The organism is Promicromonospora sp. NPDC050249 (assembly GCF_040656015.1).
In the GTDB taxonomy this organism is placed as follows: domain Bacteria; phylum Actinomycetota; class Actinomycetes; order Actinomycetales; family Cellulomonadaceae; genus Promicromonospora.
In genome coordinates, this window is the sequence record NZ_JBFAKY010000022.1 from 57,672 (window position 1) to 103,328 (window position 45,657).

Here is a 45,657-nt window from a genome sequence, read left to right on the forward strand (position 1 = left end):
GTCCGGCCAACGTGTCGGTGCTGAAGAACGGCCGCGCGAAGGCGGTCCGGTTCTCGACGCTGAACGCGATCTGCGAGGTGCTCGACTGCCAGCCCGGAGACGTGCTGCGGTGGGTCTCCGACGACGACGACGGCGTCAGATCCGGGGCGGTCGGTCTTCCGCGCAGCGCCGACTGATCGGTGTTTTGATACGGGTTCACTCGCCCGGGGCATCCTGGGTGGAATCGTGGAAGGTGGGCTGATGGCGAACGTTCTGGTGACGGGGGCGTCCCGAGGGATCGGGCGTGCGATCGCGGTGGCTCTTGCCGGCCGTGGCGATCGGGTCGCTGTCCACTACGGCTCCGATCGCGCGTCCGCCGAGCAGACGCTCGGGCTGCTGGCCGGCACGGGTCACACGGTCGTGGGTGGAGACCTGAGCCGGCCCGAGGGTGCCGAGACCGTCGTCAGGGCGGCGGCACAGGCGCTCGGAGGGATCGACGTCCTCGTCAACAACGCGGCGCTCGCGCCCAGCGCGCGTCACCATCATCCGATCGCGACAGTGAGCTACGAGGACTGGCAGCGAAGCTGGCGGGAGATGATCGACGTCGACCTCATCGCGGCGGCGAACGTGACCTACCTCGTGGCGCGCCGGCTCATCGCCAGGGGCTCCGCGGGGGTCATCGTGAACATCGGCTCCCGTGGCGCCTTCCGTGGCGAGCCGGAGTTCCCCGCGTACGGGGCGGCGAAGGCCGCGCTGCACGCTTTCGGGCAGTCGATGGCGGTCGCCCTCGCGCCGCACGACATCGCGGTGGCGTCGGTCGCCCCGGGATTCGTCAGCTCCGAACGCCAGGCCGAGAAGCTGGCGGGCCCCACGGGTGACTCCGTGCGCTCGGAGAGCCCGTTCGGGCGGGTGGGGACGCCGGAGGAGGTCGCGCACGCGGTGCTGTACCTGACCTCGCCGGGGGCCGCCTGGGCTTCGGGGGCGATCCTCGACCTCAACGGCGCCTCCCACCTGCGCACCTGAGGATCCGCCGCGCACCCCGCCGCGCACCGGGCTCGTGCTGTTGCGGATGGTCAGCGAGGTGGCCAGCTCGACGTGGCGTGACGTCGGCGGCTTGCCGGTCGACATCGCGATGATGGCTTGGGCTGCCATACGCCCCATGCCATCGAGGTCCTGGTGGACGGTGGTCAACGGCGGTGTCGTCCAGGACGCTCCAGCGCCGACAGGAGGTCGTGCGCGTGCCTGGTGCCTGTGGCGACGTCGAACTCATCAGTGCGGACCAGCTCGGGGACGACCTCGATGCCTGCGGCGTCCAGCGCCGCGGTGAAGCCGTAGAAGCGGTCGCGTGCGGCCGCGGAGAGCTCGGGTCCGCCGATCCGGCCGATGCGTCGGTGGCCGAGCCGCCCGAAATAGTTTCGTGCTCCCATCCGGGCGATACCTGACTTCTCACAGCAAAATCCGACCCTTGCGGGGCCCGTCGGCCTCCTATAGTCTCAACGCGCTACGCATAGTTGCGAAACTATTTCGGCAGTGCAGCCGAGTGGTGTAGCCGTAACGTTTCGCCCGACTCAAGGAGGAGTTCGATGAAGTCACGGTTGAAGGGCATGAGGAGCCGGGGACGCGTCGGCGTCTCGGTCGTGGTCGCGGGGGCGCTCACCCTCGGTCTCGCTGCATGTTCACGAGACGGTGGTGGAACCTCGGGCCTCGACGGCGACACCCTCGAGATGTACACGTGGATCGGCGGCGAGGCCGACAAGCAGCAGTGGAGCGACTACATCGCCGGAGGGGTGCACGCCGACCCGGAGATGAAGGTGAGCTTCTCCGGGCCGCCGATCGGCGACTACTACACCAAGCTGCCCACCGTGATGAGGAGCAACAACGCGCCCTGCCTGGTCACGTTCCAGAACGGCCGGGTGAACCAGTACGTCGAGGGGCTGGAGCCGCTGGACGACCTGGCGAAGGAGAACAACCTCGACCTGTCGGCGTACAGCCCGGCGATGCTCGAGCAGCTCAGCGTGGACGGCAAGCTCTACTCCCTCCCGTTCAACGCCGGGCCCACCGTGATCCTCTACAACAAGAAGATGTTCAAGGACGCCGGTGTGGCCGAACCGACCAACGACTGGACGATCGACGACTTCATCGCGGCAGCGAAGGCGACCACGAAGGACGGCGTGTACGGCTTCGCGATCCCCCAGGCGTCGAACCCCATCGCCACCCTCATGGCGGCCGACGGCCGCCCCTGGGCGGACGAGAACGGTCCGCTGCTCGACGACCCGAACTTTCGCGACGCGCTGCAGCTGCTCGTCGACCTGTCCAACAAGTACAAGGTCGCGAAGCCGCTCGAGGCGGCAGCGGGCGGGACCTTCCCCGACATCGACGCATTCAACACAGGCCAGGCGGCCATGGAGATGCAGGGGCTGTGGGACCTGCAGCACGCGCAGGAGTCTCTCGGCAAGGACAACGTCGGCATCGCCGTCATTCCGAGCAAGAGCGGCGCCTCCAAGGGGTTCATCGGCGGGTCGGGCTTCGCCATCACGAAGACCTGCGGCGACAAGCAGAAGGCCTTCGAGGCCATCGAGGCGATGACGAGCAAGAGCGGACTCGAGTTCGTCACCACGTCACAGGCCTCCGTGCCGGCGCGGCTCGACGCGCTGGACGCCTGGTCCACCAATGCCGGATCGCCGGAGTTCGCCTCGGTCATCGAGCAGATGACCGGTGACGCGACGCCCTCGCCCGTGCCGTCCAACCAGGCCGAGCTCGACACGCTCCTGACGCAGTACGAGGTGGACGCCTTCTCCGGCAAGAGCACGGTCGACGAAGTGCTGCAGCAGGTGAAGGCCGGCCTCGCGCAATGACGTTGGCGCGTATGGACCGTGCGGAGGGAGAGGCCGCCGACGGGTCCGTCGGCCGGCTCCGCCGCCGGTCCCTCCAGGGTCCCCGATGGGTGGGGTGGGCCTTCGTCCTGCCCGGCCTCATCGGGCTCGCAGTGTTCATCGTCCTGCCGCAGGTCGCCTCGCTGGTCCTCGGATTCGCCGACTCGACCCTGCTGGGAGGCACCCAGTTCACGGGCACGCAGAACTACGCCCGGCTGCTGCGCGACCCGCAGTTCCTCAACAGCGTCATGGTGACGGCGGTCTTCGTGCTCGTGTACGTCCCGGCGAACATCGCGATCTCGATGGCGATGGCGATGTGGCTGAAGACCCGCATCGCAGGCCGCAACTGGCTCCGTGTGATCTTCCTGATCCCGGCGTTGTCACCCTTGGTGGCAAACGCCGCGGTCTTCCGGTTGCTCTTCCAGCAGGATGGCGTCGTCAACCAGGCCTTGGCGGCGATCGGGCTGGCGCCGATCCCCTGGCTCAGCGACGGCAGCTGGGCGCTGGCCGTCGTGATAGGCGTGTCGGTCTGGCAGTCGTTCGGCTACAACATGATCGTGCTCGGCGCGGGCCTCGACTCGATCAGTCCCGACGTCATCGCGGCATCACGGATCGACGGCGCCGGCCGGTTCCGTCGCCTGGTCTCGATCACGCTGCCCCTGGTCAGCCCTGCCCTGTTCTTCACCACGGTGCTGACCGTGATCGGCGCCTGGCAGACCTTCGCCCAGGCCTACGTCATCACGGGCGGGGGCCCGGGCAACAGCACCATGACGATCATGCTGTACCTCTATCAGACCGCCTTCACGAACAACCAGCTCGGCTATGCGTCGGCCATCGCCACCGTGCTGTTCGTGATCATCGCAATCTTCACGCTGTTCCAGCTGTGGGGACAGAGGAGGTGGGTCCACTATGACTGAGCCGATGACTGAGCCGATGACCGAGCCGATGACTGAGCCGATGACTGAGCAAGGTCTGCGGAAGTCGGGACCGAACTGGCGCCGCCGGGCGCGCACCGTCGGGTTCGTCGCCAACACGACGGTCGCGTGGCTGTTCGCGCTCGTGTTCTCGTTCCCGCTGATCTGGACCTTCTTCACGGCGCTGAAGCCGGGGAACGAGGTGTTCGGCGCCCGGATCAGCTTCATCGGTTCGAAGGTCCTCTGGTCCAACTTCTCGGATGCGTGGACCGAGGTCGACTTCGGACGCCTGCTCCTGAACAGCCTGGTCGTCGCCGCGATCTCGACCGTGCTCACCCTGGTCGTCGCGACCCTGACCGCGTTCGCGTTCGCGAGGCTGCGATTCCCCGGCCGGAGCGCGATCTTCTTGCTGTTCGTCATCACGTTGACGCTGCCGAGCGAGGTCGCCGTCGTGCCGCTGTTCCTCGGTTTCGATCAGGCCAGGCTCGTGGACACCTGGTTCGCGCTCATCATCCCTGGCCTCTTCGGGGCTTTCGGGGCGTTTCTGCTCCGGCAGTTCATGCTCCAGATCCCGGGGGAGCTGGAGGAGGCCGCCCGGCTCGACGGAGCCTCTACGTGGCGCATCCTGATCAGCGTCGTTGTTCCACTGGTGCGACCGGCCCTGTCGGTGCTGGCGATCTTCGCCTTCCTGGGGAGCTGGAACAGCTTCCTGTGGCCGCTGATCATCCTCAACAGCTCCGACAAATGGACGATCCCCATCGGGATCGCCGGGTTCACGACCCAGACCGGAACGCAATGGGAGCTGCTGATGGCGGCATGCGTGATGACGATCGCTCCCGTGGTGATCGTGGTCGCCCTCGCCCAGAGGCAGCTGGTGGCCGCGATCGGCGCGGGCGCCTTCGGCGGCCGTTGAGCCGCGACGGACGGAGACCTGTGAACCTCGAACCGCTTGATACGACGGCCCTGCCGGCGCCGGTGGACGTGTCGGACAACCGCGCCGCGCTCGCGCTGGTCGATGCTGTCATCGAAGCCGGGCCGTACGACGCGACCTGGGAGTCGCTGTCCCGCTATCGCGCTCCGCAGTGGTACCGCGACGCCAAGTTCGGCATCTTCCTGCACTGGGGAGCCTTCTCGGTGCCGGCGTTCGGCAACGAGTGGTACCCCCGGACGATGTACCGGCGCGGCACGCCCGCGTTCGAGCACCACGTGGCGACGAACGGACCGCACGACCAGTTCGGCTACAAGGACTTCCTTCCGCACTTCCGCATGGAGCGCTTCGACCCGCAGGAATGGGTCGCGCTGTTCAAGCGCGCGGGCGCGCAGTTCGTGGTGCCGGTCGCGGAGCATCACGACGGCTACGCGATGTACGACACCGCGCGCTCGCGCTGGAAGGTGACCCAGGTGGGCCCGGAGCGGGACGTGACGGGAGACCTCCTGGCGGCGGTCGACCAGGCCTGGCTGATCGCCGGCGCGTCGACCCACCGGGCGGAGCACTGGTTCTTCATGAACGGGGGAGCGGAGTTCGACTCCGACGTCCGCGATCCCGCCTACGCCGACCTGTACGGCCCCGCGCTGCGCAAGGAGATGAACCCCACGGAGCGGTTCCTGGAGGACTGGTTGCTGCGCACGGTCGAGATCATCGACTCCTACCGGCCGCAGATCCTCTACTTCGACACCGGGATCGAGGAGCCGTCGTTCGAGCCCTACATCCGCAGACTCGCCGCGTACTACTACAACCGGGCGGCGCAGTGGGGGCGCGAAGTCGTCATCAACTACAAGTGGGACTCGTTCCGACCCGGTTCCGCGGTGCTGGACATCGAGCGCGGCACGATGGGCGGCATCCGGCCCGACGTCTGGCAGAACGACACGTCGGTGTCGCGGACGTCGTGGAGCTGGGTGCAGGGGCACGACTACAAGGACGCCTCCGAGCTCGTCCAGGAGCTCGTCGATGTGGTCGCGAAGAACGGGAACCTGCTGCTGAACGTCGGTCCACGCCCCGACGGGACCATCCCAGAGGAGGAGGCAGCGTTGCTGGAGGCGGTCGGCGACTGGTTGGCCGTGCACGGTGAAGCGATCTACGGTTCCAGCCCGTGGGTCGTGTTCGGCGAGGGGCCAACGGCTCCCGCCGCCGGATCGTTCACCGACGGCGCGGCGGCCGCGTACACCGCGGAGGACATCCGCTTCACGAGGATGACCGAGGTCGGCCACGACTATGTCTACGGGATCGGGCTCGTCCGTCCGGAGGACGGCCGCATGCGGATCCGCAGCTTCGGCTCGGACAGCAGGATCGTCGACCGTCCGATCATCGATGTGCGGGTCCTGGGCTCCCGGGAGCAGCCGGACTGGACCCGCACGGGCGAGCACCTGGAGGTCGTGCTGCCCGACTCCGAGACGTCAGGTCCCGGCGGCGCCGTCGTGCGGATCGAGCTGGCGCAGGAGGCTGCCGAGGCGCGTATCGACTTCTTCCACGGCCTGAACATCTAGCGGCGATCCGAGCCTTCGGGATGGACGGACCAGTTCCACGGGCCTGCGCAGGACGCTCGGCTGGGAAACCCCAGCCGAGCGACCTGCTCGGCACCCCGATCGCCGCGGAGTCAGGCGGTCAGCGCCCCAGCCAGCCACCGTCGACAGCGAGCACCTGCCCGTGCACGTACCCGGCGGCGGCCGAGGCGAGGAACACCACGACGTTCCCGATGTCCGCCGGTGTGCCCCACCGTCCGGCGGGGATCCGGGCCGAGAGCTGCTCGAGCCGCACCGGGTCCGCGAGCAGGGCCGTGTTCATCTCGGTGGTCATGTAGCCCGGTGCCACCGCGTTGACGCGCACCCCTTGTCCGGCCCACTCGTTGGCCAGGGCCTTGGTCAGCTGCGCCACCGCACCCTTCGACGCGGCGTAGGCGGGGACGTTCAGGCCACCCTGGAAGCTGAGCAGCGAGGCGAGGTTGATGATCGCGCCGTCCCCGCGCTCCAGCATCGGGCGCCCGAACCGCTGCGCGAGCTGGAACACCGCGCGCACGTTGACGTCGAGCACCCGGTCGAACGCGTCGAGCGGGAACTCGGCTGCGGGAAACCGGTCCTGCACACCGGCGTTGTTGACCAGCACGTCGACCCGGTGGCGGGCCAGCACGTCATCGGCCGCCTCGTCGACGGCCTCGCGGTCGGCCAGGTCGACGGGCACCAGCTCGATCGTGCGTCCCAGGGCGTCGGCCGTCTCCGTCAGATCCTGCGGCAGGTCGCGGCGGGCCAGCACGACGACATCCGCTCCTGCCTCCAGCAGCGCGGCGGTGATGCCGGCACCGAGGCCGCGTCCGCCGCCTGTCACGACGGCGGTCCTGCCGGCCAGCGAGAACGGCGCCGCGCCGCTCACCGGGCACCGCCCGAACGCACCAGCACCTTGAGGTTGTCCTGTCCTGCCGCCGCGGACTCGAACGCCGCGGCCACGTCCTCCAGCGCGAACTCCGCGACGGGGAGCCGCTCGAGGCCGAGCTCTCCGGACGCGACCAGGCGCACCGCCTGTGCGACGTCCTCGTGGGTGTACACGCGCACCCCCACGAGTGTCTGCTCCTTGAAGCAGATCGCCTGGAGGTCGACGGGGGCGGGCTGCTTGTGCACGCCCACGATCACGATGCTGCCCAGCACGCGGGACACTCCGGGCAGCTGAGCGGCCACCGCAGGGTGCCCCGCGGTGTCGAACGTGACGTCGGCGCCCTCGCCGGCAGTCAGGGAGGCGAGGTGGGCGGCGGCGTCCACGCCGTCCGGCACCACGTCAAGGCCGAGCCCGGCGATCACCTCCCGCCGCCAGGTGCGCGGCTCGCCGACGACCACGCGGCCGGCGCCGGCGTGCGCCGCGACGAGCGCGGTCAGCACCCCGATCGGGCCGCCGCCGAGCACCGCCACGGTGTCGCCCGCCCGCAGGCCCGAGCGGGCGACGGCGTGCACCGCCACGGCCAGCGGCTCGACCAGCGCGGCCAGCCGCGCCGGCACACCCGCAGGGACGACGTGCAGCGCCGAGGCCGGCAGCGCCACGTACCCGGCCAGGGAGCCGGGCGCGTCGATGCCGTACAGCTCGAGGTTGCGGCACACGTGCATGCTGCCCGAGCGGCACGCCAAGCAGTGCCCGCAGGAGATGAGGGGCTCGGCCACCACGCGGTCACCCACGGCGAGCCCCGTGGTCCCGCCGTCGGCGACCACGCCGACGATCTCGTGCCCCGGCACGATCCCTGCCTGCGCGCGCGGGTGGGTGCCGTGCAGGATCGACAGGTCGGTGCCGCAGATGCCCGTGTACTCGACCTCGACCAGCACCCACCCTGCGGGCACCTCCGGTACGGGGACCTGCTCGACCGTGATCGTGTCCGGTCCCTGCCACACCGCTGCCTGCATCGACGTCGTCATCGGGCCTCCTCCGTCACCACGTTCCGGGGCACCCGCCCGGCGATCGCCTCCACCGCGTTCTCGACGGTGCGGCGCTTGAGCTCGGTGTAGGACTCCTCCGTGTACCAGGCCAGGTGGGGCGTGAGCGTCACGTTCTCGAGGCGGGTCAGCGGATGCCCCACCGGTACGGGCTCCTCCTCGTGGACGTCGATCCCGGCCGCCCGCAGGCGGCCATCGCCCAGCGCGGCGACGAGGGCGTCGGTGTCGACGACGCCGCCGCGGCTGGTGTTGACCAGGACCGCCGTGGGCTTCATCAGAGCCAGCTCCCGGCGCCCGACCAGGTGGTGGGTCGCCGCCGTCAACGGCGTGTGCAGGGACACGACGTCGGCCCGGCGCAGCACCTCGTCGAGGGGGGCCACGGGCACACCGTGCAGCTCGCCGTCGGCGTCGGGCGCGAGCACGTCGAACCCGAGCACCTCATATCCCAGCCCGCGTGCCTTGAGTGCCGTCGCGTGCCCGATGCGGCCCACGCCGACGACGCCGAACACCGATCCGCGGACCTGGCCCACCGGCCGCACCGCCTGAAGGTCGAACCGCCCCGCCCGGACCCCGCGGTCCAGCCGGGCGACTCCCCGGGATGCCGTCAGTGCCAGCGTGATCGCGTGGTCGGAGACGGCCTCCGTGCCGTAGTCGGGCACGTTGCACACCGTGACGCCCCGCGCGGCGGCCGCGGCGACATCGACCGAGTCGACTCCCACCCCGTACCGGGAGACCACCTGGAGCCCCGGCAGGGCGTCCAGCACCGCGGCGCTGATCTCGGCGTACTGCACCACCAGGCCGGCGGCACCGGCGGCCGCGGCGACGAGCTCCTCCGTCGTGCGCGCCTGCGCCAGCCGCAGCTCCACCCCGGCCTGCCGTGCGACGGCGATCTCCGCGTCGAAGGTGTCGTGGTCGCACTCGGTGATCAGCACCACCGGCGCGCCCGGCGCCCCCGGCACGAGCACCTCCACGCCTGCCGGCCTCTGCGGCGGTGCGCTCGTGCGCGACACGGAACCGGCTCGAGGCATGGGGTGGTCCGCGTTCTCGACGCGGGGATGTTCAGTTCTGGGCACTGGTGCCTCCTGGGCGGTCGGGTGGCGCAGCGGTGCGCTACATCCGAAGGGTAACGGGACTTGGAGGAAACGTCACATGTATGATCTACTTCAACGAGGCGCCGCCAGTGCGGTGCTGAGTGTTTCTCCGAGGAAGAAGGAACAGAGCCATGACTACACCGCACACTCGCGCGCGGTCGACAAGGATCCCCACGAGGTCGGTCGCGCTGGCCGCGGTGCTCGGCGCATCGATGCTCGCCCTGGCTGCCTGCACACCGGGTGCTTCGACTGCCGAAGAGCCGGACTCGAAGTACGGGTTCCCGATCGTCGAGCAGAAGGCCGATGCCCCCATCACCGTCTGGGTCGACGCCTCACGGCAGCCGGCAGCGGACGCCTTCAAGAAGGCCTATCCCGAGATCCCGATCACGGTGGAGACGTACGACGGCGGGGCTGACGGCTCGGGCTCGTTCCAGACCAAGGTCCAGGCCTTCAACCAGGCCGGGAGCGGTTGGCCCGACGTCGTGTTCTCGACGCAGAACAACGACGCGGCCTGGGCCAGCCAGGGGGACGATCCCTTTGCCGCACCGCTCAACAAGGGCTACTTCGAGCAGTCGTTCCTGGACGGGTTCACCGAGGGAGCCCTCGCGCCGCTCACCGTGGACGACACCGTCTACGGCCTGCGCAACGACCTCGCACCGACCGTGACGTGGTACGACCAGAGCCTCATGGACGAGTTCGGCTACACGGTGCCCACGACCTGGGAGGAGTACCAGGAGCTGGGTGAGAAGGTCGCGGCCGAGCACCCCGGGTACATCATCGGTGGTGTGGGTGACGCGTTCGCCGAGGAGATCTACTTCTGGGGTGCCAAGGCTCCGGTGAACACCGTGGTGGACGCCAACACCCTCAGCTCCGACACGTCCGACCCGTACGCGCAGGACATGGCGGCCATCATCGACGACCTGCTCGATGCGGGCGTCCTGGCGCAGGAGAACGTCTTCAGCCCGGAGTTCGTGCAGAAGTACACCGGCAAGGTCCTGATGCTTCCCGGACCCGTCTGGTACTCGGGCGCGCTCTTCAGCAACCCGGACTCCCTCAACGCCAAGCCCGGCACGATCGCCGCGGGGCTGCCTCTCGCGTGGGAGGGTGAGGACGCGGTCGCCGGCAACGTCGGCGGTGGGACGTGGTTCATCTCGCAGCACTCCGCGAACCTGGAGGCCGCCAAGAAGTTCCTCGAGTTCGTCACGAGTGACGAGCGCTACCAGGTGGACCTGGCGTCCGGGCTGCCGGCGTACCAGGCTGCGGGCGACAAGTGGCTCGCCAAGCAGGCCGAGGCCGGCTTCTTCGCCGGCGACTTCGCGGAGAACGTCTCGACCGCGTCGACCCAGGTCTGGGACGGCTGGGGTTACCCGCGGTTCAGCCAGGAGGCGGTCTGGGCCAAGACGGTCACGCCGAAGCTGGCGGCCGGTGAGAGCCTCGTCGACCTCCTGCCGGAGTGGGAGAAAGCCATCGAGAACGAGGCCCAGGTGAACGGGTACACGGTCAAGTGACCACGTCATCAGCCCAGCGCTCGCTGACCGACGCTGCCGCCGGCTCCCCTCGCGGGGGCCGGCGACGGCGCCCGACGAGCAAGCGGAGGACCGTGACCGGACGGTGGTCGCGGGTCAGCTACGTCTTCGTCTTCGGCTACACCCTGCTCGCGCTCGCGTTCGGAGTGCTGCCCACGCTGTACGCCGTGTTCATCGCGTTCCTGGACGGTGACGGGCGGTTCGCCGGGATCGCGAACTTCACGCGGGTGGTGGGCGACTTCAGGTTCTGGCCCGCAGTCCTTCACGTGGGCGCTTTCCTGCTGGTCTGGCTGGTCGCCCTGCTGGTGCTCGTCACGCTCCTGGCGCTGCTGGTCCACGGCATCGGGCGGCGCTGGCTGAGCTCGAGCATCCGGTTCGTCTACTACATCCCGGGGGCGCTGGCCGGAGCGTCGTCGGTGGTGCTGTGGTTGTTCGTGCTCAACCCCTCCGTGAGCCCGGTGGCGGCCGTGCTGCGTGCCTTCGGGTTCGAGACGTTCGTCCAGACGGTCTCGCCGGCCAACCTGCCGGTCATTTTCGCAGTCATCGCGTTCTGGACAGGGGCCGGTGGCTGGATCGTCGTCATGTACGGCGCGCTCAACAGCATCCCGAACGAGGTGCTGGAGGCCGCACGCATGGACGGGGCGGGTGTGGTGCGCACCGCACTGCACATCCAGCTCCCGATGCTGCGCAAGTGGATCTCCTACATGGCCGTCATGTCCCTGGCGGGTGGTGCGCAGCTGTTCGTGGAGCCACGGGTGCTCTCCCAGGCCAGCCACGCGGTGGTGCCTTCGGACTGGTCGCTGAACCAGCTCGCCTACCTGTACGCGTTCAAGCAGCAAGATCTCAACGGCTCGTCAGCCATCGCCGTCATCCTGCTGGTGGTGTCGCTCGGCCTGAGCACGTTCTTCGTCATCCGAGGAGGCCTCTTTGAGCGCGATTAGCACGAGCACGCGACCCCGCCACGATCTCAGTCCGAGGGACTGGCTCGGACGCGCGTTCGCCGTCGTCGTCACGGTCTTCTTCCTCCTCTTCTTCGTCGTGCCCATGGTGTGGCTGCTCATCGCGTCCGGGAAGTCGCCGCACGACCTGATCACGACAGGGCCGTTCGTGCCGGGAACCCTCGGGGACCTCGCCGCCAACTGGAACGCGTTGGTCCACTTCCAGGACGGCATCATCCTGCGCTGGCTCGGGAACTCCGCGTACTACTCGCTGGCCGCCCTCGCGATCACCCTGGTGACCACGATCCCGGCCGGCTACGCCCTCGCCCTCGGCGACTTCCGTGGACGGAAGGTGCTCCTGACGACGACCCTGGTCGTGATGCTGATCCCGAACACCGCACTGGTGCTCCCGGTCTTCCTCGAGCTCTCCGCCGTCAACCTGATCGGGACTCCGCTCGCGGCGATCCTGCCGTTCTCGTTCTATCCGTTCGGGGTGTACCTGACGTACATCTACTTCTCCACGAGCGTCCCGCGCGACCTGCTCGACGCCGCGCGGATCGACGGCTGCGGGGAGGTTGCCGTGTTCCGCAGGATCGCGATGCCGCTCGCGCTTCCGGTGATCGCGCTGGTGGGGTTCTTCAGCTTCGTGGCCAACTGGAACAACTTCTTCCTGCCGTTCCTGACCGTGCCCGGACCGGCGGCACCCATCCAGGTAGGCCTCACCGAGATGCTCAGCAACGTGCCGGCCTTCAACCCGACGTCGGTCGGGGTGACCACGATCGAGCTGCCGACGCTAGCGGTGGCGACCCTGGTCTCGGTCACCCCGGTGCTGCTGATCTTCCTGTTCTCCCAGCGGTTCCTCGTCGCGGGCCTGACGGCCGGCGGGACAAAGGAGTAGGCGTTGGCACCTCGCACGAGACAGACCCTGGACGCCCACCTGCACGTGTGGGAGCGCGCGAAGCATCCGCAGCCCTGGATCGACCCCGAGACGATGGCGGGCATCGACAAGGACTTCCCCCCGGCGTCGGCGGTGGACGAGCTGGGCCGCAACGGTGTCGGTGGCTGCATAGTGGTCCAGGCAGTCAACGAGATCGAGGAGACGGCCGACCTGCTGGCCGACACCCGTGAGCTGGACGCCGTGGCCGGCGTGGTCGGCTGGGTCGACCTCACCGGTGACGTGCCCGCGCAGGTCGCCACGCTGCGGGCGGGGCCAGGGGGCGACAAGCTCGTCGGGATCCGGCACGTCACGTTCGAGGAGGACGACGAGCGTTGGCTCTCACGCGACGACGTCGGGCGCGGGCTGGAGGCGCTGGCTCCGCTCGGGCTCACGTTCGACATCCTCGTGGGACACCGTCAGCTGGCGCAGGCCGCCGACGTCGTGCGCGACCATCCGCGGACGACGTTCGTCCTGGACCACCTGGGGAAGGTGCCGCTGCGGAGCACGGAGCTCGTCGACTGGGCCCGGGACCTCGCCCTGCTCGCGGAGCGTCCGAACGTCGTCGCCAAGGTGTCGGGGCTGGTGACGGAGGACGAGCCCGGCCGATGGACCGCCGCACGACTGCGCCCGGTCATCGACCACGCGCTGCGCACGTTCGGTCCCGGCCGCCTGCTGTTCGGCTCGGACTGGCCGCTCGCGGAGCTCGAAGGGGGCTACGGGGCGTGGCTGCAGGCCTACCTGGACCTCACCGACCACCTCTCGGCGACCGACCAGGCGGCCATCGACGGGCAGAACACCGCCCGGATCTACGGGCTCTCGCGATGACGCCCCTGCCATCGCGCCCCGTCGGGGCCACGGGGCTGCGGCTGACCGAGCTCGGGTTCGGTGCCGCGACGCTCGGCAACCTCGGCCGCGCCATGACGGACGAGGACGCGACGGCGACGGTCGACCGCGCGTGGGAGCGCGGCATCCGGTACTTCGACACGGCGCCGCACTATGGTCTCGGGCTGTCGGAACGCCGGCTGGGAGCCGCGCTGAAGGGCCGTCCCCGTGCGGAGTTCGTCGTCTCGACGAAGGTGGGGCGGCGACTCGAGCCGAACCCCAGCCCGACCCCCCTGGACGACGACGGCTTCCTCGTCCCCGGCGACGTGCACCGTGTGTGGGACTTCAGCCGCGACGGCGTGCGGCGGTCGATCGACGCCTCGCTGGAACGTCTCGGGCTGGACCACATCGACATCGCCTACGCCCACGACCCGGACCAGCACGCGCCGGAGTCGGGCCGCCAGGCCCTCGAGGCCCTCGCCGATCTGCGTGCGGAGGGAGTCGTGCGCGCCGTCGGCGTGGGGACCAACGCTCCGCACAAGGTGCCGGGGCTGTTCACACCCGGCCTCGCCGACGTCGTGATGGTGGCGGGGCGGTACACGCTCCTCGAGCAGAGCGGGCTGCGGTCGGCGCTCGAGCCTGCTCTGGCCGGGGGCGTCGCCGTGGTCGTCGCCGCCGTGTTCAACTCGGGTCTGCTCAGCAGGCCCTGGCCCCCCGACGAGGCCAGGTACGAGTACGGGCCGGCGCCGGCGGACATGCTCGCACGCGCGCGCCGGCTCGCCGAGGTGTGCGAACGGCACGGGACGACGTTGCCCGCCGCCGCCGTCGAGCTGCCGCTGCTGCACCCCGCGGTCGCGGCGGTCGCGCTCGGTGCGCGCGACGCCGCACAGCTCGACGCGAACCTCGACAGGCACGACGAGGGTGTGCCGGCCGAGCTCTGGTCGGAGCTGGTGGAGTCGGGCCTGCTGGACCCCGGAGCCGTAGTACGTCGCTGATGAGGCGCTGACGAAGACGCTGGCGGGGATGACGAAGGCCCCCGGAGGCCGGGTGGTGCGAGACGCACCATCCGGCCTCCGGGGGCTCGCCTGTCGGGCTCACCTGCCGTGCTTACTTGCCGGGTTCAGCGGCCCTCGGACGACAGGCGGCCCGAGGCTTCCTCCGCGACGAGCCGCAGACCGGCGCGGGCCGGGCGGACGTGCGGCCCGGCCGCCCGGGACCATCCCGCACGGCCGTGCGCCTTGGTGATGGCATGCTCGTCGACCGAGAGGCCGTTGCCCGGCTCGTCGCCGAGGACGACGCCGCCGTCGGCCACCTCGTGGTCGGTGTGCAGGCCCACGGGGTCGGTCAGGCTCTGCACCTCGAGCGCCAGATGGTTGGGGACGGCAGCGGCCGCGTGCCACACCGGGCTGGCGAGCGAGCCGACCGGGCTGACGGGCAGGTCGTGCGCGTGGGCCACGACCGCGACGCGGAGGAAGTGCGTCACGCCCCACATGCTGCCCACCTGCACGATGTCGACCGCGCCGGCGTCCAGCAGGGGCCGCAGCTGCTCGAGGCCCGTCAGGTTCTCCCCGGTCGCGACGGCCGCGCGGACCGAGCGCGTCAGCATCGCCATCCCTTCGGCGTCCCAGCGGCGCAGCGGCTCCTCGACCCACGTGAGGTCGAACTCGCGCTCCAGCTCGCTGATGTGACGGACGGCCTGCTTGCGGCTCCACGACTCGTTCGCGTCGAGCATGAGCGCCGGTCGCGGCGTGTTCTGCCGGAAGAGGTCCCGGACCAGACGGAGCCGCGCGGCGTCCCGGTCGAGGTCGAGGCCGCCCTTGATCTTGACGCTGGTGAAGCCCCGGTCGACCCAGCCCTGGAGCAGCCCTCCGAGGTCCTCGTCCGGCACGGCGACCTCGAGGGCTGAGGCGTAGGCGGGGACGAAGCGGTCGGCGGCACCGAGCGTGCGCCAGAGCGGCTCCTCGGCCATCTTGGCCTTCAGGTCCCACAGCGCCATGTCGAACGCCCCGACGCCGCCGAAGGTGGCGCCCGCGTGCCCGCTCTTGAAGACGTGCGCCAGCATGCGGTCGTGGAGGGTGGAGGTCGCCCGCGGGTCCTGGCCCTCGAGTGCGGGGAAGAGGCGGTCCAGGTCCGCGTGCGAGCCCACGCCGACACCCTCCAGCCCGCCGTCGGTCTCGATCACGACCAGGGGAACCTCGGTGATCCCGTCATCGATGAAACCGTTGACGTCCCCCACCGGGCGCCCCCAGTCCTGCACAGTCGTGAGCGTGCGGAAGCCAGTGATCTTCATAGTTGCTGTCCTTCGGCGCGGGCCCGTCATCGGGTAGCGGCGCCCCCATGGCGCCCTAAACAGCATACATCACACGTCTGCTGGCTCGGGTCTCTTCGCTATAGTTCACGCATGACGGAACGCGATGGCGCTGACGACCAGATGACCGGAGCGCTCTCGCTGCCCCTGCGCGCGCCGGCCAAGCGGCTGGGAGTCGTGGTGGTCGAGGCGCTCGTGGACCTGATCGTGTCCGGCGAGCTGGAGCCCGGGGACACCCTCCCGCCTGAGCAGCCGCTCGGCCAGCAGTTCGGCGTCAGCCGGACCGTCCTGCGCGAGTCGGTCAAGAAGCTCGAGGAAAAAGGCCTCGTGACCGTCAGTCAGGGCCGCGGCACGGTCGTCCAGCCGACCAGGTCCTGGAACATGCTTGACCGTGTGGTGCTCGAGGCGCTGATCGCCCACGATCGCTCGCTGGGCGTCCTCGACGAGATCACGGTGGTCAGGGCGCAGCTGGAGTCGGCGATGGCGCGGGAGACAGCGGCCACGCGCTCGCACGCCGAGCTGGAGGCGCTGCGCGCCACCCTGGAGGAGATGCGGACGTCCCTCGATGACGTCCCGCGCTTCCTTGCGGCCGATGTCGCCTTCCACGAGACCGTGATGGCGATGTCGCACAACCGCCTGGCGGAGAGCATCGCGCGGTCGCTGTTCGAGCGCGCACGGGAGAGCAGCCGGTACTCCGTCGACGTGCCCGCCACCTTCCACGAGCAGACCCTCCAGGAGCACGAACAGGTTTTCGCCGCCATCGCGGCCGGGTCGGCCGACGAGGCGGCTTCGACCATGCTCGGGCACATCGTGGACGCCTGGACGCGCAGGCGGCCGGCTGACCATCGAGGGACGAAGAGCGCCAAGTAGGCCCCCAAGCGTTGGAGAGCATGCCGGTGAAGTAGACGGTGCCATGGACACGGACGGCGCGCAGGGTGTCGGGCAGCGTGGGGGTTCCGAACTGCTCGATGGCGCCGTTGACGCCGTCGGGGAGGATGGCGCGCACCTGCGCGGCGACGTCGCCGTCGGCGAGGAGGACGCGGTCGACGCCGAGCCGGGTCAGCGCGTCGCGCTTGGCCGCGCTGCGGGTGATGGACAGGACCGTCATCCCGAGGCGTTTGCCGAGGACGGCGGCGGCCATACCGGCGGCACGCAGCGGGCGGCAGGCTCCGGGCGGCACCGCTCCCTCAGGGGACGGGCGACTCCCGGGTGAGGCGGATCGCCATGTACTGGCGTGCGGGCAGGTCCGCGCGCACCCTGCCGGAGGACGTCACGAACGTCCACCTGCCCTCGGCGTCGGGCATGAAACGGACGCGGTAGACGCCGCCGCCGTCGCAGAAGCCACCGGCACGGCACTCACGCTCGCCGTCGTCAAGGACGACAGACAGCCTCACGTCGGTGAGGGGGTTGCCGCGTGCTCATCAGAGCGTCGTCGCGCGCTGTGCCGTGGCTTCCCACTCCTGGTGCGCGCGGTGGACGTGGTGCCACAACGCGGCCCGTTCGGGGGCCTCGACGTCCGCCAGGTCCAGGTGGAACACGTGGGCCAGCACGTCGTACCAGTCGTCGGCCGAGTCGAGGGTCCGCTCGGACGTGCCCGCGGCGTCGATCCGGCGCAGCACACAGCCGCGCAGCATGTCGACGCCCGTGGCGTCGCGGAGCTGTGCCTGGAGCACCCGGACGAACCCGGACTCCGGTGAGGTGGACAGCCGGTGGTGCATCGCGGCGAACGAGGACAGCTCCACCGGCTCCGGCGCGAGGACCATCGCCGTGAAGGCACCGCGGGGGTCATGGGTGAACCGCCAGCCGCCGGGCACCACCACCGACGGGGCCATCGTGTAGGTGAACGGCCCCTGGGTGTAGGTGCCCTGGCGTAGGGGCAGCGGTTCGTACATGCCGCCGGCGAGCCCGGTGTCGACCAGCCACCGCTCGCCGTCGAGCTCGACGGTCAGCGCGAGATGGTCGCCGCCCGGACCCTCGGGGTCCTCGACCTCGTCCTGTATCCCGGCCTTGTGCAGGGTCACGTCGTAGCCGAGGGCCGTCAGCAGCGCGGCGAAGGCTCCGTTGAGGTGGAAGCAGTAGCCGCCGCGTCCCCGCAGGATCCGGGCCACGGACTCCCCGGCGCCGATGCCGGTCAGCCGCCCCAGCTGGTTGTCGATGGTCTCGTAGGCGACCCGTTCCACCTGCGCCCGGTGCAGCGCGTGCAGCACCTCGACGGTCGGCGCGGCTGGTCGGGCCATACCCAGCACGGCCAGGTACCTGTCTACGTCGATCATGCTTCCCCTGTCCGAAACGGATGACCGGCCTGGTGTCCTGCGCCTGACGTGCAGATGCATACGGTCGGTGCAACGTTCGAGTATCGGGGCTTGTCACGCCGTCCGGATAGCCGTTATTCAGCGACCGGCCGGTAGTTCCCGACCCAACGATGCTGGTTCACCCGCTCACACGGGCTAGATAAGAGGCAGACCGGCGAGCACGGTGGAACCGTTGCACCATGACGCGCACCCCCCGGTCGGCCTCCGAAAGTGCCGGCGTGAACTACGTCGGCGAGCTCGCCCGGGCATGGGCCCTGATCGAGCCCATGCAGCAGTGGGTCGACGCGGCGCCCGGCGGTCCGCGGCCTCCGGAGGAGCTCGTGCAGGACTTCCTGCAGAGAGAGGATCCGTACCCGGCAGGCACCGCGGTGTTCGCCGCACGCTGGCGGCCAGGTCAGTGGGGCGTCGCCGTGATCATCGCGCGCGTCGACGACGACGAGTGGGCAGTGGAGTTCCTCGACCACTGGGAGATCGTCTTTCGCGACCACGTCGAGCTGTGCCCCGCTCTCTGGACGGCCGGGTAGACCTGCTCACTCCGTGCGAGCAAGCAGGCCGGGCAGCCTCAGCTCACAGCAGCTCGACGCCGTCGGCCTGCGGCCCCCGGTCGCTCTGACGGACCTTGAACCGGACCCGGTCACCTTCCTCCAGGACCTCGTCGCCCCGCACGACCGACACGTGCACGAACAGGTCCGCGCCCCCGGCATCAGGGGTGATGAAGCCGAAACCACGGTCCGCGTCGTAGCGCGCCACTGTGCCCTCACCTCCGCGCACAGGCCCGCCCGACGCCGCGGGGCGGCTCGGCCGACCGCGGTCCGTGGCCGCGCGTGCACTCCCGGAGCCGCGCACGAGCCGCACGTTGCGGGCGTTCGGGCCCTTGTCGCCGTCGACGACGTCGAACGTCACGCGGGCACCCTCGGCGAGCTCGGTCAGACCCGGGCCGAGCGCCCGGACGTGGACGAAGACGTCCTCGGCACCCGAGTCGGGAGCGATGAAGCCGAAGCCCTTGGTGTCGTCGTACCAGGACACCGTGCCGTCCGCGCCGTCGGATGCCGACTGTGCAGACTGTGCTGCCTGCGCCCCGAGCGGTAGCAGGTGGTCCGCCTGCGGCCCCTTCTCCCCGTCGACGACGAGGAACGCCACCCGCTGCCCCTCCGAGATCACACCGCCCCCGACGATGGCCGAGCTGTGCACGAAGATCTCGCCTCGACCGTCGTCGGGCGTGACGAAGCCGTACCCCTTGGCCGGCTCGTACCAGCTGACGGTGCCGAGCACGCCGACGGGCGCGTCCGCGGCCCGGTCGCCCGTGACACGGACGCGGCGCGCCTGCGGGCCGCGCTCACCCTCGCCCACCTCGAACTCGACGGCCTGCCCCTCGCGGAGAAGCTTCGGTCCGTCGTCGCCGACGATCTCGGACGCGTGGACGAACAGGTCCTCGGCCTCGTTCCCGAGGTCGATGAAGCCGAAACCTCGGTCGGCGTCGAACCATCGGACAGTTCCCTGGGGCACTAAGACTCCTCAACTCGGCAGACATTGCTGTTGTCCAGTGTCCCTGACGGAACCCCGGTCACGTGCGTCCAGCCGTCGAGCTCCGTCGATTGCGGCCCGGAGGTCAGCTAGCCGACGGCGGCGCAGCCGATGCAGGTGCGGGCCGTGGGCCGGGCCAGCAGGCGGTCGCGTGCGACTTCTTGTCCGCAGCGTTCGCAGCGGCCGTAGCTGCCGGTGGCGATCCTCTCGAGTGCGGCGTCCACGTCGGTCAGGTGGTTTCTGGCCGCGGCGAGCAGTGTGCTCGCCTGGGAGCGCTCGAAGGCGATCGTCGCCCCTTCGGGGTCGTGCTCGTCGTCTGCCGCTGTGAGCCGTGACGCCTCCACCATCGAGGCGAGGTTGCCGGAAAGAGAGGAGATCAGGTCGGCCGTGCGCTCACGATCGGCTGTCAGGAGCCCACGGATCTCAGCGATCGGAGGCATCTCTCAGGCCGTCGTTCGGGCGTTGGGTAGCGCGGCAGAGAGCAGCAGACCGCCGACGGCCAGCCCTATCCGTCCGGGGGGCAGCTCGGGGGAGTGGTGATAGCTGCTGGTTACCGTGAACGCCTCCCCGGGCCGGACGCTGCGTGGCTCGATGAAGCCGTTCCGCGACCCCTGCGCATCCGAGAGGTCCGTGACGTCAGCCTGCACCCATACCTCGATCGGTTCGACTCGCTCGGTGGCGGCGGTCACTTCCGCACGCAGCTCATGGAGGTGGCCGGTGGCGTCGAGGGGCCGTGCGCCCGTGGACAGGATCCCGCGGAGCCTCGCCTCGATCCCACCGACTGTGACCGCTTCGTCGAGTGGTACGTCAAGGGCGATCGTGCTCGAGCTCGCCAGGACCACGGGGCCGTACGTCCTTTCGGGCGGGCCGAACGACAGCCCGCGCGGCACGCGGGGGAAACGTGACCTCATGCTGCTCAGTCCGTTGTCGATGCCGACGAGCTCCGCACCGCTCACGGCGTCTGCGAGCAGCGCTGCGAGCTCGGACGCGGCGGTACGGGCGTCACGCCGGACGGCATCCCACGCTCGGAACCAGCGTGGGTCAGGGGTCTGGAATCTCTCGAGCTGGGTGATCCGCCCGAACTCGCCGTCGGCGATCCGCTGACGGGATTCCTCCGCAGGGTGCTCGTGACGGACGTGATTGCGCGTGATGGCCTCGCCGACGTGCAGATCAAGGTTCTGCCAGGCGGCACGGGCCTTGGGGATATTGCCGCGCTTGAGCTCGACCAGGAGCAGCTGGCGTTCCGCGATCGCTGCTTGGACGGGTGACCTCGCGGCATGGGCGGCGTCCATGAGGCTGGAAGCGGCGTTGTCGAGGTCGGTACTGCGCTCTGCTGCCGCTTGCCCGGGCATCGCGGACTGCTTGAGCAGTCGCGTTCCGTTGTTCAGGGAGACCGTGTAGCGCTGTTCCAGCACGGCGTTCATCTGCTGCTCGAGCGAGATGAGGCGTGACTGCGACTGTTCGACCTGGCTGAGCAGGCCGAGGACGCCCGCGGCGAGGCCTCCCGCGTCGTCTCCCGCAAGGGCCCCGACGAGACGGCGCGCGCCGACCTGCGCCACCATCAGGGCGAGAGCGCTCAGCGGTTCCACCCTTGTGAGTGTGCCACCTGCCGTCGGGTGTGGGGAGGTGGTCGGTCACATGTGGGGGATGGGCCGCCGAAGCCCTCCACGGAGGCACCGGCGGGCTGCCTGGGCGTGCCGCGTTAGCGCTCACATCGGGCCTTTCGGAAGGGTTGCGGCGTTGGTAGCCTTTGCGCGGCTTGTGGTCACCACGCTGCATATCACTGCCTCGATCCTTCGAACGGACAACCATGAAGACAGCGAGGCACTCCGCGCGGCAGAGCGCGCACAGGTACCGGGTCATGTGGTCCGCCGCGCTCGCGGTGGCCGTCGTGGCCGTTCTTGCCTACCCGGTCATCGGGTTGATCTCCGGCGCGGCCGAAGCCGCGCGGGCCGCGGCTGTCGCGGCTCCCGGCGGCCCGCAGGCGAGTGCCCCGACCCCCACGGGCAGCCCGACTCCGACGGCCTCCCTGACCCCGAGGCCCAGCACTCCCGCCCCGAAGCCGAAGCCGAAGCCGTCGCCCACCGCGACCCCGCCGCCGTCGACCACCGCCGCGTCCGCAGGACGGATCAGCCCCGGGACCACGTACGAGGGCGACGCCACCCACTACGACGCCGCGGACGGCAACGGCGCCTGCAGCTTCGGGCCGAGCGCCGACATGATGATCGCGGCGATGAACGAGACCGACTACGAGACCTCCGGTGCGTGCGGCGCCACCGTGCTCGTCCGTGCGGCGAACGGCAACTCGGTCACGGTGCGCATCGCGAACGTGTGCCCCCTGCCCTGTGCCCCCGGGCAGCTCGACCTCAGCAAGCAGGCCTTCGCCGAGCTCGCCGATCCGATGCTCGGCCGGATCCCGGTCACCTGGAGCCTGCTGAGCCCCGGTAGTGCCGGCACGATCTCGATCCGGTACAAGGACGGGTCGAGCCAATGGTGGTGCGGCATCCAGGTGATCGACCACCGCAACCCGGTCGCGAAGCTGGAGGTCGACGCAGGGGACGGCTGGCAGGCGTTGCCCCGCACCGGGTACAACTACTTCCTCTCCGAGAACGGCAGCGGGTGCGGCGGCGATATCCGGATCACGGACGTCTACGGCGAACGGCTGACGGTCGGTGGGCTCCCGGTGCGCGCCGACGTCGTGCAGCCGACCGAGGTCCAGTTCGCCCAGCACTGACCCGACGCCGCGGTGGGTACTAGTCCCTGGTCGCCCGCTCCTTGGTCGCCCCTGGCGGTGGCGCGGTCGAGTCGCGGACGGTGAGGCTCGTGGCGAGCTGGATGTGGCGTGACGCGGGCTGGACGCCGTCCGCCATGGCGAGCACCGTCTCGACGGCCATCTGCCCCATGCCCGCCAGCGGCTGGTGCACCGAGGTGAGCTGCGGCGTCGTCCAGCTGGCCTGTGGCGTGTCGTCGAAGCCGACGACGCTGAGCTGCTCAGGCACGGCGACCCGCAGCTCGCGCGCCGCTGCGATGACGCCGACGGCGATCTCGTCATCACCGGTGACGACTGCCGTCGGCGGCTCGGGCAGCGAGAGCAGCTCGCGGCCGTGCGCGAGGCCGGTCTCGATCGAGAAGGGGTCGCTGCGTACCAGGGCCCGGTCCAGGCTGATCCCCGCGGAGTCCAGCGCCGCCCGGTAGCCGTGGAAGCGTTCGCGGGCGGCCGCCGAGGCGGTGGGACCGCCGATCCATCCGATGCGCCGGTGGCCCAGCTCCAGGAGATGCTCCGTGGCGGTGCGCGCGCCGGCCCAGTTGGCCGACCCGACGCTGACGGTTCGCGGGTCGTCCAGGCCGACCGGGTCGATCATCACGAACGGCACGTGCACCTCGTTCGCGGCCTGGAGCACGGCGTTCGGCTCCGCCAGCGTGATGCCGACGATGCCGACGACCCCGGACGCCTTCTGCTCGGCCACCCACGCCCGCGCGGCGGCCTTGGTGGCGCGCACCGCGCGGTCGGGCGCCAGCCGCACCAGGACGTCGGTCCTGGCACCCGTGGCCGCCGCGAGGAGGCCCTGGAGCACGTTGGAGATGTACGGCGAGTCCACCACGTCGGTCACCGCGGCGATGGTGCGGGTGCGCGTCGGTTCCCACTGCGCGGTGGTGGGCCGGTAGCCGAGCGCGGCGACCGCCTCCAGCACTCGCTTGCGCGTGTCCTCGGCGATGTCGAGGCGACCGTTGAGCGCCTTGGACGCGGTGCCGGGGGAGACGCCCGCCTCTCGCGCGACATCGGCGAGCGTCGCGCGCCCGGTCGAGGGCCTGCCGACCATGATGTTCCCTTCGTCGAAACTATTTCGAACCCTACCGGCCGCCGAGCGTGTCGTCAATCTCGCTCACGAACCTCCGTTCCGCAACCGTTGACGGTCGAAGAGGTCGCCGCTAGAGTCCCTGCTTGATCGATAAAGTTGCGAAAAGATTTCGCGACGCTCTCAACGAGGAGGGACAGGGTGATGAGGGTACTCACCAAGGCATGGACGGTCGGCGTCGCGCTCGTGACGGCCGGAGCGCTCGCCGCGTGCTCGGGTGCGGGAGGTGCGTCGAGCAGCGCCGACGGCGGTGGCGGTACCGCAGACGATCCGGTGACGCTGACGGTGTGGAGCTGGGACGGCACGGTCGAGCTGGCGGTCCCGGGGTTCGAGAAGGCCAACCCCGGCATCAAGGTCGAGGTGGTGAACGCCGGCTCGTCCTCCGACGAGTACCAGGCGCTCGACAACGCGATCCAGGCCGGGTCGGGCGTGCCGGACCTGGTGATGTTCGAGTACTTCGCGGTCCCGTACTTCGCGATCCCCGGCAAGCTCGCCGACCTGGGCCCGCTGGGCGCGACCGAGCTCGAGGCCGACTACGTGCCCTCGGCGTGGAACAACGTCACCATCGACGACGGGGTCTACGCCCTGCCCTCGGACTACGGCCCCGCCGTCATGTTCTGGAACGAGGCGACCTTCGCCAAGGCCGGGATCAAGGAGGCGCCCGCCACCTGGGACGAGTACTACGAGGCGGCCAAGAAGATCCGCGCCCTGGGCGACGACTACTACATCACGCAGGACACGAACGACCTCTTCTTCCTGCTCTCCCTGATCTGGCAGGCAGGCGGGCGCCCGTTCGAGGTCGACGGCACCACCGTGCACATCGACTTCTCCGACGAGGGCACCCAGAAGGCAGTCGCCTTCTGGCAGAAGATGCTCGACGAGGACCTGGTCAACACCAAGATCAGCGCCTGGTCCGACGACTGGAACCGCGCGCTCAACGACGGCACGCTCGCCTCGCAGAACATGGGCGGCTGGCTGACCTCGACCCTGCCCGAGCGGGCTCCGGACGCCGCGGGCGACTTCCGGGTCTCCCTCATGCCCCAGTGGGAGGAGGGCGAGAAGGTCGGCGCCGAGAACGGCGGTTCGGCCTTCGGCATCCCGGAGGCCGCGGCCAACAAGGAGGCGGCCTTCACGTTCCTCGAGTACTTCACGCACGGTGAGGGCCTGCAGCCGCGGGTCGACGCCGGTGCGTTCGTTCCGAACACGTCGGTGCTGGACAGCCCGGAGTTCCAGGACGTGAAGAACCCCTACTTCGGTGACCAGAAGACGGGCGAGGTCCTCGCGGAGGCCTCGAGCATCGCCGCCGTCGGCTGGCAGTACCCGCCGTTCTTCGAGTGGGCGCGCAGCACCTACGCCGACATCGCCACGCCCTTCTACACCTCGGGTGAGGGCTCGCTCGCGGAGGTTCTGCAGACCTGGCAGGAGCGATCCATCGAGTACGGCAACGAGCAGGGGTTCACCGTTGACTAACCGCAGGCGGCAGATCGGCTGGGCGTTCGTGGCGCCGTTCGGCATCCTGTTCGCCCTGGTGTTCATCGTGCCGATCACCTACGCCGCATATCTCAGCCTCTTCCAGGACCGGATGGTGGGCGGCTCGTCGTTCGTGGGCCTGGACAACTACGCCAAGCTCTTCGCCGACCCGCAGTTCTGGGACGGCGTCTCCCGCGTCGTCTGGTTCACGCTGATCCAGGTCCCGATCATGCTCGTGCTCGCCCTGGTGCTGGCCCTCGCGATGGACTCGATGCGCCTGCGCGGCATGCGGTTCATGCGGGTGGCGATCTTCCTGCCCTACGCCGTGCCGGCCATCGTCTCCACCCTGATGTGGGGGTTCATGCTGGGCGTGCGCTACGGGCTGTTCGGCAGCATCAACGGCTGGCTCGGCACCGACCTCGACCCGTTCCGGCCGAGCACCACTCTGATCGCCATCGGGATCATGGTGACCTGGGCCTTCACCGGGTACAACATGCTGATCTTCGACAGCGTGCTGAAGGCGGTCCCGCACGAGCTGTACGAGGCGGCGGCGATCGACGGCGCGGGGGAGTTCCGGGTGATCCGGGCGATCAAGCTGCCCGCGCTGCGCGGCTCGCTCGTGATCACGATCATCTTCTCGATCATCGGCACGTTCCAGATCTTCAACGAGCCGCAGATTCTCCCCTCGATGGTGGCCAACAGCGGGATCACGACCTACTACACGCCCAACCTCTACGCGTTCAACCTCGCGTTCACGGGCTCGCAGCAGGGCTACGCCGCCGCCCTCGCCCTCGTGATGGCCGCGTTCACCATCGCCATCGCGTACGCGGTCCAGATCCGGGGCATGAGAAATGCCCTCGACCAGTAGCCGGAGACCTCACATGACGACAACTGCCGATGTCCGGCGTCCCGGCCGCACGGCACGCCGACACCTGTACACCCTCACCAACCCCCGCAAGAGCGGCACCCTGACGTTCCTGACGGGGCTGTTCACCCTCTACTGCCTGGTGCCGCTGGTCTGGCTGACCATCAACTCCACGAAGTCCCAGGCGGACTTCGTCTCGAGCTTCGGCTTCTCGTTCGGCACGCGGTTCGCGCTGTTCGACAACATCGCCGAGGTGTTCACCTACGACGGCGGCATCTTCTCCCGCTGGCTGCTCAACACCGTGCTGTACGTGGTGGTCGGGGCAGTGGTCTCGACGTTTCTCGCGGCGCTGGGCGGCTACGCGCTCGCGAAGCTGGAGTTCACGGGCAAGCGGGTCTTCCTGTTCGTGGTGCTCGGCGCCATCTCGGTCCCGGGCATCGCGCTGGCCATCCCGCAGTTCCTGCTGTTCGCGCAGCTCGGCCTGACGAACACGCCGTGGGCGGTGCTGATCCCGTCGTTCCTCAACCCCTTCGGCCTGTACCTCATGTGGGTGTTCGCGGCCGAGGCCGTGCCCACCGGTCTGCTCGAGGCCGCGAAGATCGACGGCGCGGGGGAGTTCCGCACGTTCTGGCAGATCGCCCTGCCCATGCTCGTCCCGGCGACGGTGACCGTGCTGCTCTTCTCGTTCGTGTCGATCTGGAACAACTACTTCCTGCCCCTGATCATGCTCAAGGACCCCGACTGGTACCCGCTGACGGTCGGCATCAACCAGTGGAACAAGCTGGCCTCCACGGCCGGCAACGGCGAGCTGCTCCAGAACCTCGTCGTGACGTCGTCGTTGCTGACGATCATCCCGCTGATCGTGGCGTTCATCTGCCTGCAGCGCTTCTGGCAGTCCGGCCTGAGCCTCGGCGCCGTCAAGGGCTGACCCGACATCCATGAGAGAAGACAGAGAGAGCATGGTGGAGACCGAGATGACGCTGCCGGAACTGACGGGATCGACGGCACTGATGATCGACGGCGCGGCGCCGGCCGAGGCACCGCTCCGGCACGTATGGAACGAGTGCGTCGGCGCCGGCCGCGCGAACGAGGCGCTCCGAGCGGACTGGCAGGGACACTTCCGCGAGGCCGTCACGGAGCTCGGGGCGCGGTTCGTGCGCTTCCACGGGCTGTTCCACGACGACATGTTCGTCTACCGCGCGAGCGACGGCGGGGGTTTCGGTCCGCAGACCCCCCTCGACGAGCCGGTGCTGACCTTTGCGTATGTCGACAAGGTCTTCGACTTCATCCTCGAGACAGGCGCGCGTCCGTTCGTGGAGCTCGGCTTCATGCCGCGCGAGCTGGCCACGGAGACCGAGACGCTGTTCTGGTGGAAAGCGCACTGCAGCCCGCCCAAGGACATGGCGCGCTGGGTCGACCTGGTCGCCTCCACGGTGACGCACTGGATCGAGCGCTACGGCCTGGACGAGGTGCGCCAGTGGCGGTTCGAGGTGTGGAACGAACCGAACCTCGTGCCCTACTTCTGGACCGGCACCCGGACGCAGTACTTCGAGCTGTACGAGGCCACGGCCCGGGCGATCAAGGCGATCGACGGGGAGCTCAAGGTGGGCGGGCCGTCGACGAGCGTGTTCGTCCCCGACGACCGCTACAAGGGGGAGTGGGAGAACCGCGCCGTCGAGCAGGCGGCAGCGGAGGCGGACGACGTCGACGCGCTCGACTGGCGTCCCGTGTGGATCGAGGAGTTCATCGACTGGTGCGCGGGCCGCGACGTCCCGCTGGACTTCCTGTCCACCCACCTGTACCCGACCGACGTGGCGTTCGGTGCGTCCGGGCAGGCGCGCCACATCCGGCGCCACGTGGACGCGACCTATGACGACCTGGTCGCGCTCCGCAAGATCATCGCCGGGAGCCCGTTCCCCGACGCCGAGCTGCACATCACCGAGTGGTCGAGCTCGCCGTCGAGCCGCGACACCATCCACGACACGGTGTTCGCCGCGACCTACATCACCCGGGCCTACCTGCGGTGCGCCGCCCTCGCCGACTCGATCGCGTACTGGACCTTCACCGACGTGTTCGAGGAGGGCGGCGCCGGCATCGGCCCGTTCCACGGCGGGTTCGGCCTGGTCAACGAGCAGGGCCTGCACAAGCCGACGTTCCACGCCTTCTCCATGCTGTCCCGGCTCGGCGACACGGTCCTGGCGTCCAGCCCGCACGGGGTGATCACCCGGGACACGACGACGGGGGCGCTGTCCGCGGTCTTCCTCAACTACCCCGACGACATGGGCACCAGGGCGGTCGGCTCCGAGACGACCTACGAGGCCACGCGCAAGCTCGCCCAGGCCGGGCCGGGCCGCACCGTCCGCCATACCGTCGAGGGGCTCGTCCCGGGCACGGTGTACCAGGTCGAGCGGGTCGACTGGGAGCACGGCAACGTCGCGGAGGCGTGGCACCGGATGGGGGAGCCGCTCAACCTCACCCCCGCCCAGACGGCGGAGCTGCGCACCGTCGCCGACGCGCTGCACACGTCGACGCTGACGGTCTCGGAGGCTGGTGTCCTGGACATCGACGTCGACCTCCCGCCCTGGGCGGTGCTGTCGATCTCCCCGGTCGCCGACGGCTAACCTGTCGATCGCCGCCAGCTGGCCCTGACCGGACTGCCGGTCAGGGCCAGCTCGGTGCCGGGTGGGGCAGCGGGTGGGCGCTGCCGGGCCGCAGGCCGTCGAAGAGGACGCCGACGTACCGCCGCCACAGCTCCGGGGGCGGGTCGGCGAGGTAGTCGACGGTGTGCACCGGCGCGCACATCAGCAGGAAGACGTCCGTCCCGGTGATGTCGGGCCGGACGGCGCCCGCATCACGCGCCTTGTCGACCAGCAGGACGACCTCGTCGTGCACCTGGCGCTGGAGCCGCGCCAGCTCGGAACCGGGGGCCGGGACGGTCATCAGCACCGCCACCCTGCGGCGCTGCAGCCGGCCCGCCGCCTCGGTCAGGAACTCCAGGAGCGCAGCTTCCGGGTCGGGCGCGGCTCGCAGCCGCCGGGCGAGCGCCGTCAGCTCCTCCGCATGGCGCGCGGCGATCGCCGTGGCGAGCGCTTCCTTGGTCGCGAAGTGGCGGAACACGGTGCCCTTCGCTACGCCTGCCCGCCGCGCGATGTCGGCGATCGAGGCGTCGAGGCCCCGTGCGGCGAACTCCTCCTCGGCCGCGGTGAGCAGTGCCTCGCGGTTGCGGGCGGCGTCGGCGCGTAGGGGACGGGCGGCGTCGGCGATCGCGGCGTCGGCGGGTGCGGCGGGGGTCACGTCTCCGATCCTACCAAGTTGACCGTGCGGTCATGTTGCGTCTACGGTCGGCCTCATCAACATGACCGACCGGTCATTTTATGAGGAGGAATCATGGAGCTGCAGGGCGCCACTGCACTGGTCACCGGGAGCAACCGAGGTCTGGGACGGCACTTCGCGATGGAGCTGCTCAGGCGCGGGGCGAAGGTGTACGCGACCGCGCGTCGACCGGAGCTCGTCGACGTGCCCGGCGTGGAGGTGCTCCGGCTGGACATCACCGATCCGGCATCGGTCGACGCGGCCGCGGCGGCGGCGGGCGACGTGGACGTGCTGATCAACAACGCCGCGTACATGACGGGCGGCAATCTTGTGTCCGGCGACCTGGAGTCGATCCGGCTCGCGATGGAGTCGAGCTACTTCGGAACGCTCTCGATGATCCGGGCGTTCGCCCCGGTGCTCGCTCGCAACGGTGGCGGTGCCGTGCTGAACGTCCTGTCCGGGGCGGCCTGGCAGACGGTCGACGGGAACACCGCCTACGCCGCGGCCAAGGCCGCGCAGTGGAGCCTGACCAACGGCGTCCGGCTGGAGCTCGCCGGCCAGGGCACGCACGTGACCGCCCTGGTCCCGGGGATGATCGACACCGAGCCGATGCGGGCGTTCGCCGCGGAGCACGGTTACGAGCTGCCCGAGGGTGCGCTGGAAGATCCGGCACACGTCGTCGCGCAGGGCCTGGACGGCCTGGAGGGCAGGGAGGTCGAGGTGGTGCAGGGGTTCGCCGTGCACGCGAAGGCGGCGCTGGCCGGCCCGCCCCGGGCGCTCGACCCGGGTGCGCTCGACGGGGCGGCCTGAGCCCGGCTCGGTCCGGCGTCAGGCGACGCCGGACCGAGCCGTCAGGCGCCTACGATCGGTCCGAGCGCGCGGGCTCGGCCGGCTGGAGGTCGCTGAACACGTTGATCGAGGCCCTGGCGGCGTCGTGCGACGTCGAGAAGATGCCGCCGTCCTGGACCTCGGCCGCGCCCGGGAGCGTCACCGGCGACCCGACCTGCCGGTAGTTCAAGCCATCGTACGAGTAGGACGCCGACACCTGGCCGCCCACGCGGTCCAGCCTGACCCACACCGCGCGGTGCGTGTCGACCCGCGCCTGGCTCGCGCTGTCCAGGTAGCCGTCGCCGTTCGCGTCCCACTGGAAGACGACGCCGTTGCGCGGCGTCACGGCCGCTATCGCGTACCCGGACGACGCCCCGGGCGCGGTCATGTCGTTGCGGACCATGACCCCGCTCTTGGCCCAGGCGTTGGTGTCGTTGATCGTGTCCACGCGCACGGACACGCTCGACCCGGCAGTGAAGGAGCCCGTCCGGTAGAGCGCTCCGAACGCGTCGTCCCGCTGGCCACCCCCGCCCCATACGTCCGCGCCCGCGGCCGCGACACCGAAGGCGGCGCCCCGCTGCCCGAAGTAGCTGTCGCTCGCGGAGGCGGCAGTGGTCTCGTACTCGTCGCCGACCGGTGCGTCCACCGGGCACTGGGCGAGCCCGAACAGGTTGGCGTTCAGCGTCGTGCGGTACTGCGGCGCGACGCCCGCCTCGCACATGACGTCCAGCGCCCCCTGCGGCCAGCTCGTGCCCGCGACCGAGACGTTGTCGATGAGCTGGTTGTTCCGCTCCTCGGCGTTCGGGATCTGGGCGCCGCCGGAGTTGAACCAGTTCTCGCGGATCATGTTGTCGCTCGTGTTGTTGCCGTCGCTGTAGGCGTTGGTGAAGATCCACGGGTTGGTGCCCTGGAGCACGTTCTGCCGGTAGGTCGTGTAGCGCGTCCCCTCGTCGAGGTACAGGCCGACGCCGGAGACGTTGAACAGGTAGTTGCGCTCCACCACCGTGCCCGGGCTGGCCGAGAGGTTGTACAGCGACCCGCCGTCCGCGAACCGCGCCTTGGTGTGGTGGATCAGGTTGCCCGCGACGAGGTTGTCCTTGAGCGTCGTCGGGGTCGTGTACAGGGGGTGCCAGTTGTAGTAGCCGCGGCGGACGTACTCCGCGGAGCCGCCCGCGTCGTTGATGCCCCAGCCGTAGCCCGTGTCGATGCCGTCATAGGCGACGTTGGCGACCTCGTTGTGCACGATCTGGACGTTCGTCGCGTACGTGCTGAGGATGCCCGAGTTGTCCTTGTACTCGACGGCTACCCGGTTGACCGTGTTGTTCTCGATGCGGATGTCCTTGTTGATCATCCGCGGGTCGCTCGGGTGGTGCGCGTCCTCCCGCACCCCGCCGACGGCGATCCCGTGGCCGCCGACCTCGTTGAAGACGTTCCCCACCACGTCGATGCCGCTGGCGCCCAGGCCGACGCCCGAGAGCGTCGCGTTGGCGTCGTTGCCGATGCCGAGCGCGGTCTGCCCGAGGTTCGTGAAGCGGTTGTTCGTCAGGGAGATGCCGTGGGCCGCGGAGACCTGCACCGCCGCCGGCTCCTGGTACCAGGCGTCGAAGCGCGCTCGTTCGAACATCTCGCAGCCGCGGGAGCAGCTCGTGAAGGCATCGTCCGGGCGGTAGTCGTAGGCGTCCTTGATGAACGCGCCGTTCTGCTGGGTCGCGTAGCCGTGGGTGGACGGGCCCAGCCACGAGGTACCGGTGAACTCGATGCCGTCGAACGCGAGGCCCGTCACCGGCTCGTCGTAGGTGCCGCTGATGCTCACCAGCGACTCCACCTGCGGGAGCTCGACGTCCAGGTCGTCGGGGTCGACGCCGTCGCCGGGCTTGTAGTACAGCTTCCCCGCGGACGGGTCGAGGTACCACTCGCCGACCTGGTCGAGGAACGCGAGAGAGTTCTCCAGCGACCACGTGGGCCCGGCCAGAAACGAGTTCTGCACGGTGTCCCAGCCCCAGGTGTTGTTGTCCCACGCGGGCTGCGCCATGGTGATCGTCGAGCCGTCGATGGCCTCGACGGGGGAGTAGCGGTTGGTGAAGTCGCCGAGCGACTGGAACTCGATCCGCCCCTGGTCCGGCAGACCGCTGAGGTAGGCGAGCTGCTGGTTGTTGATGGTCAGGCCGGTCGGCGTGGGCGTGACGTCGGAGTTGGCCAGCGGCAGTGAGGCGCGCTGCGCGATGATCCCGTTCACGTAGAGCTGGCGGCTGTCGACGCCGACCGGCGTGTCCGCGACGTAGACGCCGGCCTCCTCGTCGTGGACCGACCACCCGGAGATCGGGCCGGCGCCGGAGATCACGGGCCGGGCGCCGGGCGCCGCCGTCCACCGCACGGTGTGGCCGTCGCGGCCGCCGTCGAGCGCATCGAACACGAGGGGCTCGGTGACCCTGTACGTCCCGTCCTCGAGCACGACGGTGACGTCCCTGCCCTTGCGGGCCTCGTGCCGGACCAGCTCCTGCGCGTGCTCGAGCGAGCAGGCGTGCCGTACGTCGCACCGACCGACGTCGCGGCCATCCGCCGCGGCGAAGTACGTGCGGTCCCTGCCCTGCTGTGCGGCCTGCGGTGCGGCCTGCGCCGCGGAGACGGGAACCAGCGCCGAGACGATCACTGCTACGGCGCTCAGGACAGCCATGGCTTCCGCTCTCCTCGATCGATGCCGGAATCTCGGAAATGTGCGTGACTGCGGTGTCATCGTTCCATCGCTTTCTGCTGAGGCGACTGGGCTTCCTCACCCGCCGCGAGAGTAGTCACACATATGACGTATGCGCAATGGTCGGCCGGGCGGGGGAGATGCCCCGGGAAGGCGCCCGGGCGATACGATGAGCGATCGTGCGGCCGCCGAAGATCGCGCGTCGGAGGAGGAGAGACACGTGTTTCAGCAGGCACCGACCAGCACGCAGGTGACGCGAAACCGGCCGGCGCTCGCCGAGGCAGTGATCCGGACGCTGGTGCAGGACGTCGTCACCGAGAAGTACGCGCCGGGAACCGCGCTGCCGTCCGCCGCGGTGCTGTGCGAGACGTTCACGGTGAGCCGCACCGTGATCCGCGAGGCGATCACGGCGCTCGCGGAGAAGGGGCTGGTCGCCGCGCGTCAGGGCTGGGGCACGGTGGTGCTCGACCGGGAGTCCTGGTCGCTGCTCGACACCATGGTTCTGGAGGCGATCTTCCAGCGCGACGACAGCCTGCTGTTCATGGACCAGCTCATCGGGATCCGGACGGTCCTGGAGGGCCTGATGGCGTCATCGGCGGCCCGGCAGATCGACGACGACGCCCGTGCGGCGCTGTCCCGCCAGTTCGACGCGCTGAACGCCGCGGTCGACGACCCCGAGAAGTACGCCGAGGAGGACATCGCCTTCCACTCCCTGGTGCACCGGATCTCCGGCAACGAGTTCGCGCGGGCGATCATCTCCAGCATCCAGGGCAAGGCTCGCCTCGTGTCCCAGTACACCGGCGCGCCGCCGAAGGGGCACAACGAACTGACGCACGAGGAGCACCGCCACATCTTCGAGGCCGTCCTGAGCGGTGACGCGGAGGCGTCTGCCGAGCTGATGCGCGCGCACATCTCTCGAAGCTGGGCCCGACGCCGCCCCAAGGGCTAGACATGATTCGTATGATGAGTTAAGACTCATGAAGATCACGGGCATCGGAGCCTGCTCACCGCTGCTGATCTTCCTCTTCTCGTAACGATTCCTGGTGGCGGGCATGACCGCCGGCGGGACCAAGGAGTGAGTACGAACATGGTCGAGAGACACGGTCTGGTCGTGAACATCGTCCCGGAGCTGCGGGAGGAGTATCTGCGCCTGCACGCCGACGTCTGGTCGCAGGTCGAGGCGACCCTCCAGGCGTGCAACGTGCACAACTACACGATCTTCGTCCTGGAGAACACGCTGTTCGCCTACTACGAGTACACCGGCACCGACCACGAGGCCGACATGGCACGGATCGCGCAGGACCCGGTGACCCAGGAGTGGTGGAGGCACACCGACCCGTGCCAGACGGCGTTCGGCCAGGACGCGGCGCCGGGCGAGCGGTGGCGGGACATGCAGGAGGTGTGGCACCTGCCGTGACGCGGTCTGCGTCGGCGAACGCGCTGGTCGGTCCTGACGGCGGCTTCAGCCGACGAGCGATCGTGTGCCGAGGGCGAGCGCGAGCCGGTCGGCGTCGGGTGTGCCTGGTTCGGCGGTGTAGACCATGAGGTGCAGGTCGGCGCCGGAGACCGACAGCACGTCGCAGTCCAGGGTGAGGCGACCGGCCTGCGGGTGGTCGATGACCTTGGTCGTGCCGCGCTGCGGTTCGACGTCGCCACGCTGCCAGAGCTCCGCGAATCGCGGGCTCGCCGCGCGGAGGTCCTCGATCAGGCGGAGTACCGCCGGGTCGTCCGGATAGCGGCCGGCCACCAGGTGGAGGTCGGCGACCAGCGTCTCCTCGAAGAGGATCTGTTCCTCGGGCGTGTGGAGGACACGGCTGGGCAGGCCGGTGAAGTTGCGCCAGACGCCGTTGCGCTCGTTGCCGCGCCACTGCGAGGTGTCGCCCATGAGGGCTTCGTAGGGTTCGTTCGCCGTGATCAGCGTCCACGCGGCGTCGTAGACCGCGACCGGGACGTCGCCGAGCCGGTCGAGCATCCGTCGCACGCCCGGGGTGAGGTACGCGGGCACCGTCCCGGAGCCGGGCGGGAGGTAGCCGGCGAGCCGGAAGAGGTGGGCCCGTTCGTCGGAGGTGAGCCGGAGCGCGCGGGTGAGCGCCTCGACGACCTGCACCGAGGGAGACGCCGCCCGCCCCTGTTCCAGGCGGGTCAGGTAGTCGGCAGAGATCCCGGCGAGCTGAGCGAGCTCCTCGCGGCGCAGGCCCGGGGTGCGGCGGCGGGATCCTGCTGGCAGCCCCGCGGCGTCGGGGCCGACCCGGTTGCGCCAGCGCCGCACCGCCGCACCGAACTCGGTCTCGGTCATGGGCACAAGTCTGCGCTCGTCCGTCCCCGCGGGCCAGGTCGGTGAGGCAAGCCCGCCAGGCTGGCCCTGGTGGTCCCAGGAAAACGAGACGGCTGGTTGGGTGCTCCGGAGAGGCGCACAGTCGAAGCATGACCACCACACTCATCACAGGGGCCAACAAGGGCCTCGGCTACGAGACGGCCCGTCAGCTCATCGCCGCGGGCCACACCGTCTACGTGGGCGCGCGGGACAAGGAGCGCGGCCACCGTGCCGCCGAAGAGCTGGGCGCGCGCCTCGTCGTCATCGACGTGACCGACGACTCCTCGGTCGAAGCGGCCGCCGCGCAGATCGCCGCTGAAGGCGGGCTCGACGTGCTCGTCAACAACGCGGGTGTCGAGGCGCGCACGGCCGACAACGGCGTGCCGCTCCCGGCCGACGAGACCGCCGACAGCCTGCGCCGCATCTTCGACACCAACGTGTTCGGGACCCTGCGGGTCACGCACGCGTTCCTGCCCCTGCTGGAGCAGTCGCCGGCCCCGGTCATCGTGACCGTGAGCAGCGGGCTCGGCTCGCTGGCAGGACTCGCCGACCCGGCCCAGCCCACCTGGGGGTACCCGGGGGTCGCGTACCCGGCCTCGAAGGCGACCGTCAACGCCATCATGATCCAGTTCGCGAAGGCTTTCCCGCAGATGCGGATCAACATGGTCGAGCCAGGCTTCACCGCCACCGACCTCAACGGCCGCACCGGTACGCAGACCGTCGAGGAGGGCGCCGAGATCATCGTGCGGATGGCGCAGGTCGGCCCCGACGGGCCGACCGGGGCGTTCCTGTCCGCCCACGGTCCGATCGCCTGGTAGGCCGGGCTCCCGCCACCGGCCGGGTGTCCTCGCTCCACCTGCGCTGTCGCCTGATCAGTCGCGGGGGTGGACGGGGGCGCAGGCGCGACGGCGTCGGCCGTCGCGCCTGCGGCAGCGGTCTGCGCGGCGGTGTGGCCTACTCGATGGCTCGTACCCAGACCGCCTGTCGGGAGGAGGCAGTGGAGATGTGGGCGGGGCGGGCCTGCCGGCTCGTGGAGACGAACGACATCTGACACTTGACGTGTGACGTGTTATCGCTCACATTTGGTCAAGCCGATGAAACCGGGCTTTACGGGCGGGCCTCTTCGTCGGTGCTTGGATCACACGCGGCCGTGTCACCTCAGTTGTGAGCGCTAACATCCCACCGCATGTGTCCGGGCATGCGTCGCGGTTCGCCTCTCCGGTGAACCGTCTGGTCTTGGTCAAGGAGGATCATGTCTGCTGTTTCCAGTTCTCGGTCGATCGCGCCGCCGTCGCGGCTACGCCGCTGGTTGGTGCGGGTCGTCGCTGCCGGTGTGGCGGCGTTGCTGGCGGGTGCCGGTGTCGTCGCGGTCACCGGCCCGGCCGCTGCCGCCACGGTCGACCCCACCGCCTGGTACGTCCTGCTGAACCGCACCAGCGGCAAGGCCCTGGACGTCAGCGGTGTGTCCACGGCCGACGGGGCCCTGCTCCACCAGTGGACCCGCACGAACGCCACCAACCAGCAGTTCCAGTTCGTGGACGCGGGCGGCGGCTACTACCGGATCAAGGCGCGGCACTCGGGCAAGGTGCTCGACGTCTCCAGCTGGTCGACGGCGGACGGTGCCGCGATCCATCAGTGGGCCGATCACGGCGGCGTCAACCAGCAGTTCCGGCTGGCCGACTCCACCGACGGCTACGTGCGCCTGATCAACCGCAACAGCAACAAGGCTGTCGAGGTCCAGAGTGCGGCGACGAACGACGGCGCCGCCGTGGTGCAGTACAGCGACTGGGGTGGCAGCAACCAGCAGTGGCAGCTCGTCCGCGTCGACGGCGGGAGCGGCCAGTGCACGCTTCCGTCGACCTACCGCTGGACCTCGACGGGCCCCCTGGCACAGCCGCAGAACGGGCAGGTCGCGCTCAAGGACTTCACCGCGGTCCGCCACAACGGCCAGTACCTCGTCTACGGGACTACACACAACGGGGTATCGGGCCGGGAAGGCAAGTGGGGCGCGACGGTCTTCAGCCCCTTCACGAACTGGTCCGACATGGCCGGCGCCACCCAGCGCACGGTGCCCTTCGGTGCCATCGCCCCGACGCTGCTCTACTTCGCCCCGAAGGACACCTGGGTGCTCGCTTACCAGTGGGGCTGGCCGTACAGCTTCTCCTACCGCACGTCGAGCGACCCGACCAACCCCGACGGCTGGGGCGAGCACCATGAGCTCTTCACGGCGACCCTTCCCATCGGGGCCCCCATCGACCAGACGCTCATCGCCGACGACAAGAACATGTACATGTTCTTCGCCGACGACGAAGGCAACATCTACCGGTCCAGCATGCCCCTCGGTGACTTCCCGAGCAGCTTTGGCTCGAACTACACCCGGATCATGACCGACACGAGGGACAACCTGTTCGAGGCGGTCGAGGTCTACAAGGTCCAGGGGCAGAACCAGTACCTCATGATCGTCGAGGCCATGGGGTCGAACGGCCGCTTCTTCCGCTCGTTCACGGCCACCAGCCTCGACGGCGAATGGACGCCCCAGCCCCAGGCCGAGACCCAGGGCAGCCCGTTCGCCGGCAGTGCCAACAGCGGCGCGACGGCCTGGACCCGGGACATCAGCCACGGCGACCTGGTGCGCACCAACCCCGACCAGACCAAGACCATCGACCCGTGCAACCTGCAGTTCCTCTACCAGGGGCGCGACCCCAGCACTGACGGGATGGAGTACGGCCTACTGCCCTACCGGCCGGGTCTGCTGACCCTGCGGCGCGACTGAGCGACAGAGACGTCCGGCTCGATCAACCCGTGCGTTCCCGCCCTGACGGGCGGGAACGCACGGACCTACCGCGTGAGGAGTAGATGATGCGAACAAGAGCAAGGTGGCTCGGAGCAGCAGCGGCGCTGGGCGTCGCCCTGGCCGTGGTGGCCATACCGACCGGTCCCGCCAGCGCGGAGTCCAACGGCGGGGTGCGGGTCATGCCGCTGGGCGACTCGATCACCGAGGGCACACAGACACCGGGCGGGTCGCGGATCGGCCTGTGGCAGCGCCTGGCCAACGGCGGGTACACCGTGGACTTCGTCGGGTCGCAGTTCAACGGGCCGGCGAGCCTCGGCGACCACGATCACGAGGGCCATCCCGGGTGGCGTATCGACCAGATCGATGCGAACGTCGTCGGCTGGCTGAACACCTACCAGCCGCAGACCGTGCTGCTGCACATCGGCACCAACGACATCCTGCAGAACTACAACGTCTCCACCGCCCCGAACCGGCTGTCCGCGCTGATCGACCGCATCACCACGACGGCGCCGAACACCAAGGTCTTCGTCGCCAAGATCATCCCGATCGGGTGGAGCGAGGGGAATGCGGCGGTCAACACCTTCAACGCGGCGATCCCCGGCATCGTGCAGAGCAAGGTGAACGCCGGCAAGAACGTGCACCTGGTCGACATGTACAGCCCTCTGACCGCCGCCGACCTGGAGGACGGCGTCCACCCGACGCCCGGCGGCTACGACAAGATGGCCGCGGCCTGGTACGACGCCCTTCGATCGGTACCCGGCAGCATCGGTACCTCGAGCGGCACCGAGGTCGTGGGGGCCCAGTCCGGCCGCTGCCTCGAGGTCACCGGGGGCGGCACGGCCAACGGTACCGACGCGCAGCTGTGGGACTGCTGGGGCGGCTCCAACCAGCGGTGGACCTACACTTCCGGCAAGCAGCTGAGGGTGTACGGCAACAAGTGCCTGGACGCCTACGGGCACGGCACCAGCAACGGCACCCGGGTGGTCATCTGGGACTGCGGCGGGCAAGCCAACCAGCAGTGGAACGTCAACGCCGACGGCACCATCACGGGCGTGGAGTCCGGCCTGTGCCTGGACGCCTCGGGCTGGGGCACCGGCAACGGCACGAAGGTCCAGCTCTGGACCTGCGGCAGCGGACAGGCCAACCAGCGATGGACGGTCGGCTAGGTCGCTGACTCGGTCGCGCTCACGACGCCGTCGTACGGCCAGGCGCCGTGAGCGTGACCCGAGAGGTTTACGGGTCCGTCCGTTCCTCGAACGGGGACGGCATGTTCTGGATCAGGAACCAGCTGCGTTCGGCGAGGCGCGCCTCGTCGTCCTCGGTGCGGTTCGTGATCATGGCGTACACGATCACGCGGCGGTCGTCACGCTTCGCCGGGTCGGTCTGGAACGTGTGCGCCTTGTATCCGAGCTTCCGGATCGCCCGGCGTCCGCAGCGGCGGAACTGCGCGATGCCTTCCGTGTCCCACTCCTCGAAGTGGTCGGTGACCTGAAAGTCGATCTCCAGAGGCCGCATCATGGCGGCCACCAGCTCGTCATCGTCCACAGCTCGCCACGCTACGCCGCGGGCGTCGTGCGGGTCTCGTGGATGGCAGGGTGAATTCGTTGGAACGGTGCCGAAAAGAGGCGCAGGCGTGTCGCCGCTCAGCCGGTCCGGGCGATGCCGTGCTGGTAGGCGAGGATCACGAGGTGCACCCGGTCGCGGGCGCCGAGCTTGGCGAGGATGCGGTTGACGTGGGTCTTGATCGTCGGCAGCGCGAGCGTGAGCTCGGCGGCGATCTCGGGGTTGGACAACCCCCGTGCGATACCGAGGAAGACGTCGTACTCGCGCGGCGAGAGCAGGGCCCGAGGGTCGGCGTCGGCGTGGTCCAAGGCCGCCACGTGGGCCTCGATGAGCCGCCCGGTGACACGGGGCGCGAGGACGGCGTCCCCGGCAGCGACGGTACGGATCGCGTCGGTGAGCTCGGCGGGTGTGGCGCTCTTCAGGAGGAAGGCGCTGGCGCCGGCCCGCAGGCTCTCGAAGGCGTAGGTGTCGAGGTCGAACGTGGTGAGCACGACGACCCTCGTGCCGGGAACCGCCCCGGTGATGCGGCGGGTGGCCTCGATGCCGCCGATCCCGGGCATCCGCACGTCCATGAGCACCACGTCCGGCCGGAGGGTGCGGGCACGTGCGACGGCTTCCTCCCCGGTGCCGGCCTCGCCGACGACGGCGATGTCGTCGGTCGCGGCCAGCACCAGCGAGTTGCCGGTGCGGACGAGGGCGTGGTCGTCGACGAGGAGCACGCGGATCGGCGGGCGGGGATCAGTCATCTACGAGGTCGTTCCTCTCGGCGCTCGGTGCTTGGTTCCTCGGAGTTCGGGAGGGTGCGCCTGGCGGGCGCGGCCAGGACGACGCGGGTGCGCCAGCCGCCGCCCGGCAGCGGCCCGGACTCGGCGTCGCCGCCGTGGGCCGCGGCGCGCTGCCGGATACCGACCAGCCCGTGCCCCGGCGGGCCCTGCCGGGTGGCCGGCCTGCCGTCGTCGGTGATGGTGAGGACGACGACGTCGTCGCCGTGGTCGATCGCCACGGTCGCCCCGGTAGCACCGTGCGCGTGCCGGAGCGTGTTCGTCAGGGACTCCTGCGTGATGCGGTAGACGGCCTGCCGCAGAGCGGCGTCCGCCGGCAACGCGGGCCCGGTCCGGCTCAGCGTGACGGGCAGCCCCGCGACCCGGAAACCCTCGGCCAGCTCCTCCAGGGCGGGGAGGTTGTCACCGGAGTGGTGGAGGTTGGCGTCGAGCCCGGCGTCGGCGTCGCGGAGCAGGGCCAGGGTGCGGTGCATGTCGCCGAGCGCGTCGCGGCCGACCGCGGCGATCTGCTCCACGGCCTCGCGCGACCGTTCGGGATGCTTCTGTGCGGCGCTGGTCGCGCCGTTGGCGAGGGCGACGATGACGGTGAGGGAGTGGGCGACGAGGTCGTGCATCTCGGCGGCGATACGGGTGCGTTCGGTCAGGGCGGCGTTCTCGATCCGCTGGTTCATGGTGTCGGTGAGCCAGCGGGCGTGGTCCCGCCGGCTCCTGACCAGGAACCCGGCGGCGAGGGCGATCAGCGAGACAGGGTCCATCAGGGAGCCGAGCTGCGGGCGGATCCCGCTCAGCGAGTACGGGACGGTGGCGAGCATGGCCACCGCCACCGCCGCGCCGTAGCCGATCACCGTGCGGGCCGTCGTCCGGCGGGAAGCGACCGTGTACAGCGCGACAGCGAACGGCAGCATGGGAAAACCGAAGCCCGGCTGCGTGAGCGCGCTCAGCGCGCCGGCCAGGGCGGCCACGATCAGCACCGCGAGCGGCCACCGGCGGCGCGCCAGCAGGATCCCGGCCGAGGCGGCGAGCAGGAGGTACCCCCACCACGTGGTGCCCTCCGCGCGGAAGCTCAGCACGAGCAGATGCGGGAGCCCTGCGGCGACCACGACGACGACGTCCACGAGGCCCGGGTGCCCGCGCATCCACAGGGCGAGGCGTGACGGCGGACGCATCAGGTCCGCAGCCTCGACCCGCAGGCCCTCCGTCGTCATCGTTCCCCTCTTCGCGGTAGATGTCCGGGTCCATTCTGCGGGGTGCGGCAGGTCAGCCGGCTGTCGGGCGGCACGTCAGGCGTCACGTAGGTGGAGCAGCACGCCCGCCACGAGCAGCGCGACGACCGCCCACAGCGCGAGGACGCCGAACCCCGTCCAGGGATCGAGTTGCGCGACGGAGTGTAAGTCGGAGATGAGCCGGCGCCCCGCATAGGTCGGGGTGTAGTCGGCGGCCTCCCGGATGCCGGGGATGGACGACACCAGCGGCGGCGCCACGACCAGGAGCCCGAGGACAGCGGTGAGCGCGCCGGCGACGTGGCGCAGGGCGGCCGCCAGGCCCGTGGCGAGGACCGCGATCGCCGCGAGGTAGGCCCCCGAGCCGAGCGCGAGCGCGACGGACTCTTCGAGCCGGGGCGCGTACACGACGTCGGACCCCGCCAGGATCAGCATCGACAGGCCGAGGCTGCCCGCCGCACCGATCGCACCGGTCAGGAACCCGAGCGCGGCCAGCACGAGGGCCTTGGCGGCCAGCCAGGGTGATCGTGTCGGCAGCGCCAGCAGCGACAACCGGGCCTGCCCCGACGTGTACTCACCGGTGGTCGCGAGGACGGCGAGCACGGCGACCACGATCTGCGCCCACAGCACGCTGTCCATGAACTGCATCGGCTCGGCGGTGATCGTCTGCCCGGCGAACCGGGGATCGGCGAGCCGGGACCGCAGGCTGACCGACAGCAGCGCGCCGGTGCCGATGATCGTGAGCAGCGCACCGGCGGCGAGCATGCGATGGGAGAGCAGTGTCCACAGCTTGACGGCTTCCGCGGCGACCGCGCCGACGAGCAGGGGACGGGCCGGGGTCAGGGTGCTTCGGCGGGTCATCGGGTTACCTCCACGGTGTTCGTCCCGGTCAGGGCGTTCGAGCGAGTCGGTGCGCTCGCGGCGGTCAGACATCGCGAGCCCGGAGCGCGACGACAGCACCCGCGAGCGCGGCGGCCGTCCAGGCGAGCAGGACGGCGTATCCGCCCCAGGGCCCGAGCTCGGCGGCGGCGCCGTCGGGCGCGAGGAGCAGCAGGCCTGCCGACGTCGGCAGGTAGGGCGCGAGCTCCTGTATCTCAGGTACCGGAATCATGGTGGTGGCGAACGGCGTGACCCACAGGAACACGACCACGGCGAGGATCGAGCCCGCGAGGTCGCGCACCATCGTCCCGATCCCGAGCGCCAGCACCGAGATCGTGCCCAGGTACAGCCCGGCGCCGGCCACCAGCCGGACCGCGAGGGCCGGCTCCGCGCCCAGGTCGGTTCCCGTGGCGGAGGCCAGGGCGAAGGCTGCTCCGCCCCCGGCGGCGCCGGCGGCGAGCCCGACGACGCCCACGACCGCGACCTTCCCGGCCAGGACCGGCCACCGGTCCGGCACGGCCAGGAACGTGACCCTGCTGGTGCCCGACGCCCACTCCGAGCAGATCAGCACGACGGCGAGCATCGCCAGCACGAACTGCGCCCACGCGACCCCGGCCAGCAGCTCGGTCGCCGTCGGCGCGGGGACGGGACCGTCGCCGTCCTGGGCCGACAGCAGCATCGCGGCGAGACCGATGATCAGGGCGAACGCGGCGCTCGCGGTGACCAGGTTCGACGGGAGCGAGCAGAACTTCACGTACTCGGCGCGCACCGCCCGTGCCACGGCCGTCACGCCCCGTCCCCGATGCTGGCCTGGGACCCACCCATGTCTCCGCCGCGGTACTCGACGGCGTCCCGGGTCAGCCTGAGGTACGCCTCCTCGAGCGTCCGGCCGGCGTCCGAGGTCAGCTCCGCGATCGGGGCGTCCGCGATCAGCTCGCCCCGGCCGATCACCACCACGTGGTCCGCGACGAGCGCCAGCTCGCTGAGCAGGTGCGACGACAGGAACACCGTGCGCCCCTCGGCGGCGAGCGCGCCCAACAGCCCGCGGATCCACGCCACGCCGTCCGGATCCAGCCCGTTGACCGGCTCGTCCAGGATCAGCGTGTGCGGGTCACCCAGCAGCGCGACGGCGATCCCCAGCCGCTGGCCCATCCCGAGGGAGAACTTCCCCGCCCTGACCCGGGCCGCGCTCTCCAGGCCGGTCAGCCCGATCACCTCGTCGATCCGCGGCGCCCGGAACCCGTGCGTCGCCGCCACGGTGCGCAGATGGTCGACGGCCCGCCGGGACCGGTGCGCGGACCTCGCGTCCAGCACCGTGCCCACCTCCCGCAGCGGCGCACGTAGCCGGGCGTACCGCACGCCGTCGATCAGCGCCTTGCCGGCGGTGGGACGGTCGAGCCCGACGATCGAACGCATCGTCGTGGACTTGCCCGCCCCGTTCGGCCCGAGGAACCCGGTCACCCTCCCCGGTCGCACCTCGAACGACAGATCGCGTACTGCCCACGTCCGCCCGTACCGCTTGCCCAGCGACTGCACCTGAATACCCATCATCGACCTCCGGTCCGCGAACGACGTGCGTCGACGCTACGAAGAGGCCGGTGCCCTGCGATGCCACCCCAGGGTTGAACTTCGGCGAGCGCTCCTGACCCGCAGGGTCGGACGATCCGGCTACCGCGCGTGGCATGCCTTCAGATAGCTCAGGAACGATGCCTGAAGCCCCGTGACATGTGTCTCGTGCAACATCGTGTTCGAGACCTGCTCCGACCGGCCCTTGGCGTGCAGCTGATCCAGGACCGTGAGGACGTTGCGCGCCATTGCGCGGTAGATCGGGATGTCTCCGAGCGCTTCGGCCTCGTTCAGCGTGATGTGCAGCCGGGGAGCAGGGGAGTCCTCGCCCGGCTCGGGCAGGGCTTCGACCAGGTTGAAGATCTGGCTGTCGGCACTCACCACACCGGGGCTGCCCGCGCCGAAGGTCGTGAACGGTGCTGCCCCGCACAGCCAGGCGTAGAGGGCGAAGAGACCCCCGTAGGAGTAGCCGAAGAGGCCGTGCCCGGCCTCGCTGACCCGCAGCTTCGACTGCAGCTGAGGGTGGAGCTCGGCGGTGAGGAAGTCGAGGAAGACATCCGCGTGCGTGTCAGACAGCTCCGCGAGGTAGGCCTCCATCTGCTCCTGGGTCATCTTCCCGGTGTCGCGCGCCCACTCGACGGTGGCCACCATCTCCGCGCTGACAGGTTCCCCTGGCGGGACCAGATCGCGGTTGCGCAGGTGCTCCCAGGCTGCGGCCTCCTCGCCGGCGTACCCGATGGTGACCTGGACGTAGGGGCCGATCGTCAGGAACGGGTCTGCCTGGGCCACGATCAGGGGCGCAGTGAGACCAACGGTCCAGTTGCCGTCCACCACGTAGATCAGCGGCAGCCGCTCTGTGGAGTCCGCATAGCCAGGCGGTGTGGTCACCCAGACGCCGTAACTGTGCCCCGACCGTGCGGTGGCCTCGAAGTACTCCGTGTCCGGCAGGCAGCCGTGCAGCATCTCGGTCATCGAGCTCTTCCTTTCCTGGCGCCGCCGTTCCTCACCACGAGGGCGACCTCTTCAAGGCCTGGCGCAGCATCCTCAACAGTGGTGAATTCAATGTCCGGTACGCTACTCAACAGTGGTGAGTTCGTCAACGGGAGGTACCGTGAGATCGCCGGTCGGAGAAGGTCGGGAGCGGCTGCTGGAGGCACTGTTCGACGAGTTCGGTGAGAACGGCCCGGGCGCGAACCTCTCGATGCGGCAGGTCGCCGAGCGGCTCGGTGTGCACCACACACTGCTCACCTATCACTTCGGTTCTCGGCCAGGTCTGCTGCGTGCGGTGCTGTCGGAGGCGCGCCGCCGCGACAACCTCGTCATCGCCGCGGCCGGCGACGAGCTCGGGTTCGAAGCTCTGTGCAGGACCATCTGGAGCTTCTACTCGGACCCCGCGCACGAGGACCGAATCCGCGCCTTCTTCCACCTGGTCGGGCTCGCCGTCTACGAACAGGACGTGTTCCACGAGTTCGTCGCGGACATAGACGACCTGGCACGCATCCTCGAAGCGGCCGCCCTGCGCGACGGCATCACCCCGACGCAGGCAGAGCGGCAGAGCATCATCGCCACCTCGTGCCTGCGAGGACTGCTGCTGCAGCGACTACTGACCCCAACCGCCGAGATCGACGCCGCGGCGGAGCACTTCATCACCTCACTGGGGCATTTCACCGGTGAGGGTCGCCCGTCGTGAGCCAGCCTGTCGGTGAACCGCTGGTGTCCTGTGTCTGAGGTTCGCGTTCCAAGCCTGTGGTGCCGCGAGATCGGTCGGATGCACGCGGCCCGAAACGAGATCGGTCGCTTGCTCTGAGATCGGTCCGTTGATTGACCGACTCGAGGGGATCGACATCGCGATGCTCAACGTCGCGGTGCCGGCCATCGCCGCCG

Annotated in this window: 45 protein-coding genes and 3 pseudogenes (1 of these 48 cut by a window edge); 25 read left to right on the plus strand and 23 right to left on the minus strand. The window is 70.0% G+C overall.

Features of this window, described 5'->3' with window-relative positions; translation table 11 throughout:
* Nucleotides 1-176: the 3' portion of a helix-turn-helix transcriptional regulator gene (locus AB0I32_RS18225; RefSeq protein WP_357508483.1), read on the plus strand. 82 nt of this gene lie to the left of the window's left edge; 176 of the gene's 258 nt are visible here — the last part of the coding sequence; the start codon falls outside the window, past its left edge; it ends in the stop codon at nt 174-176.
* Between the two features lie 64 nt (nt 177-240).
* Nucleotides 241-1,002 carry an SDR family oxidoreductase gene (locus tag AB0I32_RS18230; protein ID WP_357508485.1) on the plus strand — a complete coding sequence of 254 codons (762 nt, stop codon included), beginning with the start codon at nt 241-243 and terminating at the stop codon, nt 1,000-1,002.
* A gap of 93 nt (nt 1,003-1,095) precedes the next feature.
* Here AB0I32_RS18230 and AB0I32_RS18235 read toward each other — a convergent pair.
* Together AB0I32_RS18235 and AB0I32_RS18240 are read right to left on the minus strand one after the other, a co-directional pair.
* Nucleotides 1,096-1,140: pseudogene (locus AB0I32_RS18235) on the minus strand (hypothetical protein); the annotation flags it as partial.
* Between the two features lie 26 nt (nt 1,141-1,166).
* A complete protein-coding gene (locus AB0I32_RS18240) occupies nt 1,167-1,406 on the minus strand; it encodes a substrate-binding domain-containing protein (protein ID WP_357508487.1) in 240 nt (79 codons plus the stop codon).
* A gap of 156 nt (nt 1,407-1,562) precedes the next feature.
* Between AB0I32_RS18240 and AB0I32_RS18245 the strand changes: the two genes are divergently transcribed.
* From AB0I32_RS18245 to AB0I32_RS18260, 4 genes are read left to right on the plus strand one after another with little or no spacing between them, the layout of a single operon-like run.
* Entirely contained in the window at nt 1,563-2,834 is a 1,272-nt protein-coding gene (locus AB0I32_RS18245; protein WP_357508489.1) for a sugar ABC transporter substrate-binding protein, read from the plus strand.
* Between the two features lie 11 nt (nt 2,835-2,845).
* Entirely contained in the window at nt 2,846-3,769 is a 924-nt protein-coding gene (locus AB0I32_RS18250; RefSeq protein WP_357508491.1) for a sugar ABC transporter permease, read from the plus strand.
* Nucleotides 3,770-3,809: 40 nt separating this feature from the next.
* The gene (locus AB0I32_RS18255; protein WP_357508493.1) at nt 3,810-4,679 is read left to right on the plus strand and encodes a carbohydrate ABC transporter permease; all 870 of its coding nucleotides are present in this window, start codon (nt 3,810-3,812) and stop codon (nt 4,677-4,679) included.
* Nucleotides 4,680-4,699: 20 nt separating this feature from the next.
* Entirely contained in the window at nt 4,700-6,250 is a 1,551-nt protein-coding gene (locus AB0I32_RS18260; protein ID WP_357508495.1) for an alpha-L-fucosidase, read from the plus strand.
* Between the two features lie 118 nt (nt 6,251-6,368).
* On the opposite strand, the gene AB0I32_RS18265 is transcribed toward AB0I32_RS18260, so the two are convergent.
* The 3 genes from AB0I32_RS18265 to AB0I32_RS18275 are packed head-to-tail and all read right to left on the minus strand — an operon-like array spanning nt 6,369 to nt 9,201.
* Nucleotides 6,369-7,130 (minus strand): glucose 1-dehydrogenase, encoded by a 762-nt coding sequence (locus AB0I32_RS18265; RefSeq protein WP_357508497.1) that lies wholly within the window; start codon nt 7,128-7,130, stop codon nt 6,369-6,371.
* Nucleotides 7,127-8,155, minus strand: coding sequence for an alcohol dehydrogenase catalytic domain-containing protein (locus AB0I32_RS18270; protein ID WP_357508499.1), 1,029 nt, complete (start codon nt 8,153-8,155; stop codon nt 7,127-7,129). The genes AB0I32_RS18265 and AB0I32_RS18270 overlap by 4 nt, the downstream gene beginning before the upstream one ends.
* Entirely contained in the window at nt 8,152-9,201 is a 1,050-nt protein-coding gene (locus AB0I32_RS18275) for a C-terminal binding protein (protein WP_357508501.1), read from the minus strand. Before AB0I32_RS18275 ends, AB0I32_RS18270 begins: the two co-directional genes overlap by 4 nt.
* 194 nt (nt 9,202-9,395) lie before the next feature.
* Between AB0I32_RS18275 and AB0I32_RS18280 the strand changes: the two genes are divergently transcribed.
* From AB0I32_RS18280 to AB0I32_RS18300, 5 genes are all read left to right on the plus strand, one after another.
* Complete coding sequence (locus AB0I32_RS18280; protein WP_357508503.1) at nt 9,396-10,772, plus strand: ABC transporter substrate-binding protein; 1,377 nt, start codon at nt 9,396-9,398, stop codon at nt 10,770-10,772.
* Between the two features lie 92 nt (nt 10,773-10,864).
* On the plus strand, nt 10,865-11,731 hold the full coding sequence (locus tag AB0I32_RS18285; protein WP_357508505.1) for a sugar ABC transporter permease: 867 nt from the start codon (nt 10,865-10,867) through the stop codon (nt 11,729-11,731).
* Nucleotides 11,718-12,626 carry a carbohydrate ABC transporter permease gene (locus tag AB0I32_RS18290; protein ID WP_357508507.1) on the plus strand — a complete coding sequence of 303 codons (909 nt, stop codon included), beginning with the start codon at nt 11,718-11,720 and terminating at the stop codon, nt 12,624-12,626. The genes AB0I32_RS18285 and AB0I32_RS18290 overlap by 14 nt, the downstream gene beginning before the upstream one ends.
* A 3-nt stretch (nt 12,627-12,629) precedes the next feature.
* Nucleotides 12,630-13,490, plus strand: a complete 861-nt coding sequence (locus tag AB0I32_RS18295; RefSeq protein WP_357508509.1) for an amidohydrolase family protein — start codon at nt 12,630-12,632, stop codon at nt 13,488-13,490.
* Nucleotides 13,487-14,482: an aldo/keto reductase gene (locus AB0I32_RS18300; protein WP_357508511.1), complete on the plus strand. Its 996-nt coding sequence runs from the start codon at nt 13,487-13,489 to the stop codon at nt 14,480-14,482. The genes AB0I32_RS18295 and AB0I32_RS18300 overlap by 4 nt, the downstream gene beginning before the upstream one ends.
* A 125-nt stretch (nt 14,483-14,607) precedes the next feature.
* Here the strand turns inward: AB0I32_RS18300 and AB0I32_RS18305 are convergent, their stop codons facing one another.
* Nucleotides 14,608-15,777 (minus strand): mandelate racemase/muconate lactonizing enzyme family protein, encoded by a 1,170-nt coding sequence (locus tag AB0I32_RS18305; protein WP_357508513.1) that lies wholly within the window; start codon nt 15,775-15,777, stop codon nt 14,608-14,610.
* A 111-nt stretch (nt 15,778-15,888) separates the two neighbouring features.
* On the opposite strand from AB0I32_RS18305, the gene AB0I32_RS18310 reads away from it, so the two are divergent.
* On the plus strand, nt 15,889-16,665 hold the full coding sequence (locus tag AB0I32_RS18310; protein ID WP_357508515.1) for a FadR/GntR family transcriptional regulator: 777 nt from the start codon (nt 15,889-15,891) through the stop codon (nt 16,663-16,665).
* 73 nt (nt 16,666-16,738) lie between these two features.
* Here the strand turns inward: AB0I32_RS18310 and AB0I32_RS18315 are convergent.
* The 3 genes and pseudogenes from AB0I32_RS18315 to AB0I32_RS18325 form a co-directional block, all read right to left on the minus strand.
* Nucleotides 16,739-16,936: pseudogene (locus tag AB0I32_RS18315) on the minus strand (NADPH:quinone reductase); the annotation flags it as partial.
* 46 nt (nt 16,937-16,982) lie between these two features.
* Nucleotides 16,983-17,195: pseudogene (locus AB0I32_RS18320) on the minus strand (DUF5060 domain-containing protein); the annotation flags it as partial.
* Nucleotides 17,196-17,216: 21 nt separating this feature from the next.
* Complete coding sequence (locus AB0I32_RS18325) at nt 17,217-18,068, minus strand: arylamine N-acetyltransferase (RefSeq protein ID WP_357508517.1); 852 nt, start codon at nt 18,066-18,068, stop codon at nt 17,217-17,219.
* Between the two features lie 218 nt (nt 18,069-18,286).
* Here AB0I32_RS18325 and AB0I32_RS18330 point away from each other — a divergent pair, with 218 nt between their 5' ends.
* Nucleotides 18,287-18,631, plus strand: a complete 345-nt coding sequence (locus AB0I32_RS18330) for a hypothetical protein (protein ID WP_357508519.1) — start codon at nt 18,287-18,289, stop codon at nt 18,629-18,631.
* Nucleotides 18,632-18,674: 43 nt separating this feature from the next.
* Here AB0I32_RS18330 and AB0I32_RS18335 read toward each other — a convergent pair whose 3' ends face one another.
* The 3 genes from AB0I32_RS18335 to AB0I32_RS18345 form a co-directional block, all read right to left on the minus strand.
* The gene (locus AB0I32_RS18335) at nt 18,675-19,613 is read right to left on the minus strand and encodes a cold shock domain-containing protein (protein ID WP_357508521.1); all 939 of its coding nucleotides are present in this window, start codon (nt 19,611-19,613) and stop codon (nt 18,675-18,677) included.
* Between the two features lie 107 nt (nt 19,614-19,720).
* Complete coding sequence (locus AB0I32_RS18340; protein ID WP_357508523.1) at nt 19,721-20,071, minus strand: TraR/DksA C4-type zinc finger protein; 351 nt, start codon at nt 20,069-20,071, stop codon at nt 19,721-19,723.
* 3 nt (nt 20,072-20,074) lie between these two features.
* A complete protein-coding gene (locus AB0I32_RS18345) occupies nt 20,075-21,220 on the minus strand; it encodes a hypothetical protein (protein WP_357508525.1) in 1,146 nt (381 codons plus the stop codon).
* A gap of 221 nt (nt 21,221-21,441) precedes the next feature.
* Here AB0I32_RS18345 and AB0I32_RS18350 point away from each other — a divergent pair, with 221 nt between their 5' ends.
* Nucleotides 21,442-22,365 carry an expansin EXLX1 family cellulose-binding protein gene (locus AB0I32_RS18350; RefSeq protein WP_357508527.1) on the plus strand — a complete coding sequence of 308 codons (924 nt, stop codon included), beginning with the start codon at nt 21,442-21,444 and terminating at the stop codon, nt 22,363-22,365.
* Nucleotides 22,366-22,384: 19 nt separating this feature from the next.
* On the opposite strand, the gene AB0I32_RS18355 is transcribed toward AB0I32_RS18350, so the two are convergent.
* Nucleotides 22,385-23,452 carry a LacI family DNA-binding transcriptional regulator gene (locus AB0I32_RS18355; RefSeq protein ID WP_357508529.1) on the minus strand — a complete coding sequence of 356 codons (1,068 nt, stop codon included), beginning with the start codon at nt 23,450-23,452 and terminating at the stop codon, nt 22,385-22,387.
* 180 nt (nt 23,453-23,632) lie between these two features.
* Between AB0I32_RS18355 and AB0I32_RS18360 the strand changes: the two genes are divergently transcribed.
* The 4 genes from AB0I32_RS18360 to AB0I32_RS18375 are packed head-to-tail and all read left to right on the plus strand — an operon-like array spanning nt 23,633 to nt 28,444.
* On the plus strand, nt 23,633-24,958 hold the full coding sequence (locus tag AB0I32_RS18360) for a sugar ABC transporter substrate-binding protein (protein ID WP_357508531.1): 1,326 nt from the start codon (nt 23,633-23,635) through the stop codon (nt 24,956-24,958).
* Nucleotides 24,951-25,826: a sugar ABC transporter permease gene (locus AB0I32_RS18365; RefSeq protein ID WP_357508533.1), complete on the plus strand. Its 876-nt coding sequence runs from the start codon at nt 24,951-24,953 to the stop codon at nt 25,824-25,826. Before AB0I32_RS18360 ends, AB0I32_RS18365 begins: the two co-directional genes overlap by 8 nt.
* Before the next feature lie 13 nt (nt 25,827-25,839).
* Nucleotides 25,840-26,751, plus strand: a complete 912-nt coding sequence (locus AB0I32_RS18370; protein WP_357508535.1) for a carbohydrate ABC transporter permease — start codon at nt 25,840-25,842, stop codon at nt 26,749-26,751.
* A gap of 46 nt (nt 26,752-26,797) precedes the next feature.
* The gene (locus AB0I32_RS18375; protein WP_357508537.1) at nt 26,798-28,444 is read left to right on the plus strand and encodes a beta-xylosidase; all 1,647 of its coding nucleotides are present in this window, start codon (nt 26,798-26,800) and stop codon (nt 28,442-28,444) included.
* Nucleotides 28,445-28,484: 40 nt separating this feature from the next.
* On the opposite strand, the gene AB0I32_RS18380 is transcribed toward AB0I32_RS18375, so the two are convergent.
* Nucleotides 28,485-29,117, minus strand: coding sequence for a TetR/AcrR family transcriptional regulator (locus AB0I32_RS18380; protein ID WP_357508539.1), 633 nt, complete (start codon nt 29,115-29,117; stop codon nt 28,485-28,487).
* 93 nt (nt 29,118-29,210) lie between these two features.
* On the opposite strand from AB0I32_RS18380, the gene AB0I32_RS18385 reads away from it, so the two are divergent.
* Complete coding sequence (locus AB0I32_RS18385; protein WP_357508541.1) at nt 29,211-29,945, plus strand: SDR family NAD(P)-dependent oxidoreductase; 735 nt, start codon at nt 29,211-29,213, stop codon at nt 29,943-29,945.
* A gap of 49 nt (nt 29,946-29,994) precedes the next feature.
* Here AB0I32_RS18385 and AB0I32_RS18390 read toward each other — a convergent pair whose 3' ends face one another.
* Nucleotides 29,995-32,637: a right-handed parallel beta-helix repeat-containing protein gene (locus tag AB0I32_RS18390; RefSeq protein WP_357508543.1), complete on the minus strand. Its 2,643-nt coding sequence runs from the start codon at nt 32,635-32,637 to the stop codon at nt 29,995-29,997.
* Nucleotides 32,638-32,875: 238 nt separating this feature from the next.
* On the opposite strand from AB0I32_RS18390, the gene AB0I32_RS18395 reads away from it, so the two are divergent.
* Together AB0I32_RS18395 and AB0I32_RS18400 are read left to right on the plus strand one after the other, a co-directional pair.
* A complete protein-coding gene (locus tag AB0I32_RS18395) occupies nt 32,876-33,604 on the plus strand; it encodes a FadR/GntR family transcriptional regulator (protein ID WP_357508545.1) in 729 nt (242 codons plus the stop codon).
* A 138-nt stretch (nt 33,605-33,742) separates the two neighbouring features.
* The gene (locus tag AB0I32_RS18400) at nt 33,743-34,072 is read left to right on the plus strand and encodes an L-rhamnose mutarotase (protein ID WP_357508547.1); all 330 of its coding nucleotides are present in this window, start codon (nt 33,743-33,745) and stop codon (nt 34,070-34,072) included.
* 45 nt (nt 34,073-34,117) lie between these two features.
* Here the strand turns inward: AB0I32_RS18400 and AB0I32_RS18405 are convergent, their stop codons facing one another.
* Nucleotides 34,118-34,951 carry a helix-turn-helix transcriptional regulator gene (locus AB0I32_RS18405; protein ID WP_357508549.1) on the minus strand — a complete coding sequence of 278 codons (834 nt, stop codon included), beginning with the start codon at nt 34,949-34,951 and terminating at the stop codon, nt 34,118-34,120.
* A gap of 128 nt (nt 34,952-35,079) precedes the next feature.
* On the opposite strand from AB0I32_RS18405, the gene AB0I32_RS18410 reads away from it, so the two are divergent.
* The 3 genes from AB0I32_RS18410 to AB0I32_RS18420 all read left to right on the plus strand — a co-directional run bounded on the left by AB0I32_RS18410 (nt 35,080) and on the right by AB0I32_RS18420 (nt 38,929).
* Nucleotides 35,080-35,787, plus strand: a complete 708-nt coding sequence (locus tag AB0I32_RS18410) for an SDR family NAD(P)-dependent oxidoreductase (RefSeq protein WP_357508551.1) — start codon at nt 35,080-35,082, stop codon at nt 35,785-35,787.
* Nucleotides 35,788-36,221: 434 nt separating this feature from the next.
* Nucleotides 36,222-37,742, plus strand: a complete 1,521-nt coding sequence (locus AB0I32_RS18415) for a non-reducing end alpha-L-arabinofuranosidase family hydrolase (RefSeq protein WP_357508553.1) — start codon at nt 36,222-36,224, stop codon at nt 37,740-37,742.
* Nucleotides 37,743-37,828: 86 nt separating this feature from the next.
* Nucleotides 37,829-38,929 (plus strand): ricin-type beta-trefoil lectin domain protein, encoded by a 1,101-nt coding sequence (locus tag AB0I32_RS18420; protein WP_357508555.1) that lies wholly within the window; start codon nt 37,829-37,831, stop codon nt 38,927-38,929.
* Nucleotides 38,930-38,996: 67 nt separating this feature from the next.
* On the opposite strand, the gene AB0I32_RS18425 is transcribed toward AB0I32_RS18420, so the two are convergent.
* From AB0I32_RS18425 to AB0I32_RS18455, 7 genes are all read right to left on the minus strand, one after another.
* A complete protein-coding gene (locus AB0I32_RS18425) occupies nt 38,997-39,308 on the minus strand; it encodes a hypothetical protein (protein ID WP_357508557.1) in 312 nt (103 codons plus the stop codon).
* Between the two features lie 98 nt (nt 39,309-39,406).
* Nucleotides 39,407-40,072 (minus strand): response regulator transcription factor, encoded by a 666-nt coding sequence (locus AB0I32_RS18430; RefSeq protein WP_357508559.1) that lies wholly within the window; start codon nt 40,070-40,072, stop codon nt 39,407-39,409.
* Nucleotides 40,069-41,313 carry a histidine kinase gene (locus AB0I32_RS18435; RefSeq protein ID WP_357508561.1) on the minus strand — a complete coding sequence of 415 codons (1,245 nt, stop codon included), beginning with the start codon at nt 41,311-41,313 and terminating at the stop codon, nt 40,069-40,071. The genes AB0I32_RS18430 and AB0I32_RS18435 overlap by 4 nt, the downstream gene beginning before the upstream one ends.
* A 75-nt stretch (nt 41,314-41,388) precedes the next feature.
* Nucleotides 41,389-42,189 carry a hypothetical protein gene (locus AB0I32_RS18440; RefSeq protein ID WP_357508563.1) on the minus strand — a complete coding sequence of 267 codons (801 nt, stop codon included), beginning with the start codon at nt 42,187-42,189 and terminating at the stop codon, nt 41,389-41,391.
* Nucleotides 42,190-42,253: 64 nt separating this feature from the next.
* The gene (locus AB0I32_RS18445) at nt 42,254-42,997 is read right to left on the minus strand and encodes a hypothetical protein (RefSeq protein ID WP_357508565.1); all 744 of its coding nucleotides are present in this window, start codon (nt 42,995-42,997) and stop codon (nt 42,254-42,256) included.
* Nucleotides 42,994-43,755: an ATP-binding cassette domain-containing protein gene (locus AB0I32_RS18450; RefSeq protein WP_357508567.1), complete on the minus strand. Its 762-nt coding sequence runs from the start codon at nt 43,753-43,755 to the stop codon at nt 42,994-42,996. Before AB0I32_RS18450 ends, AB0I32_RS18445 begins: the two co-directional genes overlap by 4 nt.
* Nucleotides 43,756-43,875: 120 nt before the next feature.
* Nucleotides 43,876-44,745: an alpha/beta hydrolase-fold protein gene (locus AB0I32_RS18455; protein ID WP_357508569.1), complete on the minus strand. Its 870-nt coding sequence runs from the start codon at nt 44,743-44,745 to the stop codon at nt 43,876-43,878.
* A gap of 139 nt (nt 44,746-44,884) precedes the next feature.
* Between AB0I32_RS18455 and AB0I32_RS18460 the strand changes: the two genes are divergently transcribed.
* Nucleotides 44,885-45,463 (plus strand): TetR/AcrR family transcriptional regulator, encoded by a 579-nt coding sequence (locus AB0I32_RS18460; protein ID WP_357508571.1) that lies wholly within the window; start codon nt 44,885-44,887, stop codon nt 45,461-45,463.
* Nucleotides 45,464-45,657: the final 194 nt, after the last annotated feature.

Excerpts from the sequence above, each read along its gene's own strand:
- AB0I32_RS18330 (WP_357508519.1), top strand. The coding sequence starts at position 18,287 with ATGACGCGCACCCCCCGGTCGGCCTCCGAAAGTGCCGGCGTGAACTAC.
- AB0I32_RS18450 (WP_357508567.1), bottom strand. The coding sequence starts at position 43,755 with ATGGGTATTCAGGTGCAGTCGCTGGGCAAGCGGTACGGGCGGACGTGG.
- AB0I32_RS18440 (WP_357508563.1), bottom strand. The coding sequence starts at position 42,189 with ATGACCCGCCGAAGCACCCTGACCCCGGCCCGTCCCCTGCTCGTCGGC.
- AB0I32_RS18305 (WP_357508513.1), bottom strand. The coding sequence starts at position 15,777 with ATGAAGATCACTGGCTTCCGCACGCTCACGACTGTGCAGGACTGGGGG.
- AB0I32_RS18325 (WP_357508517.1), bottom strand. The coding sequence starts at position 18,068 with ATGATCGACGTAGACAGGTACCTGGCCGTGCTGGGTATGGCCCGACCA.
- AB0I32_RS18375 (WP_357508537.1), top strand. The coding sequence starts at position 26,798 with ATGACGCTGCCGGAACTGACGGGATCGACGGCACTGATGATCGACGGC.
- AB0I32_RS18350 (WP_357508527.1), top strand. The coding sequence starts at position 21,442 with ATGAAGACAGCGAGGCACTCCGCGCGGCAGAGCGCGCACAGGTACCGG.
- AB0I32_RS18250 (WP_357508491.1), top strand. The coding sequence starts at position 2,846 with ATGGACCGTGCGGAGGGAGAGGCCGCCGACGGGTCCGTCGGCCGGCTC.
- AB0I32_RS18255 (WP_357508493.1), top strand. The coding sequence starts at position 3,810 with ATGACTGAGCAAGGTCTGCGGAAGTCGGGACCGAACTGGCGCCGCCGG.
- AB0I32_RS18415 (WP_357508553.1), top strand. The coding sequence starts at position 36,222 with ATGTCTGCTGTTTCCAGTTCTCGGTCGATCGCGCCGCCGTCGCGGCTA.
- AB0I32_RS18385 (WP_357508541.1), top strand. The coding sequence starts at position 29,211 with ATGGAGCTGCAGGGCGCCACTGCACTGGTCACCGGGAGCAACCGAGGT.
- AB0I32_RS18430 (WP_357508559.1), bottom strand. The coding sequence starts at position 40,072 with ATGACTGATCCCCGCCCGCCGATCCGCGTGCTCCTCGTCGACGACCAC.
- AB0I32_RS18230 (WP_357508485.1), top strand. The coding sequence starts at position 241 with ATGGCGAACGTTCTGGTGACGGGGGCGTCCCGAGGGATCGGGCGTGCG.
- AB0I32_RS18370 (WP_357508535.1), top strand. The coding sequence starts at position 25,840 with ATGACGACAACTGCCGATGTCCGGCGTCCCGGCCGCACGGCACGCCGA.
- AB0I32_RS18355 (WP_357508529.1), bottom strand. The coding sequence starts at position 23,452 with ATGGTCGGCAGGCCCTCGACCGGGCGCGCGACGCTCGCCGATGTCGCG.
- AB0I32_RS18420 (WP_357508555.1), top strand. The coding sequence starts at position 37,829 with ATGCGAACAAGAGCAAGGTGGCTCGGAGCAGCAGCGGCGCTGGGCGTC.
- AB0I32_RS18300 (WP_357508511.1), top strand. The coding sequence starts at position 13,487 with ATGACGCCCCTGCCATCGCGCCCCGTCGGGGCCACGGGGCTGCGGCTG.
- AB0I32_RS18340 (WP_357508523.1), bottom strand. The coding sequence starts at position 20,071 with ATGCCTCCGATCGCTGAGATCCGTGGGCTCCTGACAGCCGATCGTGAG.
- AB0I32_RS18270 (WP_357508499.1), bottom strand. The coding sequence starts at position 8,155 with ATGACGACGTCGATGCAGGCAGCGGTGTGGCAGGGACCGGACACGATC.
- AB0I32_RS18275 (WP_357508501.1), bottom strand. The coding sequence starts at position 9,201 with ATGCCTCGAGCCGGTTCCGTGTCGCGCACGAGCGCACCGCCGCAGAGG.
- AB0I32_RS18405 (WP_357508549.1), bottom strand. The coding sequence starts at position 34,951 with ATGACCGAGACCGAGTTCGGTGCGGCGGTGCGGCGCTGGCGCAACCGG.
- AB0I32_RS18240 (WP_357508487.1), bottom strand. The coding sequence starts at position 1,406 with ATGGGAGCACGAAACTATTTCGGGCGGCTCGGCCACCGACGCATCGGC.
- AB0I32_RS18410 (WP_357508551.1), top strand. The coding sequence starts at position 35,080 with ATGACCACCACACTCATCACAGGGGCCAACAAGGGCCTCGGCTACGAG.
- AB0I32_RS18390 (WP_357508543.1), bottom strand. The coding sequence starts at position 32,637 with ATGGCTGTCCTGAGCGCCGTAGCAGTGATCGTCTCGGCGCTGGTTCCC.
- AB0I32_RS18455 (WP_357508569.1), bottom strand. The coding sequence starts at position 44,745 with ATGACCGAGATGCTGCACGGCTGCCTGCCGGACACGGAGTACTTCGAG.
- AB0I32_RS18360 (WP_357508531.1), top strand. The coding sequence starts at position 23,633 with ATGAGGGTACTCACCAAGGCATGGACGGTCGGCGTCGCGCTCGTGACG.
- AB0I32_RS18310 (WP_357508515.1), top strand. The coding sequence starts at position 15,889 with ATGACGGAACGCGATGGCGCTGACGACCAGATGACCGGAGCGCTCTCG.
- AB0I32_RS18400 (WP_357508547.1), top strand. The coding sequence starts at position 33,743 with ATGGTCGAGAGACACGGTCTGGTCGTGAACATCGTCCCGGAGCTGCGG.
- AB0I32_RS18245 (WP_357508489.1), top strand. The coding sequence starts at position 1,563 with ATGAAGTCACGGTTGAAGGGCATGAGGAGCCGGGGACGCGTCGGCGTC.
- AB0I32_RS18435 (WP_357508561.1), bottom strand. The coding sequence starts at position 41,313 with ATGACGACGGAGGGCCTGCGGGTCGAGGCTGCGGACCTGATGCGTCCG.
- AB0I32_RS18280 (WP_357508503.1), top strand. The coding sequence starts at position 9,396 with ATGACTACACCGCACACTCGCGCGCGGTCGACAAGGATCCCCACGAGG.